The 56,446-nt window shown below is 74.5% G+C and carries 54 protein-coding genes and 1 tRNA gene (1 of these 55 cut by a window edge); 21 read left to right on the forward strand and 34 right to left on the reverse strand.

All coding sequences use genetic code 11. From position 1 onward, the window contains the following. Nucleotides 1-1,018 (reverse strand): hypothetical protein (locus V6U81_RS18710; protein WP_334491000.1); only part of this gene is annotated, 1,018 nt, incomplete at its 3' end. Nucleotides 1,019-1,190: 172 nt separating this feature from the next. Here V6U81_RS18710 and V6U81_RS18715 point away from each other — a divergent pair. The 3 genes from V6U81_RS18715 to V6U81_RS18725 are packed head-to-tail and all read left to right on the forward strand — an operon-like array spanning nt 1,191 to nt 2,799. After that, nucleotides 1,191-1,619, forward strand: coding sequence for a hypothetical protein (locus V6U81_RS18715; protein WP_334491002.1), 429 nt, complete (start codon nt 1,191-1,193; stop codon nt 1,617-1,619). Further along, nucleotides 1,613-1,837, forward strand: a complete 225-nt coding sequence (locus tag V6U81_RS18720; RefSeq protein WP_477463474.1) for a helix-turn-helix transcriptional regulator — start codon at nt 1,613-1,615, stop codon at nt 1,835-1,837. Before V6U81_RS18715 ends, V6U81_RS18720 begins: the two co-directional genes overlap by 7 nt. Next, complete coding sequence (locus tag V6U81_RS18725) at nt 1,834-2,799, forward strand: NAD(P)-dependent alcohol dehydrogenase (protein ID WP_334491003.1); 966 nt, start codon at nt 1,834-1,836, stop codon at nt 2,797-2,799. The genes V6U81_RS18720 and V6U81_RS18725 overlap by 4 nt, the downstream gene beginning before the upstream one ends. 56 nt (nt 2,800-2,855) lie before the next feature. Here V6U81_RS18725 and V6U81_RS18730 read toward each other — a convergent pair whose 3' ends face one another. Further along, the gene (locus tag V6U81_RS18730; RefSeq protein ID WP_334491004.1) at nt 2,856-4,181 is read right to left on the reverse strand and encodes a hypothetical protein; all 1,326 of its coding nucleotides are present in this window, start codon (nt 4,179-4,181) and stop codon (nt 2,856-2,858) included. A gap of 434 nt (nt 4,182-4,615) precedes the next feature. Here V6U81_RS18730 and V6U81_RS18735 point away from each other — a divergent pair, with 434 nt between their 5' ends. The 4 genes from V6U81_RS18735 to V6U81_RS18750 all read left to right on the forward strand — a co-directional run bounded on the left by V6U81_RS18735 (nt 4,616) and on the right by V6U81_RS18750 (nt 9,173). Then, nucleotides 4,616-5,575 (forward strand): endonuclease/exonuclease/phosphatase family protein, encoded by a 960-nt coding sequence (locus tag V6U81_RS18735; protein WP_334491005.1) that lies wholly within the window; start codon nt 4,616-4,618, stop codon nt 5,573-5,575. Nucleotides 5,576-5,822: 247 nt separating this feature from the next. Then, nucleotides 5,823-8,111, forward strand: coding sequence for a hypothetical protein (locus V6U81_RS18740; RefSeq protein ID WP_334491007.1), 2,289 nt, complete (start codon nt 5,823-5,825; stop codon nt 8,109-8,111). A gap of 97 nt (nt 8,112-8,208) precedes the next feature. Next, on the forward strand, nt 8,209-8,703 hold the full coding sequence (locus V6U81_RS18745; RefSeq protein ID WP_334491009.1) for a hypothetical protein: 495 nt from the start codon (nt 8,209-8,211) through the stop codon (nt 8,701-8,703). A 101-nt stretch (nt 8,704-8,804) separates the two neighbouring features. Further along, the gene (locus V6U81_RS18750) at nt 8,805-9,173 is read left to right on the forward strand and encodes a VOC family protein (protein ID WP_334491122.1); all 369 of its coding nucleotides are present in this window, start codon (nt 8,805-8,807) and stop codon (nt 9,171-9,173) included. Between the two features lie 9 nt (nt 9,174-9,182). On the opposite strand, the gene V6U81_RS18755 is transcribed toward V6U81_RS18750, so the two are convergent. The 3 genes from V6U81_RS18755 to yidD (V6U81_RS18765) all read right to left on the reverse strand — a co-directional run bounded on the left by V6U81_RS18755 (nt 9,183) and on the right by yidD (V6U81_RS18765) (nt 11,201). Next, nucleotides 9,183-9,905: a phosphotransferase family protein gene (locus V6U81_RS18755; protein ID WP_334491011.1), complete on the reverse strand. Its 723-nt coding sequence runs from the start codon at nt 9,903-9,905 to the stop codon at nt 9,183-9,185. Between the two features lie 472 nt (nt 9,906-10,377). Beyond that, nucleotides 10,378-10,734: a membrane protein insertion efficiency factor YidD gene (gene yidD / locus V6U81_RS18760; RefSeq protein ID WP_334491013.1), complete on the reverse strand. Its 357-nt coding sequence runs from the start codon at nt 10,732-10,734 to the stop codon at nt 10,378-10,380. A gap of 74 nt (nt 10,735-10,808) precedes the next feature. Continuing rightward, nucleotides 10,809-11,201, reverse strand: a complete 393-nt coding sequence (gene yidD / locus V6U81_RS18765; RefSeq protein ID WP_334491015.1) for a membrane protein insertion efficiency factor YidD — start codon at nt 11,199-11,201, stop codon at nt 10,809-10,811. Nucleotides 11,202-11,269: 68 nt separating this feature from the next. Here yidD (V6U81_RS18765) and V6U81_RS18770 point away from each other — a divergent pair, with 68 nt between their 5' ends. The 3 genes from V6U81_RS18770 (at nt 11,270) to V6U81_RS18780 (ending at nt 13,129) form a co-directional block, all read left to right on the forward strand. Beyond that, nucleotides 11,270-11,941 (forward strand): hypothetical protein, encoded by a 672-nt coding sequence (locus V6U81_RS18770; protein WP_334491016.1) that lies wholly within the window; start codon nt 11,270-11,272, stop codon nt 11,939-11,941. A gap of 96 nt (nt 11,942-12,037) precedes the next feature. Further along, the gene (locus tag V6U81_RS18775; RefSeq protein ID WP_334491017.1) at nt 12,038-12,601 is read left to right on the forward strand and encodes a hypothetical protein; all 564 of its coding nucleotides are present in this window, start codon (nt 12,038-12,040) and stop codon (nt 12,599-12,601) included. 87 nt (nt 12,602-12,688) lie between these two features. Beyond that, nucleotides 12,689-13,129: a VOC family protein gene (locus tag V6U81_RS18780; protein WP_334491018.1), complete on the forward strand. Its 441-nt coding sequence runs from the start codon at nt 12,689-12,691 to the stop codon at nt 13,127-13,129. Between the two features lie 15 nt (nt 13,130-13,144). Here V6U81_RS18780 and V6U81_RS18785 read toward each other — a convergent pair whose 3' ends face one another. After that, on the reverse strand, nt 13,145-14,278 hold the full coding sequence (locus tag V6U81_RS18785) for a hypothetical protein (protein WP_334491020.1): 1,134 nt from the start codon (nt 14,276-14,278) through the stop codon (nt 13,145-13,147). A 270-nt stretch (nt 14,279-14,548) separates the two neighbouring features. Between V6U81_RS18785 and V6U81_RS18790 the strand changes: the two genes are divergently transcribed. After that, nucleotides 14,549-16,087, forward strand: a complete 1,539-nt coding sequence (locus V6U81_RS18790; protein WP_334491022.1) for a gluconokinase — start codon at nt 14,549-14,551, stop codon at nt 16,085-16,087. A 48-nt stretch (nt 16,088-16,135) separates the two neighbouring features. Further along, on the forward strand, nt 16,136-17,659 hold the full coding sequence (locus V6U81_RS18795) for a GntP family permease (protein ID WP_334491024.1): 1,524 nt from the start codon (nt 16,136-16,138) through the stop codon (nt 17,657-17,659). A gap of 14 nt (nt 17,660-17,673) precedes the next feature. Here V6U81_RS18795 and V6U81_RS18800 read toward each other — a convergent pair whose 3' ends face one another. From V6U81_RS18800 to V6U81_RS18845, 10 genes are all read right to left on the reverse strand, one after another. After that, entirely contained in the window at nt 17,674-18,447 is a 774-nt protein-coding gene (locus tag V6U81_RS18800; RefSeq protein ID WP_334491026.1) for a hypothetical protein, read from the reverse strand. Between the two features lie 408 nt (nt 18,448-18,855). Then, nucleotides 18,856-19,140, reverse strand: coding sequence for a putative quinol monooxygenase (locus V6U81_RS18805; RefSeq protein ID WP_334491028.1), 285 nt, complete (start codon nt 19,138-19,140; stop codon nt 18,856-18,858). 74 nt (nt 19,141-19,214) lie between these two features. Further along, entirely contained in the window at nt 19,215-19,973 is a 759-nt protein-coding gene (locus tag V6U81_RS18810; protein ID WP_334491030.1) for a MerR family transcriptional regulator, read from the reverse strand. A 136-nt stretch (nt 19,974-20,109) separates the two neighbouring features. Then, nucleotides 20,110-20,754, reverse strand: a complete 645-nt coding sequence (locus V6U81_RS18815; protein ID WP_334491032.1) for a hypothetical protein — start codon at nt 20,752-20,754, stop codon at nt 20,110-20,112. 157 nt (nt 20,755-20,911) lie between these two features. Beyond that, nucleotides 20,912-23,191: a putative bifunctional diguanylate cyclase/phosphodiesterase gene (locus tag V6U81_RS18820; protein WP_334491033.1), complete on the reverse strand. Its 2,280-nt coding sequence runs from the start codon at nt 23,189-23,191 to the stop codon at nt 20,912-20,914. Between the two features lie 184 nt (nt 23,192-23,375). Beyond that, nucleotides 23,376-23,945: a hypothetical protein gene (locus V6U81_RS18825; RefSeq protein ID WP_334491035.1), complete on the reverse strand. Its 570-nt coding sequence runs from the start codon at nt 23,943-23,945 to the stop codon at nt 23,376-23,378. Nucleotides 23,946-23,999: 54 nt separating this feature from the next. After that, nucleotides 24,000-25,514, reverse strand: coding sequence for a hypothetical protein (locus V6U81_RS18830; RefSeq protein ID WP_334491037.1), 1,515 nt, complete (start codon nt 25,512-25,514; stop codon nt 24,000-24,002). Continuing rightward, a complete protein-coding gene (locus tag V6U81_RS18835) occupies nt 25,511-26,599 on the reverse strand; it encodes a hypothetical protein (protein WP_334491039.1) in 1,089 nt (362 codons plus the stop codon). The genes V6U81_RS18830 and V6U81_RS18835 overlap by 4 nt, the downstream gene beginning before the upstream one ends. Beyond that, the gene (locus tag V6U81_RS18840; protein WP_334491042.1) at nt 26,596-27,990 is read right to left on the reverse strand and encodes an MFS transporter; all 1,395 of its coding nucleotides are present in this window, start codon (nt 27,988-27,990) and stop codon (nt 26,596-26,598) included. Before V6U81_RS18840 ends, V6U81_RS18835 begins: the two co-directional genes overlap by 4 nt. A 256-nt stretch (nt 27,991-28,246) precedes the next feature. Further along, the gene (locus V6U81_RS18845) at nt 28,247-28,480 is read right to left on the reverse strand and encodes a zinc-ribbon domain-containing protein (protein WP_334491044.1); all 234 of its coding nucleotides are present in this window, start codon (nt 28,478-28,480) and stop codon (nt 28,247-28,249) included. A gap of 124 nt (nt 28,481-28,604) precedes the next feature. Here V6U81_RS18845 and V6U81_RS18850 point away from each other — a divergent pair, with 124 nt between their 5' ends. Then, nucleotides 28,605-28,937: a YciI family protein gene (locus V6U81_RS18850; protein WP_334491046.1), complete on the forward strand. Its 333-nt coding sequence runs from the start codon at nt 28,605-28,607 to the stop codon at nt 28,935-28,937. Between the two features lie 6 nt (nt 28,938-28,943). After that, entirely contained in the window at nt 28,944-30,161 is a 1,218-nt protein-coding gene (locus V6U81_RS18855) for an RNA polymerase sigma factor (RefSeq protein WP_334491048.1), read from the forward strand. 322 nt (nt 30,162-30,483) lie between these two features. Here V6U81_RS18855 and V6U81_RS18860 read toward each other — a convergent pair whose 3' ends face one another. From V6U81_RS18860 to V6U81_RS18875, 4 genes are all read right to left on the reverse strand, one after another. Beyond that, a complete protein-coding gene (locus V6U81_RS18860) occupies nt 30,484-31,338 on the reverse strand; it encodes an SRPBCC family protein (protein ID WP_334491051.1) in 855 nt (284 codons plus the stop codon). Then, on the reverse strand, nt 31,331-31,891 hold the full coding sequence (locus tag V6U81_RS18865; RefSeq protein ID WP_334491052.1) for a helix-turn-helix domain-containing protein: 561 nt from the start codon (nt 31,889-31,891) through the stop codon (nt 31,331-31,333). The genes V6U81_RS18860 and V6U81_RS18865 overlap by 8 nt, the downstream gene beginning before the upstream one ends. A 94-nt stretch (nt 31,892-31,985) precedes the next feature. Beyond that, nucleotides 31,986-33,332 (reverse strand): class I SAM-dependent methyltransferase, encoded by a 1,347-nt coding sequence (locus V6U81_RS18870; protein ID WP_334491054.1) that lies wholly within the window; start codon nt 33,330-33,332, stop codon nt 31,986-31,988. Continuing rightward, a complete protein-coding gene (locus V6U81_RS18875) occupies nt 33,329-34,711 on the reverse strand; it encodes an FAD-binding oxidoreductase (RefSeq protein ID WP_334491056.1) in 1,383 nt (460 codons plus the stop codon). Before V6U81_RS18875 ends, V6U81_RS18870 begins: the two co-directional genes overlap by 4 nt. Before the next feature lie 134 nt (nt 34,712-34,845). Here V6U81_RS18875 and V6U81_RS18880 point away from each other — a divergent pair, with 134 nt between their 5' ends. Beyond that, nucleotides 34,846-35,130: a DUF427 domain-containing protein gene (locus tag V6U81_RS18880; RefSeq protein ID WP_334491058.1), complete on the forward strand. Its 285-nt coding sequence runs from the start codon at nt 34,846-34,848 to the stop codon at nt 35,128-35,130. A 58-nt stretch (nt 35,131-35,188) separates the two neighbouring features. Further along, the gene (locus V6U81_RS18885; protein ID WP_334491060.1) at nt 35,189-35,938 is read left to right on the forward strand and encodes an RICIN domain-containing protein; all 750 of its coding nucleotides are present in this window, start codon (nt 35,189-35,191) and stop codon (nt 35,936-35,938) included. 4 nt (nt 35,939-35,942) lie between these two features. Here the strand turns inward: V6U81_RS18885 and V6U81_RS18890 are convergent, their stop codons facing one another. Continuing rightward, nucleotides 35,943-37,292, reverse strand: coding sequence for an MFS transporter (locus V6U81_RS18890; RefSeq protein WP_334491062.1), 1,350 nt, complete (start codon nt 37,290-37,292; stop codon nt 35,943-35,945). Nucleotide 37,293: 1 nt separating this feature from the next. On the opposite strand from V6U81_RS18890, the gene V6U81_RS18895 reads away from it, so the two are divergent. Then, nucleotides 37,294-38,283, forward strand: coding sequence for a GlxA family transcriptional regulator (locus tag V6U81_RS18895; RefSeq protein WP_334491064.1), 990 nt, complete (start codon nt 37,294-37,296; stop codon nt 38,281-38,283). 74 nt (nt 38,284-38,357) lie between these two features. Here the strand turns inward: V6U81_RS18895 and V6U81_RS18900 are convergent, their stop codons facing one another. The 9 genes from V6U81_RS18900 to V6U81_RS18940 form a co-directional block, all read right to left on the reverse strand. After that, nucleotides 38,358-39,440 carry an FUSC family protein gene (locus V6U81_RS18900; protein ID WP_334491066.1) on the reverse strand — a complete coding sequence of 361 codons (1,083 nt, stop codon included), beginning with the start codon at nt 39,438-39,440 and terminating at the stop codon, nt 38,358-38,360. A 46-nt stretch (nt 39,441-39,486) separates the two neighbouring features. Continuing rightward, nucleotides 39,487-39,972 (reverse strand): hypothetical protein, encoded by a 486-nt coding sequence (locus V6U81_RS18905; protein WP_334491068.1) that lies wholly within the window; start codon nt 39,970-39,972, stop codon nt 39,487-39,489. Nucleotides 39,973-40,056: 84 nt separating this feature from the next. Beyond that, nucleotides 40,057-42,009: a VWA domain-containing protein gene (locus V6U81_RS18910; RefSeq protein ID WP_334491070.1), complete on the reverse strand. Its 1,953-nt coding sequence runs from the start codon at nt 42,007-42,009 to the stop codon at nt 40,057-40,059. 3 nt (nt 42,010-42,012) lie between these two features. Next, nucleotides 42,013-43,476, reverse strand: a complete 1,464-nt coding sequence (locus V6U81_RS18915; protein WP_334491072.1) for a magnesium chelatase ATPase subunit I — start codon at nt 43,474-43,476, stop codon at nt 42,013-42,015. Between the two features lie 128 nt (nt 43,477-43,604). After that, nucleotides 43,605-44,675, reverse strand: a complete 1,071-nt coding sequence (locus tag V6U81_RS18920) for a hypothetical protein (RefSeq protein WP_334491074.1) — start codon at nt 44,673-44,675, stop codon at nt 43,605-43,607. Nucleotides 44,676-44,747: 72 nt separating this feature from the next. Next, a complete protein-coding gene (locus tag V6U81_RS18925) occupies nt 44,748-45,398 on the reverse strand; it encodes a response regulator transcription factor (RefSeq protein ID WP_334491076.1) in 651 nt (216 codons plus the stop codon). Nucleotides 45,399-45,411: 13 nt separating this feature from the next. Continuing rightward, complete coding sequence (locus V6U81_RS18930; RefSeq protein WP_334491078.1) at nt 45,412-46,665, reverse strand: sensor histidine kinase; 1,254 nt, start codon at nt 46,663-46,665, stop codon at nt 45,412-45,414. 60 nt (nt 46,666-46,725) lie between these two features. Beyond that, nucleotides 46,726-47,223 (reverse strand): hemerythrin domain-containing protein, encoded by a 498-nt coding sequence (locus tag V6U81_RS18935; protein ID WP_334491079.1) that lies wholly within the window; start codon nt 47,221-47,223, stop codon nt 46,726-46,728. 5 nt (nt 47,224-47,228) lie between these two features. Then, nucleotides 47,229-48,197 carry an aldo/keto reductase gene (locus V6U81_RS18940; RefSeq protein WP_334491080.1) on the reverse strand — a complete coding sequence of 323 codons (969 nt, stop codon included), beginning with the start codon at nt 48,195-48,197 and terminating at the stop codon, nt 47,229-47,231. 143 nt (nt 48,198-48,340) lie between these two features. Here V6U81_RS18940 and mgrA point away from each other — a divergent pair, with 143 nt between their 5' ends. Then, complete coding sequence (mgrA, locus tag V6U81_RS18945) at nt 48,341-49,330, forward strand: L-glyceraldehyde 3-phosphate reductase (RefSeq protein ID WP_334491081.1); 990 nt, start codon at nt 48,341-48,343, stop codon at nt 49,328-49,330. Between the two features lie 48 nt (nt 49,331-49,378). On the opposite strand, the gene V6U81_RS18950 is transcribed toward mgrA, so the two are convergent. Next, complete coding sequence (locus V6U81_RS18950) at nt 49,379-50,296, reverse strand: lytic polysaccharide monooxygenase auxiliary activity family 9 protein (protein WP_334491083.1); 918 nt, start codon at nt 50,294-50,296, stop codon at nt 49,379-49,381. Nucleotides 50,297-50,469: 173 nt separating this feature from the next. On the opposite strand from V6U81_RS18950, the gene V6U81_RS18955 reads away from it, so the two are divergent. Beyond that, a complete protein-coding gene (locus tag V6U81_RS18955) occupies nt 50,470-52,785 on the forward strand; it encodes a DUF4153 domain-containing protein (RefSeq protein ID WP_334491085.1) in 2,316 nt (771 codons plus the stop codon). A gap of 126 nt (nt 52,786-52,911) precedes the next feature. On the opposite strand, the gene V6U81_RS18960 is transcribed toward V6U81_RS18955, so the two are convergent. After that, a tRNA-Ala gene (locus tag V6U81_RS18960) sits at nt 52,912-52,984 on the reverse strand. Between the two features lie 91 nt (nt 52,985-53,075). After that, nucleotides 53,076-53,666 (reverse strand): YqgE/AlgH family protein, encoded by a 591-nt coding sequence (locus V6U81_RS18965; RefSeq protein ID WP_334491124.1) that lies wholly within the window; start codon nt 53,664-53,666, stop codon nt 53,076-53,078. Nucleotides 53,667-53,816: 150 nt separating this feature from the next. Here V6U81_RS18965 and V6U81_RS18970 point away from each other — a divergent pair, with 150 nt between their 5' ends. Together V6U81_RS18970 and mdlC are read left to right on the forward strand one after the other, a co-directional pair. Further along, entirely contained in the window at nt 53,817-54,620 is an 804-nt protein-coding gene (locus V6U81_RS18970) for an S-methyl-5'-thioadenosine phosphorylase (RefSeq protein WP_334491088.1), read from the forward strand. 137 nt (nt 54,621-54,757) lie between these two features. Then, nucleotides 54,758-56,353 carry a benzoylformate decarboxylase gene (gene mdlC, locus V6U81_RS18975; protein ID WP_334491126.1) on the forward strand — a complete coding sequence of 532 codons (1,596 nt, stop codon included), beginning with the start codon at nt 54,758-54,760 and terminating at the stop codon, nt 56,351-56,353. Nucleotides 56,354-56,369: 16 nt separating this feature from the next. Here the strand turns inward: mdlC and V6U81_RS18980 are convergent, their stop codons facing one another. Next, a protein-coding gene (locus V6U81_RS18980; RefSeq protein ID WP_334491090.1) for a hypothetical protein crosses the window boundary here: on the reverse strand, nt 56,370-56,446 show its end. The gene runs 874 nt beyond the window's last position; the window shows 77 of its 951 coding nt (coding positions 875-951); its start codon lies off the right edge, out of view; its stop codon occupies nt 56,370-56,372.

A 56,446-nucleotide genomic window follows, 5' to 3' on the forward strand; every position in this document is an offset into this window, starting at 1 on the left:
GGGCGGTCCGTGTACCCCGGCCGGCGGCCCGGTCGGCGGGATGCGGCACGTGCCGATCGGCCCGCGGCGGCATCGGGCCGGCGGCGCGACCCGCCGATGCCGGACGCCGCGCGAACCCGCCCGGCACGACCGGATCGAGGGTGGGGCCGCTGCTGGCCGTCGGCCCGATGCTGGTGTCGACGCCCGGGGTGGTGGGGGTGGTGGTGCTGGGGAACACGACGACGCCACCGCGGGTGGGCAGGGCGAGGGGCGGGCGGCCGGTCGGCTCCGGGTCGCCCGTCGCGGCGAACGCCACCAGGGCGACGAGTGCCGCTGCGGCGGCGGCGACCACGGGCGGGGTGAGGCGGGCGTACCCGGGTGCCTGGGTGGCGCTGACCAGCGTCGCCGCCGCGGGCTGTGACCGCCGGTTGGCGGCCACCGCCCGGTCGAGCCCGGCGAGCACGGCGTCGCGCTGCCCGGTGGCATCGGCGTACGCCATGGTCAGTCGCAGCCGGAACCGGGCTGCGGCGCCCCGGGGCACGCGGAGGCCGGCCACCAGCGCACCGGTGGGCCCGTGCAGCAGGGTCACCGGCGCCCCCGGGTGGTGGGCGAGACCGGTCAGCTCGGCGTACGTCCACTGGTGTGTCCTCTTGCGACCGACCAGGACGACCCGGCGGTCGGTGACCACGGCCGTGCCGGCGTCGGTCACCCGGCTGCCCTCGGGCATCGCGGACGCGGGTTCCGGCGGTGCGACGGGGAGCGCGGACAGTTCGGGTCGGGGCAGGTTCGCGTGTCGCGGCACCGTGACTAGCCCGGTCGACGGCTCGACGGCGACGACGATCTCGTCGTCGGCCAGGTCCACGGCCACGCCCGACCGGATCGCCGGGCGGTCCTCGGCGGCGACCCGCAGGCGTCGCAGGCGTACGCCCCGCAGGCACCAGGCCTCGACGGCGTCCTCGTGGGCACGTCGGCGTCGGGCGTTCTCCCGCCTGGCCCAGCGGGCCCGCCAACCCGAACCGGTTCTGTCCGCGTGGGTCACTCCGGCCGCCTTTCACGAGGATTCTTCGGTGGCATCCGGTACAACCCCCGAGCCGGCCTCAGGACACGCCGCAGCGCTGACTTTGACGGAGCGTAAGTAAAGAATAGTTGACACCGTGTCCGCTGAGCCTTACATTGACCATGTCAAGAATTCTTTACACAGGGGAGTGGCCGTGGCCTTCGAGGAAAAGCGCGCCTGGATCATGGCGCTGGTGGCGGTCGCCGGCTATGCCGCGTACGTGCTGGTGGTCCTCGGCCGCGCGGACGGCGACCCGCTCGCGGACGTCTCCTACGCGGGCCCGTTGCTGGCCGCGATCGCCGGGGCGATCCTGGTGTCGATCGTGCTGCACATCGCGGTCTCGATCGTCTCGCCCGAGGGGGCCAACGAGAAGGACCAGCGGGACCGGGAGATCCACCGGATCGGCGAGCACATCGGCCAGTCCTTCGTGATCGTCGGCGGGGTGGCCGCCCTGGGCATGGCCCTCGCCGACTGGGACCAGTTCTGGATCGCCAACGTCATCTACCTGTGCTTCGTGCTGTCGGCGGTGGTCGGCTCGGTGGCGAAGATCGTCGCCTACCGGCGGGGGTTCCAGTCGTGGTGAGGCCGACCCGGATCACCAACACCATCCGGGCGCTGCGCTTCGCCCACGACGAGATGACCCAGGCCGAGCTGGCCCGCCGGGTCGGGGTGACCCGGCAGACCGTCATCGCCATCGAGCAGGGCCGCTACTCCCCCTCGCTGGAAATGGCCTTCCAGATCGCCGCCGTCTTCGGCGTGCCACTGACCGACGTGTTCCAGTACCCGCAGGAGGAATCGTGAAGGCCATCGTCCAGGACCGGTACGGCCCGGCCGACGTGCTCCGCCTCGCCGACGTCGACCCGCCGATCGCCGGCCCCGGCCAGGTGCTCGTGCGGGTCCGCGCCGCCGGCGTCGACCCCGGCGTCTGGCACCTGATGGCCGGCCTGCCCTATCCGGTACGCCTCGGCTACGGGCTGCGCCGCCCCCGCAACCGGGTCCCCGGCCTGGACCTGGCCGGCCTCGTCACCGCCGTCGGCCCCGGCGTCACCGGGTTCACCCCCGGCGACGCGGTCTACGGCACCGGCGCCGGCAGCTTCGCCGCGTACGCCCTCGCCCCCGCCGACCGGCTCGCCCCGAAACCCGGCAACCTCACCTACGCCGAGGCCGCGGCCGTCCCCGTCTCCGGGCAGACCGCGCTCGTCGCCGTCCGCGACGCCGCCCGGGTCCGCCCCGACCAGCGGGTCCTGGTCATCGGCGCCGGTGGCGGCGTCGGCTCGTACGCCGTCCAACTCGCCCGCGCGGCCGGCGCGCACGTCACCGGCGTCTGCGGGCCCGGCAAGCTCGACCTGGTCCGCTCCCTCGGCGCGGCGGAAGTGGTCGACTACACCCGCGCCGACCTGCCCGACCAGCGGTACGACGTGGTCATCGACACCGCCGGCAACCGGCCCCTGTCCCGGCTGCGCCGGGTGCTCACGCCGAAGGGGACGCTCGTCCTGGTCGGCGGGGAGGCCAGCGACGGGAAGTGGTTGCAGGGCTTCGACCGGCAGTTGCGGGCGCTGGCCCTGTCCCCGCTCGTCGGGCAGCGGCTGGTGCCGCTGGTGGCGAAGGAGAGCACGCAGAATCTGGTGGCGCTGACCGAGCTGATCGAGGCCGGCCAGGTCACCCCGGTCGTCGACCGGACCTGGCCGCTGGCCGAGGCGCCCGACGCCATCCGCCACGTCAAGGGCGGTCACGCCACCGGCAAGGTCGTCGTCACCGTCTGACGGTGCGCCGCCCCGGCGGGCGCGGCGGGCGGCGCCGACCAGCGCCACCGGCCCGGTCAGACATAGCCCGGGCGTCGGGTGCCGCCGTGGCCGGCGCACGGCCCACCTTGTACGCCGGTCATGCTGACCAGGCCGTCCTCGCACTGCACCAGGTAGCCCTTGCCGTCCCAGAACGTGTCCACGCAGTCGAACCAGTCGCAGACGTCCGCCGCCGGGTCGTAGATGTACGAGCCGCCGCAGTAGTTGTAGCCGTACGGGTTCTCCGGTGCGCCGCACAGGTCCCCCGAGGTCGGGCTCGGCGAGCCGGTGGACGGGCTCGGACGGCCGCCACCGGTGCTGGTGGCCGTCGGCCGTGCCGACGGTCTGGTCGGGGTGGCACCAGCGGTCGGACCCGGTCCGGGCCAGGTGGCCGGCCCGGACGTGGGCCCCGGCGCCGTACCAGGGCCGGACCCGCCGGGCGCGGTGGTGGCGTCCGGCGGCGGAGCGCCGGTGGAGGCGGTGGGAGCGGTGGAGCTGAGCGGCGCGCCGATGGCGGTGGACGGTTCGGGTTCAGCCGGGGCGGTCGAGGCCGCGCCCGGGCCGCCGCCGATCTCCATCCCGACCACCGGCCGGTCCGACGCGGACCAGCGGACCGCCCCGACGACCCCCGCCAGGGCCACCAGCACCGCGACGGCGGCGACCAGGGCCGGACGGGCGAGGCGGGCGGCGGCCGGGGCCTCGGCGGGCGTGGCCGGCGTCGGTGTCGCCGGTTGGGTACGCCAGTGCGCCACCACCGCCTCGTCGAGCCGGTCCAGGAGCTCGTCCATCTCCCCGACGGCGTCGGCGTACGCGACGGTGAGGCGCAGCCGGAAGTCCGACGCGGCGGTCGGCGGCACCCGTACTCCCCGGATCCTGCCCGTGCCGTCCTCGTGCAGCAGGGTGAACGGCTCCTCCGGATGGTGCGCCAACCCGGTGAGCTGCGGGTACGGCCACTCCCGGACCCCGCGGCGTCCGATCAGGATCAGCCGCCGGTCGGTCACCACCGCCATGCCGGCATCAGCCACGGCGATGCCCTTCGTCAGCCCGGGTGACCGGACCGGGTCCGCCACGGGTACGACGGTCAGGTCCGACGCGGGCAGGCCGGTGGTGTGCCGGGCGGTCACCTCGAGGAGTTCCGCCGCGGGCTGCACGGTGGCCACGACCTCGTCGGCCTCCAGGTCCACCGGCAGCCCCACCGGCGTCTCCGCCGACTGGTCGGGTTCCTCGGCCCGGGCGCAGAACTGCCGCAGCTCGTTGTCGCGCCGCCGCCACGCCTCGACGGCGGCCTCGTACGCCGTGCGCCGCCGCTCGTTCTCTCGGATGACCCACCGGGCCCGCCAGCCCGAAGCCGTCCCGTCAGTCACCGCCACGGGGTCGCCTCTCATCGCGAAGGGGTTCCGCGTCCACCCGGGTACAACCGCGTACGTCCGCGCAGGACACGCCGTAGCCATCGATTGGTTCGGTTGGTTCTGTGGGGGCCGATCGGTGGAGGCGGCGTCGAACCAGGCGCTGCGGCCTATCCCTGACAGCCTGTGCGGCGATACGGTGCACGGACCGCCTCGGGCCGCGTCTCGCCGACAGGTCGCGACACCGCCCTGCGCGTCTTCATTCCGCACCACCGGATCGATCTCACGTCCGGCACCGTCGCCGGGAGAGAGGACCGAAGAGGATGCACCCGAAACACCCCATCAACCGCTGGCGAGCGGCGCGAGTGACCCTCGCGGCCGCCGTCGCACTGGTCAGCCTCGGCATTGTCAGCGCGCCCGTCCAGGCCGAGGGACAGTCCAAAGTCACCGTGATGACCCGGAACCTGTATCTGGGTGGCGACCTGACGCCGTCCATCGGCGCGCCGACCACGCAGGCGTTCCTGGCCGCGAACTCCGCGCTGTTCAGCCACGTCGGCCTGGTCGACTTTCCCGCCCGGGCGAAACTGCTCGCCCAGGAGATCACCGAGAACAAGCCGGATCTGGTCGGGTTGCAGGAGGTCGCGCTCTGGCGCACCGGCACGTTCGCCGACCCCGCACCCGCCGTCGACGTCCGGTACGACTACCTGGCACTGCTCATGGGCGAGCTGAGCCGTTCCGGTCACCCGTACGACGTCGCCGTCGTACAGAGCGAGGCCGATCTGGAGGCGCCCGCGGGCGCACCGCACTACCTGGACGTACGGCTCACGATGCGCGACGTGATCCTGGTGCGCCACGGCGGCCGGGTGAAGGTGACCGACTCCTCGTCCGGCAACTTCGTCAACAACCTCACCTTCACGCTGGCGGCGACGAAGGGGACCGTCACCAGCACCCGCGGTTGGACCGCGGTGGACGTGGTGCACGGGCAACGCCCGTTCCGGTTCGTGAACACCCACCTGGAGGCCTTCCACCCCGGTGTCCGGGTGCTGCAGGCCCGCGAGCTGCTGGCCGGCCCGCTGGCCGCGGCGCCGGGTGACGTCGTCCTCGCCGGTGACCTCAACACGGGCCCCGACCTGCCCGTCGCCGAGAACCGCCTCGCCTACGCGGCGCTGGTGGCCGGCGGGATGCGGGACACCTGGGCGATCCTGCATCCGGATGAGCCCGGCTACACCGCGGGTCTGGGCGACGACCTGAACCAACCCGCCGACGACGTCGAGCACCGCATCGACATGGTTCTGTTCCGGGGGGCGGTCGTGCCCGTCTCGAGCCTCATCTTCGGGGCCGAGCGGCAGACCCCCGACGGCCGGTGGGCATCGGACCACCTCGGCTACCTGGCCGTGCTGGCCCTGCAGTAACCCGATCGCTGCTCCGGGCTGGCGCCGACGCGCCAGCCCGGATGCTCGACCATCGGGAACAAGGTGGAAGCCTTCCGCGACCTCCCGAAGCGATCCACACCGCACGGTGAGTTCTGGATGCGCTGAATTCACCAAACCGGGGCACTTGCTTCTCTTCGGAGCCAAGCCGACCCGACGGGTCCCACGAAAAAGATTCCTGTCGATACGATTCGGATGATCATTTCCGGTCGAGCAGACAGGAGTATCGATGAGACAACGCAAGCAGTTCCGACGAAGGCTGGCCGCCGTCACCGCCGCCGTCGTCGCTCTGCACGGGGTGGTCTTCGCCACCGAGGCGTCCGCGGGGGAAACGCCTCTCTGGCAGGTCGAGGTCGCCAAGATCCCGACCGCCGAGTACACCCGCGACGCCAAGGTCTACGTCAGCGAGGCCACCGAGGCGCTGCGCCCGTACGTGGGCGACGGCCTCGGCGACAGCCGGATCGACCCGGTGCTGGCCGACGTCGACGCCCGCTACTTCGACGGGGCACGGGTCAGGGACGCCGCCGCCGGTGAGGTGGTCTTCGACAACCTGGCGCATCTGGAGTCGTTCCTCAAGAGCCGGCTCACCGGCGCCAGCCCGCCCAACGGGGAGGCCGAGCAGGCGCATGTCGCCGCGCTGGTCGAGACCCTCACTGGGGTCCGACTGCTGGCCGACGCGGCGATCCAGGACGCCGAGGCGACCATCGGCCCGTTCCGGGCCAGCCCGCCACCCGCCCCCGCCCCGGCGGGGCTGACCGAGGCGTTCGCGGACCTGGCGGACGCGAAGGCGGATCTCGCCAAGGCCGACGAGATGCTGCTCAAGGCCAATCCGGAACCGGCGACGATCCAGGCCACCGACGCCTGGCGCAACGGCTTCCACGTGCTGACCCGGCTGGGCATCACCTACGGCGGCGACCACGACAACGACGGCGTGATCGACGTGGTGGAGCTCCGCTTCGGCTCCAGCCCACTGCTGGTCGACTCCGACGGCGACCAACTGACCGACAAGTTCGAGATCACCGCACTGGCCGGCTGGACCCGTCCGAACGCGTACGACACCGACCAGGACGCGGTGGCCGACGGCGCCGAGGATGTCGACGGTGACGGCCTGGTCAACCTCGACGAGCAGCGGCTCGGCACCTCGCCCACCGACCCGGACACCGACGGCGACGGGCTGAACGACGGCGACGAGGTGGCGCGCGGCACCAACCCGCTGGTCCCGGACCAGCCGCGGGCGCCGCCGCTGCCCGGTGACGTCCCGCCGATCGTCACCGTCCCCACGGACACCGACACCGACGGCGACGGCCTGCTGAACCTGGTGGAGGAGGACAACGGCACCTCCGCCGACAACCCGGACAGCGACGGCGACGGCCTCTCCGACGGCGACGAATTCGACCGCAACATCAGCGGCCTGAAGCAGGACACCGACGGTGACGGCCTGCGCGACGACTACGAGGTCGCGCACGCCGAGGACCAGGGCCTGGACCCGGGCCGCCCGGACGAGCAGATCAGCAAGTGGACGTACGTGTCGGACTTCCTGCTCGGCATGTTCGCCGGCGACTTCGCCGAGAAGGACTCGATGGCGTGGCTCGCCGGCAACCTCTGCTCCGGCGGGTTGAGCTTCATCCCGGTCGTCGGCTGGGTGCTCGGCGGCCTCGCCGACATCCGGGACACCATCGCCGCGGTGATCCACGCCGACTGGGTGGGCGCCGGGTTGAGCATCCTCGGCCTGATCCCGTACGGCGGCGACGCGGTGGCGATCCCGGCCAAGGCAGCGAAGTTCGCGCTGAAGTACGTGCACCGGATCAACGAGGTGCTGCGCTTCGTCGCCAAGTACGACAAGGTCCCGGACGTCGTCAAGGACCTCACCTTCCAGCTGATCGTGCCGGAGGTGTGGGCCGGGCTGGTCGAGCCGGACGGCACCGCGCTCGCGGCGGCCGCCGGCTCGAAGCTGAGCAAGAAGCAGTTCTACAAGCTGCTGGCCAGCGAGCGCACCGACGTGGCGAAGCTGTACCGGGCGACCTGGCGGCCCAACCACGTCGAGGGCCCGAAGGTCCGCTGGGTCTACAACTTCCCGGACGCCGAGAACCTGCTGGTCACCGACATCCTGGCCGGCAGGAGGGGCCAGCCGCAGTTCTACCTGCGCAAGCCCGGCCCCGACGCCGACGGGCCCTTCGACGGCGGCCGCCGGGCCGACTTCGCCGAGGAGGACGCCAACGGCGACTACATCCTGCACGAGGTGAAGGCCGGCCTGCCGAGCGAGGAGGATGACGCGCACGTCATCCAGTGCCGCAAGGACGGCTGGTACAAGGATCCGGCCAACCAGGCCAAGATCCAGGCGGACAACGCCGACCGGGGCTTCGGCAACCGGAAGATCGTCGGCATCCACTACCACTTCGTGCCGCACGGCGGTGGCCCCCGCTCGGCGCCGTTCAACAGCCTCGGCATCTCCGACAAGCTGCTGGACTGCCTGGTGGCGAAGGGCATCACGTTCACCATCCACATGCCGCTGGACTGACGCGGCAGCGACACCCGCCGGTCCGGAGCCGGCCGCCACGGCCGGCTCCGGGCCCGCGCTCCCCGCCCACGACCCACCGATGAGGAACACTGACGCCATGAGCGCAGACTCGCCACTTCCCGCGTACGCGGTGCCCGGTGTGCGGCCTTCCTCACAGGACGGCCCACGGATTTCCTACCGCGGCGACCAGCTCCTCGACACGCCCGCGGTGGCCGCGGTGCTCGACCGCGCGCCCCGGGCGCTGCTGCCCATCGCCGACCCCGAGCTCGGCGAGCCGGCGCTCGCCCGCGAGGTGCTCTGCAAGGTCCTCTACCTGGGCACCCGCGACGGCCGACGATGGGTGCTCAGCCTCGGCGACGAGGTGAAGCTGCTGGTCGACACCGGCCTCGACCTGGTCGACGAGGACCTGATCGAGGAGGCGCTGGCCGCGCAGCCCGACGTGGCGGAGGCGTACCACGCCGACCGGGAGGTCTTCGAGGTCAGCCTGACCCGGGTGCTGCGGGCCGACGAGGTCTTCGCCCGCTGGCTGGACACCATCGTCACCGCGCACCGGGCGCTGGCCAGCCGCCAGGGCATCGAACTGCCCTACTGACCCGCTCCGCAGCGCGGGCAGGGCGGCTGCGGAGGGCTTCGGCTGTCACAGGCGACGCCTAGCCTGTCTCCGTCGATCCTTTGCAGATGGAGGCCGCTCCCATGCTCGACCACCTGGGCATCCAGACCCGTGACGTGTCCGCCAGCGCCGCGTTCTACGACACCGTCCTCGCCCCGTTGGGCGCACGCCGGCTGATGCAGTTCGGCGACGTCATGGGTTATGGCGTCGACCGGCCGGACTTCTGGCTCAGTCCCATGACGGCCGAGGGCGCGGCGCACGAGGCGCACATCGCCTTCACCGCTCCGGATCGCGCCGCCGTGCGGGCGTTCCACGATGCTGCGATCACCGCCGGTGCGGAGGTGCTGCACGCTCCCCGGCTGTGGCCCGAGTACCACGCCACCTACTTCGGCGCGTTCGTCCGCGACCCGGACGGGAACAACGTCGAGGCGGTCTGTCACGCCCCCGAGTGACGAGGGCGGTCAGCGCAGGGCCGCCGCCTTCACGAGGCACTCCGGCACGTCGGCCTCGTGGTAGGGCCGCTCGCTCGGCTCGATCCCGGCGAGGAAGTCGGCGTACACCGCGGCGGTGCGCAGCCAGAAGACCGGCCGCAGCAGCGCCACGGCCCGCTCCGGGTCGCAGCCGGGCGCGCTGGCCCGCCACCGCGCGCACCAGGCGGCGACCAGGGCGGTCGAATCCTCGGCAGGAAGCTCGAGGGTGAGCTCCAGGATGTCGAAGGCGGGGTGCCCGACGAACGAGTCGCCCCAGTCGATGATGGTGCGCTGCCGCCGGTCGCCGCGCGCGTTGCCGGGGTGCAGGTCCCCGTGCACGAGGGTGTCCGGCAGCCCGCAGCGGCGTACCTCGTCGAGGCGTTCTTCCAGGCCGACCAGTTGCCCGGCCGCGTGGTGGTCGGCGAGCGCCGCGCGGATCCACCGGCCGAGGGCGGCGCCACGCCGGTCCGGTACCCCGTCGGCGACGAGCTGGGCGACCAGCGGCAGCGCGCGGAGCTGAAGGTCGTGGTGGTCGGCGCCGATCGCGTCGCGTTCGGCGGCATCGGCGCCGTACCGGTCCTCCCCGGCACGTGGTCGAGCAGCATCCGCCCGTCGCCGTCGTCGGCGAGCAGTGTCGGGGTGCGCGGGTCGTCGGCGAGCCGGCGCAGCACCGCCGCCTCGTGCCGGAAGAACGCCGGCACCTGTTTGAGCCACGCGGTGCCGTGCGGCCCGTCGAGCCGCCAGATCGCCGAGAGGTTCCAGGTGCGCTGCTGGGTCATGGTGGTGGCCGGCCGCCCGAGCCGGTCGAGCTGGGCCGCGGCCCAGGCCAGGCTCGCCGCCGGCCCGCCCGGCGCCGCGTAGGGCGCCCGCCGCGGCTGCGGCGCCAGGTCCGCCGTCACCGGATTCAGGGGTACGCGGACAGCCTCGGCCACCTCCGCCAGGTAGGTCACCACTCCCCCGGGCGGCCGCTCATCCTCCGCGGCGAGCAGCCGCAGCACCGTCACCTCGACGCCGTGCTCTCGCCGGGCGGCGGCCACCACCGACTCGACCTCCTGCCACCAGGGCGCGGGCACGTCGAACGGCGGCAACGCCCCGAGCAGCCGACCCGACGGATCGACGAGGACCAGGTGCACGGTGCGCTTCACGCCGGGAAGGTAGCGCCGGGGCGCGTACCCCGGCGAGCGCTTTACCGCACCGGGTCGTACGTGCCCCGGGGCACCTCGGGCCGGCAGCGGCGCACCCGGTCCGCCGCCAGCCGGCCGCCCACCGCCAGCCCGTACCGCTCGACGGCGGTCAGCCCGTACGTGCTGCACGAGGGGGTGTAGCGGCACCGGCCGGGCCAGCGGTGCGACAGCCACCGACGGTAGCCGAGGATCGCCGCCCGGCCGGCCCGGTCCGCGACAGGTGCCGGGCTCACCCGGGCGGCCGCCGCGCCGAAGGTGAGCAGCAGGGAGAAGAGCCCGAGGTCGCAGCCCGCGCAGCCGTCGCACCAGGCGCACTGCCCGCGTTTGTCCATCGGCTTCTGCTGTTCGGTGTCCGTCACGGCGTACATGATGCGACAGCGCCGCAAAGGTGTCGCGCGCCCCTGCGGAAATGCGCAGGGGCGCTTGCGCGCGGCTACCCGACCGGATCGTGGGTGCCGCGCGGCACCCCGGGCCGGCAGCGGCGCAGCCGGTCCGCCGCCATCCGGCCGCCGACCGCCAGGCCGTACCGCTCGACAGCGGTCAGCCCGTAGGCGCTGCACGTGGGGGTGTAGCGGCACTGGCCAGGCCAGCGGTGCGACAGCCAACGGCGGTAGCCCAGGATCGCCGCCCGACCGGCCCGGTCCACGACGGGTGCCCGGCTGACCCGGGCGGTGGTGGCGCCGAGGGTGAGCAGGAGCGAGAAGAGCCCGAAGTCGCAGCAGTCCGGGCCGTCGCAGTCGCAGAAGTCGCAGTCGATGTCGCAGACGTCGCAGTCGCGCTTCTTCTTCTTCTGGTGGGTCCGCCGGCCCCAGAGCCTGTTGATCACGGGTACATGGTGGAGCACTCCCGCAAACCGCGTGGAGGACGACGGCGACGCGCGGCTATCGTCTGCCGATGCCCACACCGACACCACCGCCCGGCCCGGTCACCGCCGCCGACGTCCTGACCGCCACCCATGCGGCGGCCGACCTGCTCACCACCGCCCTGGACCGGGACTGGCGAGTACCCGCCGGCGCCCTCGACTGGGACTGCTGGGAGACCCTGGAGCACGTCGCCGACGACCTCTTCGCGTACGCGGGTCAGCTCGGTCCGCGCCGGCCACCCCTGGACGGGCACGTGCCGTTCGGCTGCGAACCGCGCCGGCCGGGCGGGCCGGCCCTGAGCATCTGGGCCGACCCGAAGTCTGGCAACGCCGGGTTGGTGCAGGTGCTGGAGGCGTCCGGCGCCTTCCTGGCCGGCACCGTGACGATCACCCCGCCCGAGACCCGGGCGCACCACGTCTTCGGCGTCGCCGACCCGGAGGGGTTCGCCGCGATGGGCGTGGTGGAAACCCTCGTGCACCTGCACGACGTCGCCGCCGGCCTCGGCCTCGACTGGCGGCCCGACCCGGAGCTGTGCGCACGGGTGCGGCACCGGCTCTTCCCCGACGCGCCCACCGACACCGAGCCGTGGCCGACGCTGCTCTGGGCCACCGGCCGGGGCGAACTGCCGGGCCGGGAGCGGTTGGGCCGCTGGCGGTGGCAGGGAGCGCCCGCCACCGAGCGCGAACCGCACCCCGAGGCGTAGGACGACGGCGACCCCGGGCGCGCTCGGGGCGACGTCCGGGGACGGCTACGGGAAGACCCGGATGAACGGGGACCGTCGCCCTGCCAGCCTCTGGGAATGACCGCCACCGATACCCGAACCATCGTGCCGCTCACCACGCCGACGCGGCTGGCCGCGCTCATCGCCCCGATCCTGCTGATCCTCTACGGCCTCTGCCGGCTGGTCGACGGCCTCAACGGCCAGCGCCACGACGGCCTCGCCTGGGACGTCGGGCACACCCTGTTCCTGCTCGGCATCCTCGGCTTCGCCGGCCTGCTCCTCGGCCTACGCCGCGCCCTTCTCGGTGTCGCGCGCCGGTCGCGGGTGCTGGTCGAGGTGGCCACGGTGGCAGGCCTGCTGGGGGCCGCCGCCTTCGTCTGGGTGATCCTCGGCGACCTGTTCCCCCGGGTCGCCGACACCGTCCCCGATCCGGTGCTCACCGTCGGGCCGGCGTTGTTCCAGCTCGGCCTGCTCATCCTGCTGGTCCGCGCCGCCACGGTCCGGCCTCGGCTGCTGCCAGGGTGGGGACCGGCGCTGGCGTTCGTCGGGTTCGTCGCGCTCGCCGTCGACCTGGACCTGCTGCCGGTCGGGGCGGCACTCGTCTTCGCCGGCCTCCTGCCCCTCGCCCGGGCGGACCGCTGAGCCGAGCCGTGCGAGGGCGACCAGCACGGAGAGTCCGACCAGCACGGCGACCGGGCCGAGCAGAGTGATGGCGGTACGGTCCGAGGCATGGAACAGCGGATCAGTCTGGTCACCCTCGGCGTCGCCGACCTGCCCCGCGCCCGGGCGTTCTACGAACGGCTCGGCTGGCGGGGCCAGGAGGTCGAGGAGACCGTCTTCTTCCAGGCCGGCGGCCTGGCCGTGGTGCTCTGGGGCCGCGCCAAGCTGGCCGCCGACGCGGGCGTCGACGACCAGCGCGGCGGGGACGGCTTCGGCGGGATCACGCTGGCGCAGAACGTCCGTTCCCGCGCCGAGGTCGATCAGATCCTCGCCGTTGCCGCCCAGGCCGGCGCGCGGCTCACCCGGCCGGCGGCGGAGACCTTCTACGGCGGCTACGCCGGCTGCTTCGCCGACCCCGACGGCCACGTCTGGGAGATCGCCCACAACCCGGGCTTCGCGCTCGCCGAGGACGGCACCCTCACCCTGCCCGACTTCGGCGCCGGAAGCTGAGGCGGCAGCCGACCGTCAAGTGTGGACGGTGCGCCGCACCCCCTGGTGTCCGGAGCAGGCGCTCGGCCGGCCGCCGGTCAGGCTGACCGAGCCGTCCCCGCACTGGACCAGGTAGCCACGGCCGGCCCAGAACTCCTGGACGCAGTCGAACCAGTCGCAGACCCGGTGGTCGGGCTTGCGCACCCGCGTCCCGACGGCGCAGAAGTCGTACCCCATCGGGTTGGCCGGCGCGCCGCAGAGCGATCCGCGCGCCGCGGCGGCCGGGGACGACGACGGCCGCGGGCTGGCCGTCGCCTTCGGCTTCGCCTGCGGGCGGGCCTGGGTGGGGGCGGCGGTGGTGGCGGCGGGGGTGGCGGCGGCCGCGACCTCCGGGCCGGGGCTGACCGGCGGATCGGACTCGAAGAGCACCGCCGGGACGATCAGCGTGAGTGCGGCGGCCACGGCGACGGTGCGCCGGCCGCCGGGTACCCGGGCGGCGAGCCGGGCCTGCGCGGGGGTGGCGATGGGCGGCCGGAACGGCTGGGTCTGCGCGTGCTCGGCGATCAGCTCGTCGAGCTGGGCGGCCACCGAGGCGCGCTGCTCGATGGCGTCGGCGAAGGCCAGGGTGAGGATGAACCGGAAGTCGGCGGCGGCACCGGCGGGGAGCAGCAGACCGGAGGTGCGCCGCCGGTCGAGCACCTGGATCAGGGTCACCGGGGCCGCCGCGTCGTGGGACAGGCCGGTCATCTTCCCGTACGCCCAGTCGCGCCGGCCGCGCCCGCCGAGCAGGACCAGCCGGCGGTTGGTGAGCACGGCGATGCCGGCGTCGACGGGCCGCACCCCGTCCGGGAGGCGGTGGTGCAGCGGCACGGCGTCGACCTCGACGGTCAGGTCGGGCGCGGGAAGCACGGCGGTGTGCCGCACCTCGACCAGCTGCGCGGCCGGCATCGTCCAGAAGACCAGCTCACCGGGGGCCAGTTCCAGGGGCAGGCCCGCGCCCGCCGCCACCGACCCCTGGAGGTCGACCGCGAGGGTACGCAGCCGCCGCAGCTCGTCGGCGCGGCACTGCCACGCCTGTTCGGCGTCCCGGTACGACCGCTGACGCCGCTCGTTCTGCCGCTGCGCCCACCGGTAACGCCAGGTGGAACCCGTCGATTCAGTATCTGCCACGCCGACTCCTCCGCCGCGCGAGCCACCAACCAGGGTGTCGTACGGGTTAACAGGGGAGCAGCACGGACGGAACCGCCATTGCCGACAAAATGACCGATCGGCCGACCGGCCGGCACGTTAGGGGGATGCGCCGCGTCGATTCATGTTTCCCAGGAGGGCGCGGAGGCGCGCGGTTTCCCGCCGTCGTGCGGGGGGCGGAAACCGTCGGTAACGTCAGCCACAGCCGGTATGGCGACGGGGCTCTCCGGCGTGAACCGAGGAGGTGAACCGGTGGGCGACTCCGTAGTGCTCGGCGTCGACATCGGCACCACCAGCACCAAGGTCGTCGCCTACGACACCGGCGGGCACCAGCTCGCCAGCCACTCCGCCGGCTATCCCCTCGACGAACCGCACCCCGGGTGGGCCGAGCAGGACCCACAGGCGATCTTCGACGCGGTGGTGGAGTGCCTCCGCGAGGTCGTCCGCGAGCTGGGCGGCCCGATCGCCGGCCTGTCGTTCAGCACCGCCATGCACAGCCTCATCGGGCTCGACCCCGACGGTGTCCCGCTCACCCCGTCGGTCACCTGGGCCGACTCCCGCTCCAGCGCGCAGGCCGAGCGGCTGCGCGCCGCGCCGTGGGGGCTGGCCCTGCACCGGCGTACCGGCACCCCGGTGCACCCGATGGCGCCGCTGCCGAAGCTGGTCTGGTTCGCCGAGCAGGAACCGAAGCTCTTCGAGCGGGTCGCGCACTGGGTCGGCATCAAGGACTACGTGCTACTGCGGCTCTGCGACGCGCTCGTCACCGACCATTCGGTGGCCTCCGCCACCGGGCTGATGGACATCCACACCCTTGCCTGGGACGCCCAGGCGCTGCGGATCGCCGGCCTCACCGAGGAGCAGCTGCCGCAGCTGGTGCCCACCACCACCGTGCTGCCCTCGCTCACCGCCGAGGCGGCGGCCGCGACCGGGCTGCCCGCCGACACCCCGGTCGTGGTCGGCGCCGGCGACGGCCCGCTGGCCAACCTCGGCCTCGGCGCGGTCAGGCCGGGCGTGGTGGCCTGCTCGATCGGCACCTCCGGGGCGATCCGGGTGGCCGTCGAACGACCCGCCGTCGACCCGCTCGGCGGGGTGTTCTGCTACGCGCTCACCGAGAACCGCTGGGTGGTCGGCGGCGCGATCAACAACGGCGGCATCGTGCTGCAGTGGGCCGGCGACGCGCTCGCCCCCGAGCTGGGCGAGCACTCCGAGGAGGAGCTGCTCGCGCTGGCCGAGCGGGCGCCGGTCGGCTCCGGCGGGCTGATCATGCTGCCGTACCTGCTCAGCGAGCGGGCGCCGCACTGGAGCGCGCTGCCGCGCGGCGCGTACGTGGGGTTGACCCACGGGCACCGCCGCGAGCACCTGGTACGGGCCGCGTTGGAGGGGGTGTGCCAGCAGCTCGCCCTGGTGCTGGCCTCGGTCCGGGCGGCCGGCAACGAGGTGCGCGAGATCCGTGCCAGCGGCGGCTTCGCCCGCAGCCCGCTGTGGCGGCAGATGCTCGCCGACGCGCTCGGCATGCCGGTGCGCTTCCCCGCCGGCCACGAGGGCTCCGGCTTCGGCGCCGCGCTGCTCGGCATGCAGGCGCTCGGCCTGATCCCGTCCATCGACGTCGCCGCCGACCTGGTGCAGATCGACGAGACGGTACGCCCCGAGCCCGCCGCGGCGGCCACCTACGCCGCCCTGCTCCCGCTCTTCTCCGAACTGTACGACGCGCTGGTCCCGACCTTCGCGTCCCTGCGACGGCTGGCACCCAGCCTGCCGGCGGAACCACCGCCCGCTCCCGCACCCATGTGATCGCCCGTCCCCGCTCGGGTCGGACGCCGTCCGAAGGTCGTGATTACCGTGATCACTGTTCTCGCCGCACCGGCGGAGCCACTAACCGACGCCGGTAACACCCAACTGATCATCGCGGCCCTGCTGGGCATCGCCGCGGTGGTGCTCCTCATCGCCTGGGGCAAGGTCCATCCGTTCCTGTCGCTGATCCTCGGTGCGGCCGTGCTCGGCGTGGTCGCAGGCGTGAGCCCCGACAAGATCGTCACCTCGTTCAGCGGCGGGGTGGGGTCCACCGTCGGCGGGGTCGGCCTGCTGATCGCCCTCGGCGCGATGATCGGCGGCCTGCTCGCCGAGTCCGGTGGCGCGGACAGCATCGTCGAACGGGTGGTCGGCCGGGTCTCCGGCGGGGCGCTGCCCTGGGCGATGGCCGGCGTGGCCGCCCTTATCGGCCTGCCGCTCTTCTTCGAGGTCGGCGTGGTGCTGCTGGTGCCGATCGTGCTGCTGGTCTCGTTGCGCACCGACGTGCCGCTGATGAAGATCGGCATCCCGGCGCTGGCCGGCCTGTCGGTGCTGCACGGCCTGGTGCCGCCCCACCCGGGCCCGCTGGTCGCGATCGACGCCCTCGGCGCCAACCTCGGCCAGACCCTCGCGCTGGGCCTCCTGGTCGCCATCCCGACGGTGATCGTCGCCGGTCCGGTCTTCGGTAACTTCATCGCCCGCTACGTGCCCGCCACCGCCCCGGAGGCGTTGCTGCCCACCCGGCGACCGCTGGCCGTCGGCGGCGGGCGGGGGCCCGCCGCCACCGGTCGCGGCCCGGTCGACGCCGACGGGGACCTGGTCAACGAGGACGACCTGGTCAACCCGGGTACCGGCCGCCCCGGCGAGCCGATCGACGAGGCCGGCGCCGAGGCGGTGCGGGCGCGCCGCGCGCCCGCCCTGTGGGCCGCGGTCATCACCGTCCTGCTACCGGTGGCGCTGATGCTCCTGCGGGCGATCGGCGAGCTGCTCCTCGACGAGGACACCGCGGGACGCAAGGCGCTGGACATCGTCGGTACCCCGATCATCGCCCTGCTGGCCGGGGTCATCTTCGCCATGATCTTCCTCGGCTATCGGACCGGTTTCAGCCGCAGCCAGGTCTCCGGCTTCCTCGGCGGGTCGCTACCGCCGATCGCCGGCATCCTGCTGATCGTCGCCGCCGGCGGTGGCTTCAAGCAGGTCCTGGTGGACGCGGGGGTGGGCAACCTGGTCGCGGACGCCGCCGAGGGCGCGAACCTCTCGCCGCTGCTGCTGGGCTGGCTGGTGGCCGTCGGCATCCGGGTGGCCACCGGCTCGGCCACCGTCGCCACCATCACCGCGGCGGGCATCGTCGCGCCGCTGGCCGAAACGCTCCAGGGCACCGAGGTGGCGCTGCTGGCGCTGGCCATCGGCTGCGGTTCGCTGTTCTTCTCGCACGTCAACGACGCCGGCTTCTGGCTGGTCAAGGAGTACTTCGGGCTGACCGTCGGGCAGACCATCAAGAGCTGGTCGGTGATGGAGACCATCATCTCGGTGGTCGGCTTCCTCGGCGTCCTCCTGCTCAACCTGCTGCTGTAGCGCGCCGTGGCGTGTCAGGCGCCGGGGATGTTGCTCGGCGGGTTCTCCCCGATCACGTCCGCCGCCGGCTGCTCCGCCCGCACCGGCAGCCCGAAGTCGGCGTACGTCAGGTCGAGCGCGGAGGCCTGGCCCTGCTGGGCGGCCAGCTCGATGCGGTAGCGGACCAGCCGGCCCCGCTCGTCCACGGCGGCGGTGAACGGCACCGCGGCGGCCCGGTCGCCGAGGATGCCGCCGATGCCGTCACCGAGCACGGCGGCGCTGCCCCGCAGGTCGAGGGTGCCGGCGTACTCCCGGTCGGCGGTGCGGCGGACCCCGGTCGAGGCGCCGAGGGTGCTGGCGATCCGGGTGGTGTCCAGGCCGGTCTTCCGGGCGGTGGCGGCCGCGCCGACGTGCCACCAGGTACGCCCGTCCCAGGACGGCACCCGCCGGTCCGGAGCGGTGATCTTCACGTAGACCTCGGGGCCGGTGACGAGCCGCTCGATGGTCACCTTGCCGTTCGCCACCGCCAGCGAGGTGGTCTCCAGGCCACGGCGCTGCGCCGGGTCCCAGACCAGGGTGGTGCCGTCCCCCGCGTCGCCACCGCCGGAGCCCACGGTCAGCCGGTAGCTCTGCTGGTCGACCTTCGCCGCCGCGCCGGCCAGCACGGCGGCCGGGTCCGCGTCGGCGGCCGGGGTGGTCGCCGCGCTCGCCTGCGGGCCCGCGGCTCGTTCGTCGGACGAGCAGCCGGCGGTGCCGCCGAGGGCAACGGCCAGGACCAGGCCGGTGATGGCCAGCTCGGGGTGCTTCACGGACGACTCCTCGCGGGCGGCGCGCCCGCCGGCGGAGCCGATCGACGCTGAGAACGGTGCGGTCCGGCCAGCCTAGCCGGACCGGCCGCCGGCGCCGACCGGCCGTCTGGTGGCCCGACGGTCCGGTCGCCCGGCGGCCCGACGGTCTGGTGGTCTGGTGGCCCGGCGGCCTGCCGGACACATCCGGACGTGGCGGACTCCCGGCACTCCGGACGCGGGCGTGCCCGCGCGATCGGAAGGATTCCGCGATGAGCGATATGACGGAGAGTCATAATTATGACGCAGCGTCATACTGCTCTTCCCAGAATCATCCACGACGGCGGCTGTCAGGCGGGGGGTCTGCCTCGGCAGCAGACCCCCCGCACCAGCGCACGGCCCGCCCACCGACCGGCCCGCACGCTCGACCGGTCAGGGCGCCTCGACGCCGGAGATGGGGTAGCGGTGCACCTCGGCGCCGAGAATCGCCGTCGCCTGCTCCTCGCTCGGGCCGGCACCCCGGAAGGCGAGCAACTGGGCGTCGGACTCCCACCGCTCGTACACGTTGATCCGGCCGGGCTCGACCAGGTCCGCGCTGACCGCGAAGTCGACGCAGCCGGGCGCGGAGCGGGCCTGGCGGACCACCTCCACGCAGGACGCCAGGTACGCGTCCCGCCCGGCCGGGTCGACGTAGAGACTGCCGGCGACGATGAACACTGCTGACCTCCGACGGTGAGTGTGCTGCCCTCCCCATACTGACGCCGGGAGGGCGGCACACTCACCGGTACGGCTCAGGCGCGGCTGATCGCGTTGGCGTGGATCGCCTCGGCCAGGTAGGCGGCCAGCCCCGGCGCGACCTTCTCGTAGTGGGCGGTGAAACGCTCGTCGGCCAGGTACATGTCGGCCAGTCCGGTGTGCATCTCGTACGAGCAGTCGTAGAACCAGCGGCCGATGGCCTGGCGGTGCTCCTCGGCCAGCGCCATGGCCTGCGCCGAGTCGGCCGGCGCGCCCGAGGTCATCGTCGCGGTGATCCGCCGCTCCCAGTCCGCCGTCTCGGCCTTCTGCCGCAGCCAGTCCTCCTTCGAGTAGCCGGCCACCCGCCGGTTCGACTCCCGGTACGCCTCGGTCTCCCCCCAGCGCCGCTCCGCCTCCTCGGCGTGCGCGTCCGGGTCGAAGTCCCCGAACACCTCGAACCGCTCCTCCGGGGTCAGGGAAATGCCCATCCTTCTCGCCTCCATCGCGTGCTCGATCGCGGCGACCATCTCCTGGAGTTTCCCGATCCGCCCGGTCAGCAGCTCGTGCTGCCGGCGCAGGTGCGCCGCCGGGTCGGCGGCCGGGTCGTCGAGGATCGCCGCGATCTCGTCCAGCGGGAACCCCAGCTCCCGGTAGTAGCGGATCTGCTGCAACCGCTCCAGGTCCGCGTCGTCGTAGCGGCGGTAGCCGGCCGCCGTCCGGCCGCTCGGCGAGAGCAGCCCGATCTCGTCGTAGTGGTGCAGCGTCCGGACCGTCACCCGGGCCGCCCGGGCCACCTGACCCACCGTGTACGCCATGGTTCCCTCCCTTCCGCGATCGAGCCTCCGGCCTGCCGTGGCGTGAGGGTCAAGCCCGATTCTGCGCCCGCCCCACGCGCGACCGCCCCCGGTCTCCCGAGGGGGGAGGAGACCGGGGGCGGTCGAGTCGGAACGGTCAGGCGGTGACGCGGTCCTTCTTCCCCGCCGAGGCCGGGGCGGCGAACGTCTCGGTGGGCGGGGTGCGGAAGGCGTGCACCAGGCCGGCGAGCGAGAGCAGCAGGAGCAGCGCCGCGCCGATGAAGACCACCAGGGCCGCCTGGCCGGCCTTGCGGCCGAACTCGCTGAAGCCGTACGAGGTGAGCAGCAGGCCGCGCAGCGTCTCGCCCTTGAACACGGTGTCCCGCTGGGCGCTGACGTCCGCCAGCTGCTTCTGCAGGTCGGCCAGGGCCGGGTCGTTGGTCTTGGTGGCCTGCTCGACCTGGGCCTTCAGCGCGCTCTGCGGCTGGCCGAGGTCGGCGTAGGTCTTGCCATCGGCGATGGACTTCAGGTGCAGCCCGATGAACTGGTTGGCGTAGCACTCGGCCTGCTTGCCGGTGGTCATCGGCTTGCCGGCGTACTCGACCAGGCAGTCGGCCTTCTTCTCCTCGTCGGTGAGGGTGTCGGCCGACTTGAAGGTGATGTGCTGCGCGCCCAGCTGGTCGCGTACGTAGTCGTTGGCGAAGTTCGCGTTGGTGGTGAGGACGATGCCGGCGACCAGGAGCAGGACCGTGAGGCCCAGCCCGCCGATGCTGAACAGCAGGTCAAGGGTGCGTCGCTTCATGTCATGCTCCCGGTGCGGGGGAAGGGAATGGTGGGGGTCGTCGTTGCTCGTCCCATCATCGGCGGGGACCGTCCACTGCGGTCAGGGCCGAACCCCCCGTACCGCTCGGGACCTTCGGCCCCCTCGGCGCCGGGCCGACCGGCCGGGCGCGGGCGGCTCAGACCGCGGCGGAGAGCGCGCGCAGCTCGGCCAGTCCGCCTGGCCGGCCGTACCGGTAGCCCTGGCCGTGCACGCAGCCGATGGCGGTGACCGCCGCGTGCTGCCCCTCGGTCTCCACCCCCTCGGCGATCACGACCAGGTCGAACGCGGCCGCCAGCCGGGTCACCATCTCCACCGTCGCGTACGCCCGGGCGTCGGAATCCAGCCGGGACACGAACGACCGGTCGATCTTCAACTCGGTCGCCGGGATCCGGTGCAGGTAGCTCAGCGAGGAGTAGCCGGTGCCGAAGTCGTCGATGGCGATGCGGATGCCCAGCTCGCGCAGCTGGCGCAGCCGTTCCAGCACCGCCTCGCTGCCGTCGATCAGCGCCGACTCGGTCAGCTCCAGGGTGAGCGCACGGGGGGCCAGCCCGGCGCCCGCGGTGGCCGCGGTGACCGTGGCGATCAGGTCGGGGCGGCGCAGGTGCGCGGCGGCGATGTTCACCGCCACGGTGGCCTCCGGCACCCGTTCCCGCCAGTCGGCCGCGGCCCGGCAGGCCTCGTGGATCACCCACCGGTCGATCGGCACGATCAGCCCGGTCTCCTCGGCCAGCGGCAGGAACGCCGCCGGGCCGAGCGTGCCGAGCCGGGGGTGCCGCCAGCGCACCAGCGCCTCGGCGCTGCGCACCGCGCCGGTGGCCAGGTCGACGATCGGCTGGTACTCCAGGTGCAGTTGCTTCTCGTCGACGGCGCGGCGCAGGTCGGCGATCAGCTCGGCGCGGGTCACCGCCGACTCGCGCAGCGCCGGGGTGCAGGTCCGGTACGCGGACTTCCCGGCGGCCTTGGCCGCGTACATCGCGATGTCGGCGTCGCGGAGCAGGTCGGTGTGGGAGGCGTGCTGCGGGCCGTACTCGGCGATGCCGATGCTGGCCGACGGGTGGATGCCGACGTCCTCCTCGCCCGGCGAGGGGTGCAGGGCGGCGAGCAGCCGCTCGGCGAGCCGCTCCGGCGGTACCGGCCGGGCGCCGTCGACCAGCACCGCGAACTCGTCCCCGCCGAGCCGGGCGATCGTCCCGTCGCCGCCGACCGCAAGCCGCATGCGCTCGGCGATGCGGGTCAGCAGGGTGTCACCGGTGGCGTGCCCGAACCGGTCGTTGACCTGCTTGAACCCGTCCAGGTCGAGGAGCAGGACGGCCACCCGCGGCCCGTCGCGCAGCGCGCGGCGCAGCCGCCGGTTGAACGCCAGCCGGTTCGGCAGCCCGGTGAGCTGGTCGTCGTAGGCGAGCCGGCGCAGCCGGGCGACCAGGCGCAGGTTCTCGTTGGCGGCCAGCCCCTGGCGCAGCGCGAGCATCCCGAGCAGCATCATCATGCCGATGAAGACCAGGTGCGGGGTCTGCCCGGTGGGCCGGCGGGCCAGCATCACCGCGATGATCGCCCCGCCCACCGGCAGGTACGGCAGGGCCACCCGCCACCAGGGCGGCAACGGCGACTCGGCCGCCTCGTCGGCGCTGTCGCAGGCCGCCGGCGGGGGTCGGGTGGCCGCGACGCCGATCAGCAGGTAGCTCAGCGGCCAGCAGACGTCGATGGGATGGCCGGGGGCGTAAGTGCCGTGGGCGACGAGGGAGACGTAGACCGCGTCGGCGCCGGCCCGGGTGGCCAGGCTCGCCCCGATCAGGGTCAGCGGCCGCCACACCGGCCGGGACGGGCCGGCCACCGCCACCAGGATGGTCAGCTGCATCAGGTCGAGCATCGGGTAGAGCAGCCCGAAGGTGCGCAACGGATCGGCGAGGTCGGCGGCGGCGACGTCGCGGAACACCACCACCCAGCCGACCGGGATCAGGGCGAGCGCGACGATCACCCCGTCCAGCACGGTGCGGGCCCGGCCGACCAGGCTGCGCGGCGCGGTCAGTGAGCAGAGCAGCGCGGCGGTGCCGGTGACGATGCCGGCGGTGAAGGCCCCGCCGACCAGCGGGGTGTGCGGCAGCTCCGCACCGCCGAGCCGCTCGATCGTCCAGAGTGTCCGGCCGACGGCGGCGAGCGCCATGGTCAGCGCGAGCAGCAGCCAGAACCGGCGCAGCGGGACAGGGTGTCGCCGCGCGGCGCCGAGGCAGGCGAGCGTCGCCCAGGCCGCCAGGGCGACCGCGCCGAGGTCGCTGGCCAGGGCCGCTCCGGGCAGCGCCGCGACCAGCCAACCCAGCTCCGCGACCACGACCGCCGACGCGACGATCGCGCCGAGGCGATGCGGGCGGGCGGATCGGGACGGCGCCACGGCGATGGGGCCGGCGTCCTGGGGCAGCACGGTGATCGCTCCGGCTCTCTCTCCTGCACGCACCTCGACGGTGAGGACCGGTCACGGACGGCGAACGCGGCAAGCCTAGCCATCGGCAGGTGTGCGCACCAGGGCCGGTGGACCCGGCTCGACGGTCCGCGACCGGGCGGGAGCACTCCGGAACCGACCGGGCGCGGAGTCCGGCCGATCCGGGTCAGCGGCGGCGGGTGGCCGGCCGGCGGTCCCGGCCGGGGCGCGCGGCCGCAGCGGGCAGCCGGAGCCGGGCCGGCCAGTCGAGCACCAGCCCCGCACCGACGGGCAGCGCCGACCAGCGCGCCCCTGCCTCCCGTACCGCCTCGGCGGCCCGGCGGGCGGCGATCAGGTCGAGGTCGGGCAGCCCGCCGAGCATGACGGCGATCGCGTCGCGGACCTCGGGCGTCGGCTCCGCCGTCGACAGCAGGCGTTCCACGACGCCACCGGCGAGTTCCGCCCGGCGCAACGCGTCGCGGTGCGCCCGGACCAGCGCGTGGGACCGTTCGGCGGCGTGCGGGGGACGCCGGCCCCCGACGTGCCGCATGCTGCGGAACACCACCCCCGACGCGATCGCGCCCCACACGCCGTCCGACATGCCGAGGGTGCGTTCGGTTTCGAAGTGGATCAGATCGTGCGGGATCTCCGCGCCGGTCACCGGCCCGCCGTCCATCCGGTAGACCACGCCGTCGTCGCGTTCGATCAGCGCGGTGCCGCGCTCGTGGTCGCGCGGCCGCTCGAACGTCACTCGCATGCCCCGACCGTCGCAGCGGGCCGGCACCCGACGCAACGGATTAACTCCGCCCGATCAGGCCCAGGCCTCCGCCGGGTCACCGTCGCCGGCCACCGGCCGGTCGGCGGCCGAGACCGGCGGGCCGCCGTGCGTCCACGGGGTCTCGTCCGGCGCGGGGAACGCCCCGGCCGGCAGGAACGCATCCGACAGGGTGGTCAGGCAGAGCCGCTCCCCCACCTCCGGCACGCTGCCCGGCGGCGCCGTCAGCCCGCGCCCCATCCCGCCCGAGAGCTCCAGCACCACCTCGGTCTTGCCGTCCGCGCCCGGGGTCACGAAGACCACCCTGGCCTTCTGCGCCGGCCGGGCCGGCGACCAGAGCGTCGCGCCGACCGGCATCGGCACCGGCTCGGTGGTCACCACCTGGATCCGGGGTCGTAGCACCGGCCGCTTGCCGGTGTCGTCCACCCGCTTCGGGTCGGCCAGCGTCACGTCCCCGACGAACGCCTCGCCGGCCAGCCGGTGCTCGGCCATGACCAGCGGATCGTCGTAGGCGCGCTGGACCGCGTACGAGGTCAGCGCGCGTTCCAGCCGGTGCAGCCGGACCGCCGCCGCCACCGCGCCGTCCCGCCGCGGCTGCGGACTGCCGCCGCCGTCGACGTGCTCCGCGTACCCGGTGAAGGCGTCCCGGTCGGCGTCCCACCGGCCGGCCACCCGGGCCCCCGCCGGCAACGCCCGGAGCAACCCGACGCCGCGCCACATCAGCTCCCAGGTGGGCGCGAGCTGGTCGCGCAGCACCCGTTCCAGCTCCGCGTACGCCCCGGCGCGCGCGTCCGGGTCGTCGGCCGCGTCGGCGTACCCGGCGATGGCCGGGGCGAGCACCCGGTTGTCGAACTCCGGGTCGGTGGCCGGGCCGGCCGGCGGGCAGACCGCCGGGTCCTCCGCCCGGGCCGCCGCCTGCGCCCCGGTCAGCCCGGCCGGCGGGTCGATCCAGCCGAGCAGCGCCGGCAGGTGCAGGTCCTCCACCGCGCTCTGCCCGGTGGCCCAGTGCAGGGTCAGCGCGTCGGTCATAGCCACCAGCGCCGACGAGCCGGGGTGCTCGGCCCGCTCGGCGAGGAAGGTCAGCCAGCGGCCGAGCAGCGGCACCGACGGGTGCACCGGGTAGTCGCCGTCCGGGCGGCGGAACCGGGTGGAGCGGCCGAGCAGCCGCAGGAAGGTGATCCCGGCCGGGTTGGGCACCAGCAGCTGCGGCGCGTCGACGTACCGGTGGCGGACGTCCTTCCCCCGGTCCACCGGCGCCGCCTCGGTGGCGCCCCGGTGACCGTCCAACCAGGGCAGCACGACGCCGGCCAGTTCGGCGGCGAAGCGGAACCGCTGGTCCCGGTTGCGGGGCTGCGCCACCACCAGCAGCCGCGCTTCGTCCGGGACGGTGCCGACCAGCGCGGCGAGTGGGGCGTTGGCCTCGCCCGCCATCGCCAGCGGCACCAGCACCAGCGGGCGCTCCGCCAGGTGCAGGTGCCGGACGGTGGCCACCGGCTGGGCCACCCCGGCGGCCAGGGCCTGCGCCCGGGCCAGCGCGCGCAGCGTACTCATGCGGAGCGGCCGGTGAGGGCGTCGGCGCGCAACCGGGCGGCGGCCCGCAGCAGCGCGGCGGCCTCCTCCTGCCCGGGGTCGGCGGTTCGCTCGCCGGCGGCCAGCGCCAGCACCTCCTCGACGGTGCCGACGCCGCCGAGCGCCTCCCGGACCGGCCGGCCCAGCGCCCCGGTGTGGCCGCGCGCCTCGTCCCGGCAGAAGTACGCCAGCTCGCAACTGGCCAGGCACTCCGGCGCGTAGCGGGCCTCCACGGTGCGCAGCGCGGCGGCCAGCGTCGCCGGGTCGGCGGCCGGGTCGGCGGTGAAGCCCACCGGCACGGCGTCGAGCAGGGTGTCCAGCCGGGCCATCCGGTCCAGCTGGCGGCGCAGCACCAGCAGCTGCTTGCGGACGTCGAGCAGGCTGGCCACCGGACGGTTGGCGAAGTCCCGCGGGCAGACCAGCACCACGTCGGTCGAGACCAGCTCCGGGTCGTGGCCGGCGGCGGCGAGCAGGTCGCGCAGCGCCAGCACGTAGACGGCGGACTGGATGGCGGCGGCGGCGACCTTGGCCGGGTCGGCCTGCCCGTCGACCACCGGGAACGACTTGATCTCGACGACGTGGAACCGGCCGGCGAGGCGGGCGGCCACCAGGTCGGGTTCCAGGTGCACCCGCCGCCCGGCCACGTCCAGCCCGAGCAGCGGATGGTCGAAGAGCGCGGCGTCAGCGCCGCCGCCGGTCAACGCGGCCCGGGAGCGTTCGTGCCGGTCCGGCAGGTCGTCGGCGCCGCCCAGGTCGGTCCAGCTGGCCCGCTCCGGCACCGGTACGCCCAGCCGCTCCGCGACCAGCCGGAGCAGCTCGGCCCCACCGTCGGCCTTGACCTGCGCCTCGAACGCGTTGCCCCGGGTGATGGCGAACCGGGACTGCCCGAAGCGGGCCGGGAAGCCGATCCGCTCGGCCAGCTTCGGCTTGTCCACCCCCGCCCCGTCCAGCACGGCCCGGCGGGTGCAGCCCGGATTGCCGGTGAGCGCGGCGATCGTCCGGGCGTTGTGCCGCTTGGGCGGCGTCCCACCCCGGATCTCGGCCAGGCGCTGCGCGGTGCTCGTCACGACACGCCACGATAGCCGCCACCCGGCGACCCGGCCCGGCGCCGGACCAGCGCGGCGGTGACCACGGCGGCCACCACGGCGACCGCCGCCATCGACCAGAGCACCGCGTGCAGCCCGCCGGTGAAGCCGGGATCGGCGAGCCGGCCGGCGGTGGTGCTGGCCAGCACCGCCCCGACCACCGCGATGGCCACCGTCTCGCTGGCCAGCCGGGCTGTGTTGATCATTCCGGCGCCGGTGGCCGCGCGCCCCGGGGCGACGCTGCCGATCGCCAGGGCGTCCAGCAGCCCGATCGACAGCCCGACCCCGACGCCGATGGTCAGCAGCGGCCCGGCCAGCGCGGCGGCACCCACGTCCGGGCCGAGCACGGTCGCCCAGGCGGCGCCCACCGCGACCACCGCCACCGAGGTGACGATCACCGCCGGGGCCGGCACCAACCGGGTCAGCGCGCCGGTGAGCAGCGGCAGCACCAGGGTCGGCGCGGTCAGCAGGATCAGCGTGGCGCCGGCCGCGCCCGGGGTCATCCCGACCACAGTGGTCAGGTACGACGGCAGGTAGACCAGCAGCGGCACCAGCACCGCCACGATGGTCGCCGCCGCCAGGCAGATGCCGACGAAACGGGGGCTCGCGAGCAGGGCCAGGTCGAACATCGGGTCGGCGCGGCCCCGCTCCACCCGGACGAACGCCACCAGCAGGGCGGCCGCCGCGGCGAACGCCGCCACGATCACCGGGGCGGACCAGCCCAGCTCCGGCCCCTGCACGAACCCGAAGATGAGCAGCAGCAGCGCGGCGGTGAAGGTGACCGTCCCCGGCCAGTCGATCCGGCCGGGCAGCGGCTGGCGCGACTCCGGCAGCAGCGGGGTGAGCGCCAGCACCAGCAGGGCGGCCAGCGCCGGCGCCGCGAACACGGCCCGCCAACCGAAGGCGGAGATGAGCAGCCCGGCGATCGACGGGCCGAAGGCCAACCCGACACCGATGGTGGTGCCGAAGACGCTGAACACCCGGGCCCGGGCCCGACCGTGGAAGGTGTGCGCCAGGATGGCCGAGCCGCTGGTCGCGGCGGCCGCGGCGCCCACGCCGGCGAGGGCGCGCACCACGTCGAGCAGCACGATGTTCCCGGCGACCGCGCCGAGCAGACCCGACGCGGCGAAGAGGGCGACGCCTGCGGCGAAGACCCGCCGCCGGCCGAACAGGTCGGCGAGCGCCCCGGTGGCCAGCATGAAGCTGGCGAAGGTGGCGTTGTAGCCGTTCACCACCCACTGCACCCCGGCCAGCCCCGAGTGTAGATCCCGGCCGATCTCCGGCAGTGCGACCGAGGCGCCGGTCAGCGAGACCGGCAGCGAGAGGGTGGACAGCAGGACGGCGACCAGCACGACGGTCGGGTGGTTACGCACAGATCTCCCCGTTCGGACGGCGGCCCCAGCCTAGAGCGCGCAGGTCGGGGCGAGATCCGTACGGGGACGAGGATCACCGGGTCAGCGGCCGGCCGACCGGTTCCAGGGCGAGCGAGGCGACTGTGCGCCGGCGAGCGGGCGGCTGCGCCGACGGTGCCGGCGCCGGCCCGGCGTGCACGGCGGCCGGGGCACCGTGTGCACCGGCGGAACGGGCTGCCGGCCGATCAGCCAGCAGAGGAAACGGGCCATCGCCGGATCAGCCGACCGGGAGGCGCTGCGCCTCGTGCCGGGACACGGCGTACTCGGCGCCGCAGAACGAGCACTGCTGCACGTAGCGGGTCCGGATCGGGATCAGCGGGATGAAGAAGAGGGTGAACTTCGTCGACCGGCGGGTGATGACCTGCGAGGCCTGATGATGGCAGTTGCGGCACACCGCGGTGAGCACACCCGAGCGGGAGACCTTGGTGCGGAGTCCGAAGATGAAGAACATCGCCCGCCAGTACCCCGCGAGCCACCGAATATCACCTCCGATTTTTTCTGGTAGGCAGGTGTCCGGAACCGCGTATCCCGTTCGTCACCCTGGTGACCGACCACGACACCGAGGAGCGTCGAAGATGAAGTACCTGATGTTCGTCTGCAGCGACACCGAGCCCGACGCCGACCCGAGCGCCGCGCCCGACATCGAGCAGTGGGTGGCCGAGCGGGACGGCAAGGGCCAGCGCCTGATGGGCAGCGTGCTCGCCGAGCCGTCGGCGGCCACCACGGTGCGGGTCCGCGACGGGGAGCTGCTGCTGACCGACGGGCCGTTCGCGGAGACCAAGGAGGTGATCGTGGGCTTCGACCTGCTGGAGTGCGCCGACCTGGACGAGGCGATCGAGGTGGCCCGCCGGCACCCGATGGCCTACGCCGGCCGGCTCGAACTGCGCCCCCTGGTGGACCTGGACTGATCGCCGGTGACGGACGCGGTCGACGCGGTCACGGTGGCGGGTGCCGAGGCGTACCCGCGGGTGGTGGCCGCGTTGATCCGGGTCACCGGCGACTGGACGCTCGCCGAGGACTGCGCCCAGGAGGCGCTGACGCTGGCGCTCGAACGCTGGCCGCGCGACGGCGTACCCGGGAATCCGGGCGGCTGGCTGATGACGACCGCCCGGAACCGGGCCGTGGACGTGCTGCGCCGCGCCGCCGTGGAACGCCGCAAGCTGCGGGAGCTGGCCCTGCTCACCGATCCGGAGCCGGCGCCCGCCGAGGCCGAGGGGACCGTGGTGGACGACCGGCTGCGACTCATCTTCACCTGCTGCCATCCGGCGCTGGCCCCGGAGGCCCGGGTCGCGCTGACCCTGCGCACCGTGGCCGGCGTGCCCACCGCCCACATCGCCCGCGTCTTCCTGGTCACCGAGTCCACGATGACCCGTCGGATCACCCGGGCGAAGGCGAAGATCGCGACGGCCGGCATCCCGTACCGGGTGCCGACCGGGGCCGCGCTGGTCGAGCGGCTGCCGGGCGTCCTGGCCGTGCTCTACCTGCTCTTCACCCGGGGGTACGACGCCGACGGCGAGCCCGCCTTCGCCGACGAGGCGGTCCGGCTGGCCCGGCTGCTCGACCGGCTGATGCCCGACGAGTCCGAGGTCGCGGCGCTGCTCGCGCTGCTGCTCCTGCAGCACTCCCGCCGGGCGGCCCGCCGCGACCCGGACGGCAACCTGCGCACCCTCGACGAGCAGGACCGCTCCCGCTGGGACCACGAAGCCGTCGCCGAGGGGCTGGCGGTGCTGGCCCGGGCGCACCGGCACGGCCCGTACGCCCTCCAGGCCCGGATCGCCGCCGCGCACGCCACCGCGCCCACTCCCGCCGCCACCGACTGGCCGGCGATCGCCGGTTGGTACGACGAGCTGGCCCGGCTCCATCCCAGCCCGGTGGTCCGGCTCAACCGGGCAATGGCGCACGGCCTGGCGTACGGACCGGCGACCGGGCTGGCCCTGGTCGCCGAGGCCCGGGCCGGTGGGGCGCTCGACGGCTACCCGCCGGCGCTGGCGGCCGAGGCGGAGCTGACCGCCCGCCGGGGCGACGCTCTCCGGGCCGCCGCGCTGTTCCGGGACGCCGCCGGGCTGGTCGCCTCGGCCGCCGAACGGCGGGCGTTGCTGCGGCGGGCCGGCCAACTCGACCCGGCGGGCTGAACGCCGTTGCCCGCCGGGCTCGGGGCCCGGCGGGCATCGGCCGGATCGCGGCCAGCAGCCGGATCGGTTCGGCGTTCCGGATTCCCCATCCGGTCCCGGTCTCCGACGGAGGTCAGGTCGGGCGCTACAAACTTGATGACGTTCGCGAATCGCCCGGGCCCTCGACCGAACTCGAGGTGATGATTCGTCTACGTCATCAAGTTCGTAGCGCCCGTTAACCCTGGTCGGACCCGGCGGGGTGGACACCAGCGGTACCAACCTGACGATGTCCGGACCGGGCCGCGCCACCAGGCACCGCGCCGCCCGGCTCCGGGTGGGGCGCTCAGGTTCCGGACGGGATCTCCACGGAGACCCAGATCGGCTTCCAGTCGGCCATCTCGTGGAAGCGGCGCAGCTCGGAGAGGCCGGCCACCGACCCGCTCCACGCCGCGTACGGCGGGTTGCCCTCGTCGAAGCCGCTCTGCACGAAGGTCAGCTTCGTCTTCCCTCCGGACTCGGCCAGCTCCCAGCTGACGACGCCCGGGGCTCCCCAGTCGACGGACATCTTCCGGCCGGGCTCCAGGTCGAGCACCTTGGCCGCGTACCCCTGCTCGAAGCCGCCCATGGCGTAGCGGCCGCCGACCCAGGGCTCGATCCCGATCGGGTACCCGAACCAGGCGCTGGCCTGCGCCGAGTCGGTCAGCGACTCCCACACCTTCGCCATCGGCGCGTCGATCAGCAGCTCGCCGCGCAGGTCGGTGGAGGTGAAGTCGGTCTTCGGCAGCAGCGCGCGCCCCTCCAGGTGGGCGGCGAGGTTGGCGATGGACAGTGCCCACCAGGTGTGCAGCACCCCGCGGATGCCCTTGCCGCTCAGCGCGTCGGCGAAGTCGAAGTCGGTCTGGGTCAGCGTCAGCAGCGTCGCGTCCGGCCCGTCGGGGGCCAGGGATATCTCGCTGGCGGTCTCCACCCCGTCGAGCAGCCAGGCGAACCGGAGGATGTGGTCGTCGGCGTGCAGCAACCGCTGGTGCGGCGCGTCGCCCTCGGGGGTGTGCCGGCCCCAGAACTCGTACCGGGTGGGCAGCTCGACCTCGGCGTGCTCGGTCAGCCAGACGCGCAGCGTGGCCGGCGTGGTGAGCGCGGCCCAGACGGCCTCGACCGGCGCGGCGAGTCGGGCGCTCAGCTTCATCGGTTCAGTCACGGTCGTTCTCCTTGGGATAGCAGGCCACGGCGAGCTTGAAGGCGTCTCCCTCGGCACCGCCGTAGCGGGCGAACAGGTCCCGCAGTGTCGACTGCAGGTCGTGCAGGAACTCCTGCCGGCGCTCGGCCGGCACCCGGATCTCGCCGGAGACCCCGATCGAGGGCAGTTCCGGCGCTGTCCGGTCCAGCGCCGCGACGTCGGCCTGGACCTCCTCCATCAGGTCGAGCAGGTGGCCGAGGCTCAACTCGTCGCGGGCCCGGCGCAGGCCGCCGATCCGGCCCACCAGCCGGGGCGACAGCCAGTACGACCGGGCGGCGGCCTGGTAGATGCCCTCGCTGATGCCGCGCACCCGGCGGCTGGACACCTGCTCGGCCAGGCCGGCCGCGACCAGCTGCTTGACGTGGTAGTAAACCCGCTGCGGGGTCTGCTCCAGCCGGGCCGCCACCTCGGTGCAGGTGCCCGGCTCCGCCAACTGCCGCAGCACCTCGACGCGCTGCGGCTTGAGCAGGGCCTCGGCCTGCTCGATCTGCTCCAGGTACAGGACGTCTCTCATCGCAAAAACCAGCTTGTACGTACAAAATCTGTTTGTCAATGGGATCGACGAAAGCCGCGCCGACTCCGGCGCGGCTCGCGTCGACCGGCGGCGGTCAGGGCGTCCAGTCGGGCCGCAGCGGGTAGCTCGACCTGCCGTCCGGGCCGTTGCGGGTGGCGAGCACCTGGTGCAGCTGGATGCCGTTGCGTTCGAAGGCCAGCCGGGAACCGGCCATGTAGAGCCCCCACACCCGGGCCGTGCCCGGGCCCACCTCGCCGACGCAGAAGTCCCAGTGCTCCACCAGGTTGCGGCACCAGCCGGCCAGCGTCAGCGCGTAGTGCTGCCGCAGGTTCTCCTCGTGGTGCACCTCCAGACCGGCGTCGTGGATCTCGCCGATCAGCCGGCCCGGCCCGGCCAACTCCCCGTCCGGGAAGACGTACCGGTCGATGAACGCGCCGGAGCGGTGCGGGGCCCGGTTGTCGATCCGGGTGATGCAGTGGTTGAGCAGCCGGCCGTCCGGGCGCAGCCGGTCGCGCAGCGCCCCGAAGTACGCCGGGTAGTTGCGCACCCCGATGTGCTCGGTCAGCCCGATCGACGAGATCGCGTCGAACTGCTGCCGCGGGGCGTCCCGGTAGTCCAGGTGCCGCACCTCGGCCAGCCCGGACAGTCCCTCCCGCTCGATGGCCGCCTGCGCCCACTGCGCCTGCGCCCTCGACAGGGTCACCCCCAGCGCCTTCACGCCGTACTCGCGGGCCGCGTGCCGGACCATGCCGCCCCAGCCGCAGCCGACGTCGAGCAGCGTCATCCCCGGCTTCAGCGCGAGCTTGTTGGCGACCAGGTCGTACTTGGCCGCCTGGGCCTGCTCCAGCGTGTCACCGGGGCTGTGGAAGACCGCGCAGGTGTACGTCATGGACGGGCCGAGCACCTTCTCGTAGAAGGCGTTCGAGACGTCGTAGTGGTGCGAGATCGCGGTGCTGTCCCGGACGCGGGAGTGCCGCAGCCCGTTCATCACCCGCTTCCAGCGCGGCAGCGCCTCCTGCGGCGGGGGCGGCGGCGGCATCAGCCGCTCCCAGCCCAGTCCGCGCACCAGGGCCAGCCCCTCGGCCACCGCCGGCGCCCGCAGCTTCAGGCCGTCCTTGAGCACCACCAACGCCTCGTACGGGTCACCCGGGTGGACCGCCCCTTCCAGGGTCAGGTCGCCGCTGACGTACGCCCGGGCCATGCCCAGGTCGCCCGGGGCGGTGAGCAGGTACGACAGGCCCCGCTCGGTGCGGATGGAGAGGGTGATCCCGGCGTCGGCGGGGCCGATCGCGCTGCCGTCGTACCCGGTGATGCGGACCGGAAGGTCCGAGTTGGTGACCGCGCGGACGACGTCGGCGACGGTCGGGCCGGTGCGCCGGCCCCCCGCTGGCGGGGTGGCCGGCGAGGCGGCCGCCCCCTGTTCTCGGTCGGTCAGGCTCATTTCCTTGCAACCGCCTTCTCGTAGAGTCCGGTGAGCCGGTGGTCCGGGTCGTAGCGGTCCTTCACGGCGCGCCAGGTCTCCCCGCCGTAGAGCCGGTCGAAGGCCGCTCGGTCGTAGTACGCGTCCGAGTAGAGCGACTTGTGCCCGCCCGCCTCCGACACCGCCCGCTCGATCGAGCGGTTCACGTCGCCGTCAGCTGCGCCCTCGGCGATCGGCACGCTCCCCCAGAAGCCGATGTTGACGTAGCTCTCCCCCGGCCGGAGCGGATAGAGCGGCCAGACCCGGGCCGAACCCGGACCGGACGGCTCGCGCAGCCGCAACGGGCAGAGCCACACCGGGGTCATCCCCACCTCGCGGGCGAACCAGCGCAGGAAGTCGGCGGTCCCGTCGAGCGGGATCTCCACGTCCTGCACCACCCGCTCCCGGGCCGGCCGGCCCCGCCAGCGGTCCACCCGGGCGGCCACCTGGTGCCGGTGCTCCAGCCGGACCAGCCGGTGATAGACGTCGCTGCGTCGCAGTCGGGCCGGCCAGAGCCGGCGGACCACCGGGTGCTGCACGCCGAACGCCGACGAGCACCAGAACCAGTCGGTGTCCCAGCGCCAGAGGTAGTCGTACGTGCCCAGGGCGTCCCGGGTGCGCCGGCGCAGCGAGCGGTAGTAGATCTCCTGGCCGGTGTAGTCGCTGAGCCGGGGCGCGTCGTCGGTGAAGGTGCCCAGGGTCAGGTACGCCTCGCCGGGGCTGAACATCACCCCGTCCATCGCGTCGACCGGCTGCCCGTCCCATTCGCCCTTGGCGATCACGTCACCGATCGCCTGGGTGAGCTCCTCCAGCCGGCTGAACCGCACGTTGCGCAGGGCCACCGCGTGGCGTACCGGTTGGAGCTCGATGCGCAGCCGGGTGGCGTAGCCGAGGCTGCCCAGCGAGTTGGGGAAGGCGGCGAAGAGGTCGGCGTGCTCCCCGTCGGGGCGGGCGGTGACGATCTCACCGGCGCCGGTGAGCACGTCCAGCTCGATCACCGACTCGTGCGGCAGGCCGTTGTGGAACGAGGTCGACTCGATGCCCAACCCGGTGACCGCGCCGCCCAGGGTGATCGTCCGCAGCTGCGGCACGACCAGCGGCATCAGCCCGTGCGGGAGGGTGGCGTCGACGAGGTCCTCATAGGTGCACATGCCCTGCACGTCGGCGGTGCGGGCGGCCGGGTCGACGGCGAGCACTCCGTCGAGGCCGCTGACGTCCAGCCCGGGGCTGCCGGTGGCCGAGCGGGGCCGGAACAGGTTGGAGGTGCGTTTGGCAAGGCGGACGGGCTGACCGGCAGGCACCGCGGCGTACGATCGCCGCAACCTGTCCACCGCCTGGTCATGATCACGCTGCGCGCGCATGAGATCACCTTACGCGCGTGAACCCGCTCCGGGTGGGATGTCCACGATGGTCTTTTGCCATCGGCTACCCGATCCGGAACCGCCCCGTTGAGCAACCGGTGGCCGCGGCGGGACCCGCGGCATAGCGTGGAGTCATGCCGAAAGCCGTCTGGAACGACCTGGTCGTCGCGGAGAGCGACGACACCGTCATGGTGGAGGGCAACCACTACTTCCCCCGCTCCGCCCTCCGCGACGACCTGATCACCGAGTCGTCGACCCACACGGTCTGCCCGTGGAAGGGCACCGCCTCCTACTACACACTCAGCCACGCCGGCCTGACCAGCGCCGACGCGGTCTGGTACTACCCGGAGCCGAAGCCCGACGCGGAAGCGGTCCGGGGCCGGGTGGCGTTCTGGAAGGACGTGAAGGTCGTCGACTGAGTCACGCCCGCCCGCGTCGGACTGGCCGACCGGGCGGTCGGTGAGTCAGGATGCCCCCATGTCCGTCCCCGACGAACACCACGACCCGACCGGCACCGTCTACGGCGCCCGCCCGGCCGCCCGCCGCGGGCTCCCCCGCGACCCGCTGATGCGGGTCGCGCTGGCCACCGGGCTGGTGGGCGCACTGCTGGGGGTCTTCTTCGCCACCGGCGTGCTCGGCGGCGGCGGTGACCCGTCGGTGCTGCCGGCGGCGGCCGCGCCCGCGCCGCCGACCACCGCGCCGACGACCGCGCCGACGGTCGACGCGGCGGCCCCCACCACCATCTCGGCGACGCTCTCGCCGACCGCCGCCCCGACCACGCCGCCGCCGCCCGCTCCGGCCGCACCGGCGCCGGTGACCGGCCCGAAGGTGATCCGGGCGGTGACCTCCGGACTCTGCGTGGCCCCCGACGGCGACGGCGAGCAGGCGACGGCCCGGCTGGCCCCCTGCACCGGCGGGCCGGAGCAGCAGTGGGTGGCTAACCCGGTCGCGGCGGACGTGGTGACCCTCACCAACGCGGCGTACGGCCAGTGCCTGGACGTCTCCGGCGGCGGCGTCGACGACGGCGCGAAGCTCCAGCAGTTCGGCTGCCACGGCCAGCCCAACCAGCAGTGGAAGGTGACCCCGGTCGGCACCGGGCCGGTGCTCCTGGTCAGCGTGCAGTCCGGCCGGTGCGCGCAGGTGCGGGACGCCCGCACCGACCCCGGCGCGGAACTCATCCAGACCGGCTGCACCGCCGGGGCCGAGCAGCAATGGGCGCTCGGCTGACCGGTCAGCCCCGGAAGCTCCAGGCCCGCGCGGCGGGTACCACCACCGGCAGCGGCGTCGGCACCTGCTGCCGCCGGCGCAGCAGCAGGGAGAGCCCGGCCGCGCCGATCGACAGCGCCCCGGCGACGTACCAGGCCAGCGCGTAGTCGCCGAGCTGGTCGCGGACCAGACCGGCCCCGGTCGCGGCGGCCGCCGCGCCGAACTGGTGGGCGGCGAAGACCCAGCCGAAGACCACCGGGCCGGCGGCGCCGAAGTACTCCCGGCAGAGCGCGACGGTGGGCGGCACGGTGGCCACCCAGTCCAGGCCGTAGAAGATGATGAAGACCAGCATGCTCGGCTCGGCGCGGCCCGCGAAGAGACCGGGCAGCACCAGCAGGGACAGGCCCCGCAGCGCGTAGTAGGCGCCGAGCAGCAGCCGGCTGTCCATCCGGTCGGTGAGCCAGCCGGAGGCGATCGTGCCGGCGATGTCGAAGAGCCCGACCAGGGCGAGCAGGCCGGCCGCCGTGGTCTCCGGCATGCCGTGGTCGTGCGCGGCCGGCACGAAGTGGGTGCCGACCAGCCCGTTGGTGGTCGCGCCGCAGATCGCGAACCCGCCCGCGAGCAGCCAGAACGGTCGGGTCCGGGCGGCGGAGGCCAGCGCGCCGATCGCCCGGGACGCCGCGCCGCCGGCCGGCGGCGCGGGGGGCGTCACCTCGGTCGCGCCGTAGGCGGGCAGGCCGAGATCCGCCGGGTGCTCGCGCAGCAGCCACACCACCAGGGGTACGACCGCCAGCGCCGCCACGGCCACCACCAGCGCGGCGGCCCGCCACCCGTGATCGCGCACCAGGAGGGCGAGCAGCGGCAGGAAGACCAGTTGTCCGGCCGCCCCGCCGGCGGTGAGCACCCCGGTGACCAGTCCGCGGCGGTGGACGAACCAGCGGCCGGTGACGGTCGCCACGAAGGCCAGCGCCATCGAGCCGGTGCCGAGCCCGACCAGCACGCCCCAGCAGAGAATGAGCTGCCAGCTGGCCGTCATGAACACGGTCAGCCCGCTGCCGGCGGCCACCAGCAGCAGCGCGGTGGCCACCACCCGGCGGATGCCGAACCGGTCCATCAGGGCGGCGGCGAACGGCGCGGTCAGCCCGTAGAGCAGCAGGTTGACCGAGACGGCGGCGGAGATGGTCGCCAGCGGCCAGCGGAACTCGGCGTGCAGGGGGTGCAGCAGCACGGACGGGGTGGCGCGGAAGCCGGCGGCGCCGACCAGGGCGACGAAGGCCACGGCGGCGACGGCCCAGGCCGGGTGGAAGCGGCGGTCTCGGATCACCTCCCGAGTCTGCGAGTCACCGCCCCCGCCGACGAGTGGCCGGGAAGCCATGATGCGCAATAATCGGGCCATGACCTCCGCCCCGCACCGGGTCGCCGTGCTCGCGGTCGACCACGTGGTCGGCCTGGACCTGGGCACCCCGTCCCAGGTCTTCGGCACCGCCCGCACCGACGGCCTGCGACCGCTCTACACCGTCGACGCCTGCACCCCGGGCGGCCGACCGGTGCGCAGCACCGCCGGCTTCCAGGTCCTCCCCGACCACGGCCTCGACCTGCTGGCGACCGCCGACACGGTGGTCGTGCCCGGCATCCACGGCGGATCGCCGATGACCGACGGCACCGTCGACCCGGAGGTGGCGGCGGCGCTGCGCGCCGCCCACGACCGCGGCGCCCGGATCATGTCGATCTGCACCGGGGCGTTCGTGCTCGCCGCCGCCGGCCTGCTCGACGGCCGCCGGGCCACCACCCACTGGGCGTACGCCGACCGGTTCCGCCGGCTGCACCCGGCGGTCGACCTCGACCCGGACGTGCTCTTCATCGACTCCGGCAGCGTGCTGACCTCGGCCGGGGTGGCCGCCGGCATCGACCTCTGCCTGCACGTCATCCGCACCGACCACGGCAGCGAGGTGGCCAACCGCTCGGCCCGGCGCTGCGTGGTGCCGCCGTGGCGGGACGGCGGCCAGGCCCAGTACATCGAACGCCCCGTCCCCCGGGGGCCGGCGAGCGGCACCGCCGCCACCCGGGAGTGGGCGCGGCAGCGGCTGCACGAGCCGGTGGCGCTGCGCGACCTGGCCACCCACGCCCGGATGAGCGTGCGCACCTTCACCCGGCACTTCCGCTCGGAGACCGGCCTGAGCCCGGCCCAGTGGCTGCTCCAGCAGCGCACCGACCACGCCCGACTGCTGCTGGAGACCACCGACCTGCCCGTCGACCAGGTGGCCCGGCGCAGCGGCTTCGGCACCACCGCCGCCCTCCGCCAGCAACTGCACCACCGCATCGGCGTCTCCCCGACCACCTACCGCCGCACGTTCCGCCGCGCCTAGCCCCGCTCCCCGTCCCCAGTCGCGTCGGTCCAGGGGAGAGCGTCCCGGTTCGATCTCCGGCGGCGACACCTTCCCTAGACCGACGAAGGTGGGGTACCGGGGGAAACCGGAGCGGCGCGGAGGCGATGGAGGGCCGCGAGGACGTCCTGGAGGTGGACGTCGTAGGGGTGAGCGGCGGTGCCCGAGCAGGGGTGTGCGGGGGATGCCGTGGGGAGCGGGGGTGGTCCGGTGGGCGGCGCGGGACGCATGGCCGGCAGCGGGCGGTCGGCCAGCGCGGTCAGACCGTCCGCCAGCGCCGTCAGCTGATCCGGCAGCGAGGGTCGCGGTGGGACGGCCGGCGGGTGCGCCTCCGGGGGCGGGGTCGGCCGCTCCAGTCGGGACCGGACGTCCTCGCAGAGCAGCAGGACGGCTGCGACCAGCACATCCACGTCATCGAGCGGCTGGTCAGCCGCGCGCAACCGCGACGCTCGCCGCCGTCCCCGTACCGTCCGACCGGTGACCCGGCGAGCGGCCGTGCGGGCCGCGGAGAGTTCCCCCAACCGGGCGTGCGCCTCCCGGGCGTGCCCGCAGGCGGCGTCCGCCTGCGCCACCGAGCTTCGGCGCACCGCCTCGGCCGCGCTGCGCAGGGCCTCCGCCGCGTCCCGCAGGATCTCCCGGACCGGCGCCTCGACCAGCTTCACCGGATCCGGGCTGAACAGCACCTGGCTGCCGAGCAGCCCCACCGCACCGCCGACCGCGGCGTCCAGCAGGTAGCCCGTCGGCGAACTGGACGCGCCGACCGTCACCACGATCAGCACGGCGGCGCCGGCCTGGATGTAGGTCAACGGCCGGGGGTCGAGGAGGGCGGCCATCGACATGGCCAGCGCGACCGCCGGGATGATCAGCCAGAACCCGCCGCCCAGGTGCAGGGCGCGAACCCCCTCCCCGATCAGGACCCCGGCCAGCACCCCGACGAACAGGTCGACGGCCTGGCGACCCCGGCCGCCCATGCCGGCGGTCAGGCAGATCAGCGCGGCGGTGGCAGCGAAGATCGGGGTCGGGTGGCCGAGGAGCGACTGGGAGATCCACCACGCACCACCGGCCAGCACCGCGCACTGAACGATCAGCGGCGCGGCCACCCGCAGCCGGCGGCGCATCACGGCCGGCCCGGCGTCCAACGCGAAACGGCGGCCCGGCAGCGGCCACCTCACCGGAGCGGGCGACTCATGACCCGGCCGCGCGGGCCACCCCGTCGCGCAGCATCCGGAGCTGGGCCAGGTGCTTGGGCAGGTGTACCCGGGTGTGCAGGTCCAGGGTGCGACCCCAGGGCAGCGGTTCGTCCACCACCAGGTCGAAGCCCTCGCGCAGGTGGGTCTCGACCGCGGTGTCGGCCGCCGGGCCGAGCCGGTCGACCAGCGTGCAGAGCTTCTGGCTGGTGGCCCGCAGCAGGGTGGCCAGCCCGGGCAGGCCGCCGCACTCGGCGACCAGGGCGTCCAGCTCCGGCCGGTGCACGCCGGCCAGGTCGTAGAAGACGTACGGGGACCCGGCGAGCACCGCCTCGGACGCCTCGCTCATCAGCTCGTCGTTGGCCGCGAGGTGCGCCACGATCTGCTCCGCGCTCAACTGCCCCGCCGGGGGCACCCCGAACCCACCCGCCTCCACCTCGGCGAGCACCTCCTTGTACGCCCGCCGCATCCCCGAGCTGTCCATCCCCCCATCCAACCCCGCCCGCCCGCGTCGACCGGGCGGCTACCGCTCCCGGATCACCCGGACGGGCGGGTCCGCTCCCCTGGGTCAGCGGCGGCCGTGGCGGGCGCGTAGGTAGTCGGAGACGACGTACTCGCCGAGGTCGTCGAGCTCGGGGGTGAACATCCGGCCCTTCGAGCGGCGGGCCACCGCGTCGACGAAGCGGCGCAGACCGGGGTCGTCGCCCAGCATGAAGAGGTTGAGGGTGGCGCCGTAGCGGGTCAGCTTGTCGACCTCGCGGACGGTCGCCTCGATCGTCTCCGGCAGCGGCGGCCAGTGGAAGTACGCCTCACCGTCCTCCGGGTCCAGGTGCGCGGTCGGCTCGCCGTCGGTGACCACCAGGACCACCGGCTCCGCCCCCGGATGCCGGCGCAGGTGCCGCCCGGCCAGCCGCAACGCGTGCTGCAGGTTGGTGCCCTGCTGCATGTCCGGCTCCGCCGCCGCCAGCTCCTGCTGGGTCAACGGCATCGCCTCCCGGCCGAAGCCGACGATCTGCAACGCGTCCTGCGGGAACCGGGTCGCCATCAGGTGCGACAGGGCCAGCGCCGTCTGCTTCATCGGCCCCCACCGCCCCTGCGAGATCATCGAGTACGACAGGTCCACGCAGAGCGCCACCGCCGCCGACGCCCGGCGCTCGGTCTCCACCACCTCGAAGTCGTCGACCGCGAGCTGGAGGGGGACGCTCGGGCCGGCCCGGCGTACCGCCCGGGTCAGCGTGCGGACCACGTCGAGGGGCTGCTCGTCGCCGTACTCCCACTGCCGGGACGCGCCGCTGACCTCACCGGCCGCGCCGGCCGAGCGGAGGTCGTGCGCGCCGCGCGGGCCGGCGGTCAGGTCGGCGAAGACCCGGCGCAGCGCGGTGCCGGCGAGCCGGCGCAGCGCCTTCGGGCTGAGCGTCAGCCCGTCGGCGTCCCGGCTCACCCAACCCTGCCGGCGCAGCTGGAGTTCCAGCTCCCGCAGCCGGCGGACGTCGTCGGCGGCGTCCCGGCCCAGCGTCCGGGCCACCGCGTCGACGTCCACGTCGTCCAGGGTGGCGCCGGCGTGCTCCTGGTCGAGCGAGTCCAGCAGCTCGTCCAGCTCGGCGATCTCGTCGAGCGCCCCGGTCGCCTCGCCGTAGCCGAGCGGCTGGTCGCCGCGGACCCGCTCGCCGCGCTGCCAGTTCAGGTCCGGGCGCAGCGCCCGCAGCTGGTCGTCGAGCTGGGACAGCTCGCCGGCCAGCTGGTCGCCGAGGGACTGGCGCATCAGCCCGGCCAGCTCCTCGCGCTGCCGGTCGGACAGCGACCGCATCAGCCGCTCCCCGGCCGCCGCCCGACGGGCCAGCACGTCGACCAGCTCGTCGACGTCCTTCGGCTGCTCCGGGAAGAACTCCCCGTGCCGGCGCATGAACTCGGCGAACGCGTCGGTGGTGTCCTCGGAACGGGCGTGCCGAGTTAGCAGGTCGTTGAGGTCGCCCATCATCTCGGCGAGCTGCCGCTGCACCGCCGGGTCGCCGGCGGCGCGCGCCGCGTCCCGCAGCCCGGCGAAGCGCTGCTCCAGCACCTCACCGCGCAGCCCGTCGAGGATCCGCTGGTACGTCTGCCGCGCCTCCTCGCTGGCCCACCGGTAACCGGAGAGCTCCTGCACCGCGCGGGCGGTGGAGCGGGGCAGATTGTCCAGCACCGCCTCGGCGAAGCGGGCGTCGTCGTCGGTGCGCCCGCGCAGCTCGTCGCGTTCGGCCGCGAGCGCCTGGTCGAGCAGCGCCCGGGAGCGGGTCACCGCGCCGTCCAGGTCGCCCCGGCGCAGTGCCTCGCGGCGCAGCCGACGGGCCCGGGCGGCGAGGTCCTCCAGGCCGCCGTGCCCCTGCGGGCCACGGCGGAGCAGGTCGCGCAGCGCCTCCCGCAGGCTGCCGCCGGCCAGCACCTCGGCGCCGACCGCGTCCACCGCGGCGCGCACGTCGTACGGCGGGGCGAGCGGGTCGGGCCCGCCGCGCCACTGGCCGTAGCGGAACCGGTTTCCGGCCACGCCTCAGCCCCGGCCGCCGTAGACGGTACGGCCCGACTCGGTGACGTCCTTGCCGAGCCGGCGGGTCAGGTGCAGCCCCTCCAGCACGAACTCGACGCCCGCGGCGGCCTGCTCCGGGGTGGGCGCGTCGCCCAGTCCCAGCCGGTCCAGCGCCTTGGCCAGTCCCGGCACGGTGCCGACCTGGCGCAGCAGCTCGGCCGAGGAGACCAGCTCGCCGGTCTCGATCATGCCGTCCTCGGCGACCAGCGCGGTGAAACCGGACAGGTCCAGCCCGGCGAGGCGGGCCCGGAAGGTCTCCGCGGTGGCGGTCCGCAGCAGGTGGGCGAGGACCTCGATCTCCCGCCCCTCCTCGCCGCTCTCGAACTCGACCTTTCCGCGCAGCGTGGAGGTCACCGAGACCGCGTCGCCGACCCGGGCGACCGGCGCCTCGGGGCGTACCCCCTCGGCGGCGGGACCGGCGGCGAGCAGGCCGGAGCGGCGCAGCGCGGCGGCGGCGACCGTCTCGGCGGCGGCGATGGCGAACCGGGCGGAGACGCCAGAGCGCGGGTCGACCGACGGCGACTCGCGGACCGCGCGGGCGAACCGGGCGAGCACCTCCAGCACGTGCTCCGGCACCTCGGCGACCAGGTCGGCCTCCTGCCAGATCAACGCCAGCTCCAGCTCCAGGTCGACCGGGTAGTGGGTACGGACCTCCGCGCCGAAGCGGTCCTTCAGCGGGGTGATGATCCGGCCCCGGTTGGTGTAGTCCTCCGGGTTGGCGCTGGCCACCAGGAAGAGGTCCAGCGGCAGCCGCAGCTGGTAGCCGCGGACCTGGATGTCCCGCTCCTCCAGCACGTTGAGCAGCGCCACCTGGATCCGCTCGGCCAGGTCGGGCAGCTCGTTGACCGCGAAGATGCCCCGGTTGGTGCGCGGCACCAGTCCGAAGTGGATGGTCTCCGGGTCGCCCAAGGTACGGCCCTGGGCCAGCCGGATCGGGTCCACGTCGCCGATCAGGTCGCCGACGCTGGTGTCCGGGGTGGCGAGCTTCTCGCCGTACCGCATCGAACGGTGCAGCCAGGCGATCGCCAGCTCGTCGCCGGCCTCGGCGACCAGCGCGCGGGACGCCGGGGTGAGCGGGTGCAGCGGGTGCTCGTTGAGCGCCGAGCCGGGGAGCACCGGCGTCCACTCGTCGAGCAGCGCCACCAGCGAACGGATCAGCCGGGTCTTGCCCTGGCCGCGCTCGCCGAGCAGCACCATGTCGTGGCCGGCGAGCAGCGCCCGCTCGACCTCGGGAAGGACGGTGTCGTCGTAGCCGACGATGCCGGGGAAGCGGTCCTCGCCGGAACGCATCCGGGCGAGAAGGTTGTCGCGGAGTTCGGACTTGACGCTGCGGTACCGGTGGCCGGAGGCGCGCAGCTCGCCCAGCGTGCCGGGCAGGTCGGCGGGCGGGACCGGGACAACCTGGTTGGGCTCAGTCACCCGACCCACGCTAGCGCGGGCCCGCGGCCGGCTGCCCGGTTCCGCCCGCCCGCGCTCCCCGCAGGGCCCGCGAACGGGCGGAACCGGGCGACCGGGAGCGGCGGATCCCCCCGTTCCCCGCGACCCGCCGCTCCCGGTCACTCCCGGCCGCAGCGGCGGCAGGCGCCCCGCCGCCGCAGCTGGTACGCCAGCGCCGCCGCGCCGAGGGCCACTCCCCACAGCGGCCAGAGCAACATTGGCGCGCCGGCCATGCTGAGCCCTTCCTCCAGCGCCCAGAACCGCGGGCTGGACAGCAGCCCGAGGGAGGCCGCGGTGACCGCGAGCGCCACCAGCCCGGCGGGGACCACCGCGAGCGGGATCGGCACCCGCCGCCCGGCCAGCCCGACCAGCCAGCGCGGGAAGCGCTCGCCCCAGGGCCGGATCAGCCCGACGGTGAGCACGGCGCCGACGGTGGCGAAGGCGCCCAGACCGGCCCCCGCCCAGACCAGGCCGCTGTCCTGCATCTCGTGGAGGAATGCCGGGGTGATGCCGAGCGGGATCCCGGCCGCCCAGGCGAACCGGGTGGCCGCGTAGGTCAGCGGGATCGCCGTGGCGGTCCAGGTCGCCCAGCGCCCCCACCGGGCCGCCGAGGCCGGGGTGGTCCAGCCCCGGGCCCGGCCGTCCCGGCCGCAGGCCAGGCAGGCGCCGCCCGCCCGTCGCCGGCCGGCCAGCAGCGCGCCGGCGAGCAGCACCCCGCCGACCAGGGCCGCGAACCGGGCGAAGAGCGGCCAGGTGAAGATCTCGGCGTAGTCGACCGGCGGCCAGCCGAACGGCGCCCCGAGGATGAGAATCGGCGCGTACCCGAGCACGACCAGCACCCGGGCGTCGGGCACCACCACGGCCAGCACGAAGGTGAGCGCCCAGCCGTAGCCGAGCAGCAGCACCCGCAGCGGGCCGCGTACCGGGGCGGACAGGGCCAGGGCGGTGACCGCGCCGGCCAGCAGCAGACCGCCGAACAGCGGGGCGCCGACCTCGACCGGGACCAGCCGCAGCAGGTTGGCGCCGCCGCCGTCCGGGTCGTCGGCGCCGAACGGGTAGCCGGCGCCGGTCAGGGTGGCGACCAGGGCGAGCACGCCCCAGACCGCCAGCCAGGCGGCCGCCATAGGCGCGGCCAGGTCGAGTCGGGACCGGGCGGCCCGGTGGGGTGGGGCGGAGGTGAGCGTCGTCATGGCTCCAGCCTGGGCGGCGCGCCGGTCGCGCCCCTCCCGCGCGGGGGCGAACCCGCTCCCCCGGCGGAGGGATCAGCCGGTCGGGACGACGAAACCCGACTCGTACGCGGCGATCACCGCCTGGGTGCGGTCCCGGACGCCGAGCTTGGCCAGCACGTTGCCGACGTGCGTCTTGACCGTCTCCGTGCCGACGACCAGCTCGGCGGCGATCTCGGTGTTGGACAGGCCGGCCGTCATCAGCCGGAGCACCTCCGCCTCCCGCTCGGTCAGCCGCGCCCCGACCAGCCGGCCCCCGCCCGACCCCGCGTACGCCCCGGCGAGCCGGCGGATCGCGGCGGGGAAGAGCAGCGAGTCCCCGTCGGCGACGGCCCGCACGGCGGTCACCACCTCCGCCGGGCGGGCCCGCTTGAGCAGGAACCCGCTCGCGCCGGCGCGCAGCGCCTCGTAGACGTACTCGTCGTTCTCGAAGGTGGTGATCACCAGGACCCGCGGCGGGTCGGCCGAGGCGGCGAGCAGCCGGCGGGTGGCCTGGATACCGTCGATGGCCGGCATCCGGACGTCCATCAGCACCACCCGGGGCCGCAGCCGCGCCACCAGCGGCGGCACCTCGGCGCCGTCGGCGGCCTCGCCGACCACCCGCAGGTCGGGCTGGGCGTCGATGATCGCCCGCAACCCGACCCGGATCAGCTCGTCGTCGTCGACGATCAGCACGTCGATGGTCACCGCGTCCCTCCCGTCACGGCGTCCGCCGGCGGGGCACCGGCAGCCGCACCCGGACCCGCCACCGGTCGCCGTCCCGCCCGGCGGTGATCCGGCCGCCCAGCAGCAGCACCCGTTCCCGCATCCCGGCCAGGCCGCGGCCGCCGCCACCGGCCCCGGTCGCGCCGCCGACGGCGTTCTCCAGCTCGATCTCCAACCCCTCCGGGGGTACGTCCACCCGCAGCCGGACCGGTCCGCGGCCGTACCGGGCGGCGTTGGTCAGTCCCTCCTGGACGATCCGGTAGCCCTCCCGGGACACCGCCGGGGGCAGTTCGCACAGCTCGCCGCCGATCCGCGCCTCCACCGGCAGCCCGGCGGCCCGGGTGTCGGCGACCAGCCGGTCGAGCTGGGCCAGGGTGCGCTGCGGCGCGGTGCCGGCCAGTGCGCGGACCCGCTCGTCGCTCCGCCGGAGCACGCCGAGGACGTGGTCCAGGTCGTCCATCGCGTGCCGGCTGGTCTCCTCGATCGCGGCCAGCGCACGGCGGGCGAACTCCGGGTCGTCGTCGAGCAGCTGGCGGGCCGCGCCGGCCTGGAGGGTGGCCACGGTGAGCGCGTGGCCGACGGAGTCGTGCAGCTCCCGGGCGAGCCGGTTGCGTTCGGCGAGCCGGACGGCCGCCCGTTCCAGGGCGGCGATCCGCTCCTGCGGGGACGGGCCGAGCAGCACCGGGGCCATCGAGGCGGCCAGCGCGCCGAGCCCGGCGACCGCGTAGCCGAGGCCGACCAGGACCAATGCCCCGGCCAGCGTGAGCCAGCCGGTGTTCCGCCCGTCCAACGGCCCCAGGCCGGTCGTCGCGTGCGGGCCGGTGTCGACGCCGAACTGCGCGACGATGAAGACCAACGCCATCGGCAGCGCGCTGATCAGCGCGAACATCACCAGGCCGCCGGTGGCCAGGTGCAGGCCGATCCAGAGCGCGGCGCGCAGCCGGGTCTCCCGGTCGATCCGGTGGCCGGCGACCGGCTCGGGCAGGTCGACGCCGAGCAACGCCCGGGCGGCGGCGATCTCCAAGGCCCGGCTGCCCTCCAGGAAGACCGGTACGGCGGCGATGACGGCGGCGACCACCAGCAACCCAAGCACCAGCGGGCGGGGCACCTCGCCGCGGGTCAGCAGCTGGGCGAAGGTGGCCACCAGCAGCACGTACGGCAGCACCAGCACCCCGCCGAGCAGCAGGAACACCCCACGCCGCCAGGTGCTGCCGCGGACCAGTGGCGCGACGACAGCTCCGGGACCCATCCGGTCATTCTCCCGCCGGCACCGGCCCCGCCGACTCCCCCGAGGTGGGGAGATCCGGCCTCAGCGGTGCTCCTGCACGTACTTCTCCGGGTCCTTGTCGGCGAAGCGCAGGTTGCGCCCGTTCTTGTGCTCGCCGTAGAAGGTCAGCCAGCGGGCGCCCAGCTCGGCCCGCAGCTCCACGCCGACGTGCCGGCGGAAGTCGGGCAGCGCCTCGTCCTCCTCCTCGGCGAGGTGCTCGCTGTTCTCCCGGCGGGCTCGCCACACGGCGGCCCACCACTCGTCCGAGCCGACCGGGTGCAGCTTCGACTCGGCGATCGCGTCGCGGATCTTGTTGTGGTCGCCGACGGCGTCCTCGGTCTCCCCCTCACCGTCGTCGCCGTGCTTGACCAGGTGCGGATAGAGGATGGTCTCCTCCGCCTCGGCGTGGATGTCCAGGTGCAGGGCGAGCGCCTCCCAGACGGCGAGCAGTTCGGCGTCGTCCCGGGCGTCGTCGAGTCGGGCGAAGCCGCGCCGGAAGGCGGCGTGGTCGTCGAGGATCAGCGCGGTGATGTCGTCCATGGTGCTCACTTCCCCAGCCGGGCGCGGATCAGCTTCGGCAGCGCGGCCAGGCCGGTGACCGGCCGGAACTGCCGGGCGGCGGTGGCCAGGGCGGCGTACTCGGCGTCGGTCAGGTCGATCTCGGCGGCGGCGGCGTTGCGTTCCACCTGCTCCACGCTGGACGCGCCGGGGATGGCCACCACGTTCGGGTGGTGCAGCAGGTACGCCAGGGCGATCTGGCTGGGGGTGGCGGCGTGCGCGTCGGCCACCTCGCGGAGGGTGGCGATCAGCGCGGTGCCGCGTTCCAGGTTCTCCGGCAGGAAGTACGGGTTCGCCCGGCGCACCGCACCGCTCGGGGGGTGCTTCGCGTCGTACCGCCCGGAGAGGAAGCCCTGCGCGAGCGGGCTGTACGCGATGACGATCCGGCCGGCCTGCTCGGCGTACGGGATCAGGTCCTCTTCCGGACCTCGATCGATCATGCTGTAGCGGACCTGGTTGCTGAGCACCCGGCGGCCCAGCGCGGCCTCGGCGAAGCGCCACCGGCGCAGGTTGTAGTTGCTGACCCCGACCTCGCCGACCAGGCCCACCTCCTGCAGGTCGCGCATGCCGCGCATGGTGGTGGTGTCGGCGACCACCGGGTTGGGCTGGTGCACCTGGTACAGGTCGATGCTGCGGACGCCGAGCCGGGCCGCGGAGGCGATCGCCCGCTGCTGCACCACCGGGGCGACCGGCAGCACCGGGAAGATCTTGCTGGCCACCACGACCTTGTCCCGGTCGTCGCCGAGCGCCTCGCCGAGGATCCGCTCGCTGCGGCCGAAGCCGTAGATCTCGGCGGTGTCGAAGAGGGTGACGCCGAGGTCGAGCGCGCGCCGGACGATGTCCGCCGCGCGGCGCTCGTAGTCGGGGCCGTAGCCCCACTCCTTCGAGCCGAACTGCCAGGTGCCGAGACCGATCTTCGAAATGGGCTTCGGAGTGTCGAGTGGGACGAATCGCATGGCCTCGAAGCTACCCGGCAGGGCCGGCCGGCACGCCCGTTCCGCCGCCCGGGCGCAGGGGCCGGGTGGATCCGCCGCCACCTGACGGGACGGTCTCGCGGAGCTCGGGAGCGGTACCACCCGACGGACTAGGCTGATGATCCGTGACCTACCTTGCCGCCGATGAGCGCTACGACCAGATGACCTACCGGCGCAGCGGACGCAGCGGGCTGCGACTGCCCGCCATCTCGCTCGGCCTGTGGCACAACTTCGGCCCGGACCGGCCCTACGAGCGGCAGCGGGACATCGTCCGGCGCGCCTTCGACCTCGGCGTCACCCACTTCGACCTGGCCAACAACTACGGCCCGCCGCCCGGCGCCGCCGAGGAGGCCTTCGGCCGGATGCTCGCCACCGACCTGAAGCCGTACCGGGACGAGCTGGTGATCTCCAGCAAGGCCGGCTATCTGATGTGGCCCGGCCCGTACGGCGAGTGGGGCTCGCGCAAGTCCCTGATCTCGTCGCTGGACCAGTCGCTGCGCCGGATGGGCCTGGACTACGTCGACATCTTCTACTCGCACCGGTTCGACCCGGACACCCCGCTGGAGGAGACGATGGGCGCGCTGGACGCGGTCGTCCGCTCCGGCAAGGCGCTCTACGTGGGCATCTCCAACTACACCTCGGAGCAGACCGCGCAGGCCGCGGCGATCCTGCGTGACCTGGGCACCCCGCTGCTGATCAACCAGCCGTCGTACTCGATGTTCAACCGGTGGACCGAGGACGACGGCCTGCTGGACACGTTGGCGGAGGTGGGCGCGGGCTGCATCGCCTACAGCCCGCTCGCGCAGGGCCTGCTCACCGACCGCTACCTGGGCGGCATTCCGGAGGACTCCCGGGTGCGTACCAGCGTCTTCCTCGACGAGAGCGCGCTGACCGACGAGAAGCTGGCCGCCATCCGGGGGCTCGCCGACCTCGCCGACCGCCGGGGGCAGACGCTGGCCCAGCTTGCCCTGGCCTGGGCGCTGCGCGACCCGCGGATGACCAGCCTGATCATCGGCGCGAGCAGCGTCGGTCAGTTGGAGGGGAACGTCGCCGCGGTCACCAACCTCGACCTCAGCGCCGAGGAACTGGCCGAGATCGATCGCCTGCTGGGCTGAGGAGCCGCCGGGCCGCCACGGGTCGTCCCGGGCGGCCCGGCGCCCGCGTCACCAGATGCGGCGGCGGCCGGCGCGGTGGCTGCGCACCTCGCAGGGGCGACCCGGGGGTACGGTGCCGGCCCGGCGCAGCCGCATCGCGACCATCGCGGCGAGCAGCACGGTGACCGCCGCCGCCGCCCCCACCACCAGCGGGAAGCTGTCGCCGCCCAGGCGGGTCACCGACGCCACGGGTACGCCGTCGCTCTCCACGGGCGGCGCGGTCAGCCCGGGTACCGCGGTGATGTGTGGCGGCGTCGCGGCCGGGGACGGGCCGGCGTTGGCCGGCGTTCCGCCGCGGATCGCGTCGGGCGCCCGGAAGACCACGTCGGAGCAGGAGTAGTAGCTGTCCGGGGTGTCGGAGTTCTGCCAGATCGTGTAGATCAGGTGCCGGCCGGTCAACCCCGCCGGCAGCCGCCCCGGAATCTGGTACGACCCGTCGCGCAGCGGCGGGTCGGTGACGGTCAGGAACGGGCGCGGGGCGAGGTCGGCCCAGCTCAGCCGGCTTCCCGGGTCGTAGCCGGGGCGGGTGGCGTAGAGCCGGAAGGTCCCCTTGTGCGGGATGGTGCCCCGGTAGCGGAAGGTGAACTTCGCGCCGGCGGTCAGCTCGGTCGCCGGCCAGTCCACCCGGGGCAGGTCCAACCCCCGGTACGCGGACAGCCCGCCGCTGCACAGCTCCCCGTCCGGGATCCGCTCCCGGTCCCGGCCGTTCACGCCGAAGACCCGGATGTTGTCCCACTCGCGTACCGCCGCCCCGGCGGAGACGGCGGCCTGGCAGGCGGGCGTCGAGGCGTCCCGGCCCTCCGGGCCGCAGGCGGCGGAGCGGCTCAGCGGGCTGGTCGGCGCGCCGTGCGCGGCGGCGGGAGATGCGGTGAGCAGCACGGTCGCGGCGACGGCCACGGCGGTGGCGAGCATTCGACGTACGGTCATGAGGTCGACCTCCCGCGCACTGGTACGGACCGGGGATCCGAACAGTTCGATCGGTGACGCCCCTCTCATCTTCGGCGGCGGCCCGCCCGGGCTCCGGCGCGGCGTCGCGGGGCGGCGGGCGGCACGGGGTTGGCTCTACAGTGACCGCACTCTCGATGGATCAAGGAGCGTGCGTGTCCGAGCCGCCTGAGACACCAGAACCTTCCGGGGTCGCCCCGCCGGCCGGCGCTGCGCCGGCCGCCGACGCGACGCCGTTCCTGCTCGTCGCGCCCGCCGTCGAGGGCGCCCCGCCCGGTCTGGTCTGGCCCGGCCGCCCGGGTGAGCCCGCCTGGGCCATTCCCGTCCAGGTCCCGGCCGGCACCCGGGGGTACGCGCTGTTCCTGCCCCTGCTGCCGGCCGGCGCCGACATCGCCGCACCGCCCAGCGCCGGGTCCACGGTGCCGACCGTCGGCCCGCCGGCCACCGCGGCCTCGGTGGCGGTCCCTCGGCAGGCCACCGGCGATGCCCCGACCCCGGCGATCCCCGCCCAGGCCACCGGCGACGGCACCACCACGGTGGACGGGCCGGCGGCTTCCCGGCCCTCGCAGGTCGGCGAGGAAGCTCCCGTGGCGGACCCGGGCGACCACGCGGCCACCGAACCCGGGACGCCGACCGCGCCCGACGCGGAACCGACTTCCGTCCCGGAGGACCACGCAGCGACACCGGCCGGAACGCAGGCCACCCCGGCGGCCCCGACGCAGTCCACCGGCGGCGCCCCCGCGCCGGCCCCGGGCGAGGGCACGGCCGTACCCGCCGCAACGCCCACCGGGCACCAGGCCGCCGCCCCGGGCGTCGGCGCGCCCGGTTACCCCGCCGGGCCCTACCCCGCCGCCGGCGTACCCGGCCAGCTTCCACCCGCCGTCGCACCGTTTCCCGGGGCCCGCCCGGCACCGCAGTGGGGCGGGCCGCCGGTCACCTGGACCCCCCGGCCCGCGGAGCCCCGGACGTCCTTCCTCGGCGCGCGCTGGCCGGGGCCGAAGCAGGCGACCGGGCGGGCCGTGCCCGCCGCGGTCCTGGCCGGGGCCCTGGGAGTGGCGTCCTTCGTCCCGCTGAACCGCACCGGCATCGGCTGGTTCCTCGGCTGGCTCGTCCTGACCGCCGCGGTGTTCGCCGCCGTCCGGCGCGGTACCGCCGCACTGCCCCGCACCGACCGGCTGATCCGGGCCGGCTGGGCGGCGGCCGCGCTGGCCCTGCTCTCCGTGCTCACCTTCCGCAACGCCTGGTGGCTGGTGACGTTCTGCGTACTCGGCGCGCTCGGCTGCGCGGCACTGGCCATCATCGGCGGACGATTGATCCGCTCGATCCTGTTCAGCCTGGTCGCGGCCCCGTTCGCCGCGTTCCGCGGGCTGCCGTGGGTACGCCGGCACGTCACCGCCTCGCCCGACGCGGGGATGGTCCGCCGGGTCACCGGATCGGTGCTCGGCACCGTCGCGGTGCTGCTGATCTTCGGCCTGCTCCTCTCCTCGGCCGACGCGGCCTTCTCCGAGGTGCTCGGCGCGATCGTGCCCGAGATCGGCGGGGGCGCGGTGTTCCGCTGGATCTTCCTGGCCGTGCTGGGCGGCCTGATCGCGGTGGCCGCCACCTACACCCTGGCCGCCCCGCCGGACCTGTCGACCGTGGACCGGGACGGCCGGAGCCGGCTGAGTGCCCTGGAGTGGGCGCCGGCCATCACCGCGCTGGTGGCGCTCTTCGCCGGCTTCGTCGCCGTGCAGTTCACCGTGCTCTTCGGTGGCCAGCGGCACGTCCTGAAGACCGCCGGCCTGAGCTACGCCGAGTACGCGCGCAGTGGCTTCTGGCAGCTGCTCTTCGTCACCCTGCTGACCCTGGCCGTGCTGGGCGGGGTGAGCCGCTGGGCGCGCCGGGAGACCCGGTCCGACCGGCTCCTGCTGCGGATCCTGCTCGGGCTGCTCGGCGCGCTGAGCGTGGTGATCGTGGTGTCGGCGCTGTCCCGGATGTACGCGTACCAGAAGGTCTACAGCTTCACCGGTGAGCGGATCTTCGTGATGGCCTTCGAGCTGCTGCTCGGCGCCGTCCTGCTGATGATCCTGGTGGCCGGCGTCCGCTGGCGCGGCCGCTGGATCCCCGGCGCCACCGTCGGGCTGGCCGTGCTGATGCTGCTGAGCCTGGCCGTGCTCAACGCCGAGGACTACGCGGCCCGCCGCAACGTCGCCCGGTACGAACAGACCGGCAAGATCGACGCCTGGTACCTGCGGGCGCTCTCCGCCGACGCCACGCCCGCCCTGGCCGACCTGCCCGACCCGGTCCGCCGGTGCACGTTGAGCTGGATCGACGACGACCTCGCCGAGCCCGACCCGTGGTACGCCTGGAACCTCGGCCGGGCCCGGGCCCGCGCCGAACTGAAGCGGCTCGGCCCGGCCGCGAGCGGTGGGCCGCGGGACTGCACCGCCGCCGACCAGTACGACCTGCCCAAGAGCCGTACGCCCCGCTGACCACCGCCCGAGCCGGCACGGCCCCGCCGTGCCGGCTCGGGGTGGCGGGCGTCGCCTGGGCCGAGGCTCCTGGAAGAACGACGAAGGGCGTCCGTCATTTCTGACGAACGCCCTGGTCGTGAAGGGTGGAGCCGAGGGGACTCGAACCCCTGACCCCCACACTGCCAGTGTGGTGCGCTACCAGCTGCGCCACGGCCCCTTGCTGTCGTTCCCGGTCGCCCGGGCACGACGAGAACTATACACACGCCGCCCGGCATGGTCATCTCGCGGGGGGTGCCCCCGCCCCGCCCTCAGTTGAGCGCGACGTCGGGCGGGAAATGGGCCACCGCCGCCATCATTCCACCCTGCCGGCGCAGCACCATCGGCCAGAGGTCGTCCGGCCGGTCGACGAAGGCGTCCCCGGGCAGCGCGTCGAACACGAACCAGGAGCCGTCCTCGACTTCCTGCTCCAACTGCCCCGAACCCCAGCCGGAGTAGCCGGCGAAGACCCGGATCCCGCCGATGCTGTCGCGCAGCTTCTCCGGGTCGGCGGAGAGGTCGACGGTGCCGACCGCGCCGGAGATCTGCTGGAAGCCGCGCAGCCGGCGCATCGGGTGCCGCATCCGGGCCAGGCAGATCGCCGAGTCCGGCTGCACCGGGCCGCCCTCGAAGAGCACCGCCGGGTGCCGGGCCAGGTCGCTCCAGTCGCCCAGCACGTCGGCGACCGGCACCTCGGTCGCCCGGTTCAGGACCACCCCGAGCGCCCCGCCGGCCTCGTGGGCGACCAGCAGCACGACGGTACGGTCGAAGTTCGGGTCCTTGAGGGCCGGAGTCGCGACCAGCAGCCGCCCGGTCATCGACTCCATGGCTGGACCCCCGATCGCCCGCCCCTCCTCTTGCATGTCGGACACCGTCAGCCGCGCACCGGGCCGTAGGACCGGGTGCTGCCGACCATCCGTGCTGTCACCGCCATGCCTGGCACCATAGCCTGCACCCCGGGCGCTGGCTAAGGTCTGACCGGCGGATGATCGAGCAGGATCGAGGGAGGCACGATGGGTCCGACGGCGGACATCGCGGTGATCGGCGGGTCGGGGCTCTACGCGCTGCTCGACGGCGCCACCGAACACCGGGTGGAGACGCCGTACGGCGCGCCCTCCGACGCCGTCACCATCGCCGAGGTCGGCGGCCGGTCGGTCGCGTTTCTGCCCCGGCACGGCCGGGACCACCGCCACCCGCCGCACCTGATCCCGTACCGGGCCAACCTGTGGGCGCTGCGCTCCCTCGGGGTACGCCAGGTGCTCGCCCCGTGCGCCGTGGGCGGGCTCCGGCCCGAGCTGGGCCCGGGCACCTTCGTGGTGCCGGACCAGCTGATCGACCGGACCAGCGGCCGGACGCAGACCTACTACGACCGGGGCGCGGTGCACGTGCCCTTCGGCGACCCGTACTGCCCGGTGGGCCGGCGTATCCTGCTGGCCGCCGCGACCGGCCGGGACGTGGCGGCGGTCGACGGCGGCACGGTGGTGGTGGTGGAGGGCCCGCGCTTCTCCACCCGCGCCGAGTCCCGGTGGTACGCCTCGATGGGCGGCACGGTGGTCAACATGACCGGCCACCCCGAGGCGGTGCTCGCCCGCGAGCTGGCCCTCTGCTACACCTCGATCGCGCTCGTCACCGACCTGGACGCCGGTGTCGAGGCCGGTGAGTCGGTGACCCAGGAGGAGGTGTTCCGGGTCTTCGCGGCGAACACCGACCGGCTGCGGGGCGTGCTGCTCGACGCGCTGGCCGCGCTCCCCACCGACCGGGACTGCCCGTGCGGGCACGCCCTGGACGGCATCAAGACCCCGTTCCCGCTGCCCTGAGCGGTGCCGCCGGACCAACGGTGACCGGCAAAGCGCCCGACTCGTCCCCGGACGCCCGATAGATTCGGCAGGTCGGGTGTGACTGTCGTGCCTCCCGGCGGCGAGCAGCACGCGCCGGGGACACGGAGGCATGGGTGATGGCGAGCGTCCGGGACACCACCTATGACCTGCTCCGCGCGTTGGGCCTGACCACGGTCTTCGGCAACCCCGGCTCGACGGAGGAGCCGTTCCTCAAGGACTTCCCGGCCGACTTCCAGTACGTGCACGCGCTGCACGAGGCGTCCGCGGTGGCGATGGCCGACGGGTACGCCCAGGCCACCGGCCGCCCGGCGCACGTCAACCTGCACACCGCCCCGGGTACCGGCAACGGGATGGGCAACCTGGTCACCGCCTGGCACAACCGCACCCCGCTGATCGTCACCGCCGGCCAGCAGAGCCGGGAGATGCTGCTGATGGAGCCCAGGCTGGCCAGCCGCCACCCCACCGAACTGCCCCAGCCGTACGTGAAGTGGGCGCACGAGCCGGTCCGCGCGCAGGACGTGCCGGCGGCGATCATGCGGGCCTACGCGACGGCCGCCCAGCCGCCCACCGGGCCGGTCTTCCTCTCCCTCCCGCTGGACGACTGGCACCAGCCGGCCGACCCGCCGCCGCAGGTGCGCACCGTCGCCACCCGGTTCGCTCCCGACCCGCGACGGCTGCGGGAGTTCGCCGCGGTGCTGGCGGGCAGCCGCTCCCCGGTGCTGGTCTTCGGCGCGGCGGTGGACCGGGCGGCGGCCTGGCCGGTGGCCGTGGCGGTGGCCGAGCGGTTGGCCGCGCCGGTCTGGTCCGCGCCGGCGCCGGAACGGGCCGCCTTCCCGGAGCAGCACCCGCACTACCGGGGGGTGCTGCCGTTCGCGATCGCCCCGCTGGCGGAGAAGCTGCGCGGGCACGACACGGTGCTGGTCGTCGGCGCGCCGGTGTTCCGTTACTACCCGCACGTGCCCGGCGCCCACCTGCCCGAGGGGACCCGGCTGCTGCACGTCACCGACGACCCGGACGAGGCGGCCCGCGCCCCGGTCGGCGACAGCCTGCTCGGCGACGCGGGGCTGACCCTGGCCGCCCTGCTGGACCTGCTCCCGGCGGCGGACCGGCCGGGGCCGGCGCCGCGACCCGCACCGGAACCCCCGGAGGCCGGTGCTCCGCCGAGCGCCGACGCGCTCTTCGCCGCCCTGGCCGCGTGCTGGCCCACGGACGGGGTGCTCGTCCAGGAGTCGCCGTCGAACCTGGCCGCCCTGCGCCGCCGGCTGGTGGTGAACCGGCCGGCGTCGTACTTCACGATGGCCAGCGGCGGGCTCGGCTACGGCCTGCCGGCGGCGGTCGGGATCGCGCTCGCCGAGCGGGACACCGGGCGCGCCCGCCCGGTGGTAGCGGTGATCGGCGACGGGTCGTTCCACTACTCGGTGCAGGCCCTCTGGACGGCGGCGCGGCTGCGCCTGCCGCTGGTCGTACTGGTCCCGATCAACGAGCAGTACGCGATCCTCAAGGCCTTCGCGGAGTTCAAGTCCACGCCGGGGGTGCCCGGGCTGGACCTGCCCGGCCTGGACATCACCGCGATCGCCCGGGGGTACGGCTGCGCGACCCGGGTGGTCGGCTCCCCCGACGAGCTGGGTGACGCGATCGGGGAGGCGCTGCGGGCCGACGGGCCGACCGTGCTGCCGGCCCCGATCAGCACCGAGGTGCCCCGGATCCTCTGAGGAACGGGCCCCGGGGTCAGCGGACCGGCTGGCCGAGCACCCGGCCGGTGAGCACGTCGAGCACCGGCCGGCCGCCGAGCGGGGCCTTCAGCG

Origin of the sequence: Micromonospora lacuserhaii (genome assembly GCF_036902735.1) — a bacterium.
GTDB lineage: Bacteria > Actinomycetota > Actinomycetes > Mycobacteriales > Micromonosporaceae > Micromonospora.

Coding starts and splice junctions, on each gene's coding strand:
- V6U81_RS18940 (WP_334491080.1), bottom strand. CDS start 48,197: ATGCGATTCGTCCCACTCGACACTCCGAAGCCCATTTCGAAGATCGGT.
- V6U81_RS18905 (WP_334491068.1), bottom strand. CDS start 39,972: ATGGACAGCTCGGGGATGCGGCGGGCGTACAAGGAGGTGCTCGCCGAG.
- V6U81_RS18750 (WP_334491122.1), top strand. CDS start 8,805: ATGCTCGACCACCTGGGCATCCAGACCCGTGACGTGTCCGCCAGCGCC.
- V6U81_RS18740 (WP_334491007.1), top strand. CDS start 5,823: ATGAGACAACGCAAGCAGTTCCGACGAAGGCTGGCCGCCGTCACCGCC.
- mdlC (WP_334491126.1), top strand. CDS start 54,758: ATGGCGAGCGTCCGGGACACCACCTATGACCTGCTCCGCGCGTTGGGC.
- V6U81_RS18780 (WP_334491018.1), top strand. CDS start 12,689: ATGGAACAGCGGATCAGTCTGGTCACCCTCGGCGTCGCCGACCTGCCC.
- V6U81_RS18810 (WP_334491030.1), bottom strand. CDS start 19,973: ATGGCGTACACGGTGGGTCAGGTGGCCCGGGCGGCCCGGGTGACGGTC.
- V6U81_RS18735 (WP_334491005.1), top strand. CDS start 4,616: ATGACCCGGAACCTGTATCTGGGTGGCGACCTGACGCCGTCCATCGGC.
- V6U81_RS18770 (WP_334491016.1), top strand. CDS start 11,270: ATGCCCACACCGACACCACCGCCCGGCCCGGTCACCGCCGCCGACGTC.
- V6U81_RS18870 (WP_334491054.1), bottom strand. CDS start 33,332: ATGAGCCTGACCGACCGAGAACAGGGGGCGGCCGCCTCGCCGGCCACC.
- V6U81_RS18850 (WP_334491046.1), top strand. CDS start 28,605: ATGAAGTACCTGATGTTCGTCTGCAGCGACACCGAGCCCGACGCCGAC.
- V6U81_RS18865 (WP_334491052.1), bottom strand. CDS start 31,891: ATGAGAGACGTCCTGTACCTGGAGCAGATCGAGCAGGCCGAGGCCCTG.
- V6U81_RS18930 (WP_334491078.1), bottom strand. CDS start 46,665: ATGGGTCCCGGAGCTGTCGTCGCGCCACTGGTCCGCGGCAGCACCTGG.
- V6U81_RS18950 (WP_334491083.1), bottom strand. CDS start 50,296: ATGACCGTACGTCGAATGCTCGCCACCGCCGTGGCCGTCGCCGCGACC.
- V6U81_RS18775 (WP_334491017.1), top strand. CDS start 12,038: ATGACCGCCACCGATACCCGAACCATCGTGCCGCTCACCACGCCGACG.
- V6U81_RS18920 (WP_334491074.1), bottom strand. CDS start 44,675: ATGACGACGCTCACCTCCGCCCCACCCCACCGGGCCGCCCGGTCCCGA.
- V6U81_RS18845 (WP_334491044.1), bottom strand. CDS start 28,480: ATGTTCTTCATCTTCGGACTCCGCACCAAGGTCTCCCGCTCGGGTGTG.
- V6U81_RS18890 (WP_334491062.1), bottom strand. CDS start 37,292: ATGGCTTCCCGGCCACTCGTCGGCGGGGGCGGTGACTCGCAGACTCGG.
- V6U81_RS18830 (WP_334491037.1), bottom strand. CDS start 25,514: ATGAGTACGCTGCGCGCGCTGGCCCGGGCGCAGGCCCTGGCCGCCGGG.
- V6U81_RS18935 (WP_334491079.1), bottom strand. CDS start 47,223: ATGGACGACATCACCGCGCTGATCCTCGACGACCACGCCGCCTTCCGG.
- V6U81_RS18965 (WP_334491124.1), bottom strand. CDS start 53,666: ATGCAAGAGGAGGGGCGGGCGATCGGGGGTCCAGCCATGGAGTCGATG.
- V6U81_RS18875 (WP_334491056.1), bottom strand. CDS start 34,711: ATGCGCGCGCAGCGTGATCATGACCAGGCGGTGGACAGGTTGCGGCGA.
- V6U81_RS18880 (WP_334491058.1), top strand. CDS start 34,846: ATGCCGAAAGCCGTCTGGAACGACCTGGTCGTCGCGGAGAGCGACGAC.
- V6U81_RS18895 (WP_334491064.1), top strand. CDS start 37,294: ATGCGCAATAATCGGGCCATGACCTCCGCCCCGCACCGGGTCGCCGTG.
- V6U81_RS18815 (WP_334491032.1), bottom strand. CDS start 20,754: ATGAAGCGACGCACCCTTGACCTGCTGTTCAGCATCGGCGGGCTGGGC.
- V6U81_RS18885 (WP_334491060.1), top strand. CDS start 35,189: ATGTCCGTCCCCGACGAACACCACGACCCGACCGGCACCGTCTACGGC.
- V6U81_RS18825 (WP_334491035.1), bottom strand. CDS start 23,945: ATGCGAGTGACGTTCGAGCGGCCGCGCGACCACGAGCGCGGCACCGCG.
- V6U81_RS18745 (WP_334491009.1), top strand. CDS start 8,209: ATGAGCGCAGACTCGCCACTTCCCGCGTACGCGGTGCCCGGTGTGCGG.
- V6U81_RS18970 (WP_334491088.1), top strand. CDS start 53,817: ATGGGTCCGACGGCGGACATCGCGGTGATCGGCGGGTCGGGGCTCTAC.